Below are 56,433 nucleotides of genomic sequence, written 5' to 3'. Positions count from 1 at the left end.
TTCGGCGGTCGCAAGGGCTCTAGCTACGGGCCGCGTGAACAGGGCCGCTACGCGCAGGAATTCTTCACCACGGTGAAGACGGCTTACACGCTGGCGTAAGACGCTTCCACACGGGCGCCGGGAAAGCGCCGAACATCCGAAGGCACGGTCCGCTGCGCAGTGGCCCGTGCCTTTGTTCCTCGTCGAAAGGACGAGCGGAAAACACAATTCCTGCATTGCGAGGCTTCACTCGCGCCCAGGAGTCGTTGCCATGTTTTCCGAGATCAATCTTCCCGCCGCCTTGATGCAGGCCTTTGCCGCCGCACTGGTGCTGTGGGTGGCCGTGCCTGATGCACACGCCGAATTGCCGTCGCCCACGGCCAAACCCTTCGTCGTCGAATTGCGCCAGCAATATCGCGGCGACGGCCAAGCCATTCCGTGGTCCTACAAGCGAATGGCGCAAGTGCAGAACCTGCGCGACACGTTCCCCGGGCTGAAGTCGCTGCGGTTCGAGGGTGCGAGCTTCGTTGCAGCGTCCAGGGGGTGAACGCTTCGGCCGCGTCGCCGTATCAAGGCCGCGCCCTGTCGTGTCGCATTTGCCGCGCGGCGGCCCACCAGATCCCGCTGGCCAGCAAGCCGAACAGGCCGGTCGCTGCAAGGCCGATCGCCAGGCCCCGGTAGCCATCGCCGAACGCCTGTGACAGGGTTCCGACCAGCAGGGGCCCCCAGGCACCGCCCAGCAGGAACAGCGCGGCGATCGAGGCGCCCCATGCGAGGCTCCTGAACTTCGCTGGAACGATGTCCTGCACAGCGGCGGCCGCCGCCGGAAACGCCATGGCGACGCCGATGCTGTGCAATGACATCATCGCCGCGCCGAAGTACATCAGCACCTCATTGTGCCGGTCCAGGCCTGCCACCAGCGACAGCCAGAGGAACACCGAGGCCATGGCGGCACCGGTCGCCGCCAGTCGCATGCGGCCGCCCGGATGCCTGCGCTGCCAGCGGTCCGCGACGATCCCTCCAAGGATCGGGCCGAGCAGGCCGATGGCGGTGAAGGCGCCCATGAGGTAGCCCGCCTTGTCCTCCTGGAGGTCGTAGGCGCGCATGAGGAGCGCCGGAAGCCAGGTGCTCACGGAGACCTGCAGCACCGCGTTCATGCCCAGGCCCACCCACACCCAGCGCAGTGTGCGGATCCGGATCAGCTGGCGCAGGTTCGCCAGCAGGGAGCCGCCCACGGTGTCGCTGTTGTCGGACCTGGGCAAGCGGTAGTCCTGCATGAAGAACGCAAGGATGCCGAGCACGATCCCGGCGACTCCGAACACGTAGAAGGGCATGCGCCAGCCGTACTTCGCAGAAAGGTAGCCGCCGCCGGTCACGCCCAGGAACACACCGACGGTGATGAAGGCATTGAGGATGCCGAGTTTCCTGGCGCGCTGCTCTTCAGGAAACGACGCGGAAACCAGCGCCGTGCTGCCCGGGCCGAACCCCGCCTCGCCGACTCCGACGCCGAGGCGCGCCACCAGCAGCGACGCGATCCCGCCCGCCATGCCGGTGAACAGGGTGCAGGCGCTCCAGAAGATGGCCGTGAGGCCCAGCATGTACCGGCGGCTCCAGGCGTCGACCAGGTGCGACACCGGGATCACGAAGAAGATGACGCCGAGGAAGTAGGCCGAACTGGCAAGGCCGACCTGCGCATCGCTCAGGGCCATGTCCCGCCGCATCGGCTCCAGCACCACCGCCATGACCTGCCAGTCGGCACTGCACATGGCATGGAGCAGCGAGCAGATGGCGAGCACGTAGAACGCCCTTTTTCCGCCCACCTCGAAGCGGCCCGACTCCTCCTCGCGCATGCCAAGTTCCTCCCTGAACGCGCGCCATTCTGGAGCATGCCGTGCGGGAGCACAACATGTCATTCAGTATTCACTACATCGGATTCGGCGTGTTCAAAAGGTCTCATCCCCGTTCGGCTCGTAGTGCGGCACGTCGTTCATCCGGTGCCGCAATTGCGACAGCTCCCAATACATCCGCTTGCGCGCCCGGCTCTGGTTGCCGAGCGGGCGATGCTCGGCGATGGTGTGCCACGGGTTGTAGGAAAGCCGCTTGGCAAACTGCATCTGCGCGGGCGAGTCGAAGACCTGCCTTGGCAGCCGCAGCGTGGCGACGGGGATGCGCGGCGACAGCTTCTCGGGCCACAGCACGCCGGCGTTCTCGATGGGCATGAGGTGCGGGTCGGTCTGCATCTGCATGCGCACTTCCAGCTCCACGTCACCTTCCGACAGTGCCTTGACCATGGCGTTGCGCAGGTAGTCGTCGGGCGGGCGAAACGGCAGGTTGGGTATGCGCGTTTTCTTGTTCGACTTGGGCCACACCGAATAGACCATCGCCTGGCCCTCGCCCATGAGGTAGGGCACGCAGCTGAAGTAGGGCGCCTCGAAGGGACTGCTCTGCGTCTTGATGTAGAGCGACTGCATGACGAGGTCGAGCACATGCGAGTCGTGCAGGTTCACGAAGTAGAAGACCTGCGCGTTCTTCACGCTCCACTTCTGCAACGCGGCATTGGCCTTGGCATCGGGCGTGACGAAGGTGGCGGTGGACACGCCGAACATGTCGAGCGTGTGCTTCTCCTCCTCCAGCAGCTTGGGGCCTTCGACGCCCATGAGCTTGATGCTGATGCTCATGAAGCCGACGTCGTCGATGTCGGGCGTGATGTACGGGCCCGGCCCGGAGAAGCGCACCCAGGCCTTGAAGGTCTGCGGCTTCGCATAGATGCCGCGGCGCATGTGCTCGGGCAGGTTGTCGTGCACGGTGAACTCGCCGCGGCAGATGCCCTGGGTCTTGGTGTTGCCGCCGCGCTCGAAGCCGCCGGGCTTCCACAGGTCGGTCATCTGCTGGGTGAAGCTCTGGACGATCGAGTCGGTCCAGGATTCCTCGTCGACCAGCAGGCGTTCCTCGGCGATCTTCAGGTGTTCGTCGACGCGCTTGCTGTTGATCAGCGCGGTGGTCAGGCGGGCCAGCGGATCTCTCAGCAGCGCATCGAAGGCCGGGCGCACGAAGGGGTCGAAGCGGCGCTCCAGGCGGATCAGCGCCATGCCCGTGTCGGCGACGAAGTTGCGCCAGGCCACGCCGGTGCTGGCGCGCGGCTGCGGATGGCTGGCGTTGGAGTTGGGGTCGGGCACGATGGGCGTGGTGGGATTCATGGCTGCACCTTGGACAGGTAGCGAAGGGCACGGATGCCGGGCATGAAGAAGTAGCCGCCGCCGAGCACGGTGATGAACTGTGGCAGGCCGGTCACGCGACGGTCGCAGCCGTTGGCCACGGGGATCGAGAAGCTGTCGGTGGGCGCGCCGGCCGGGTCGGGCTGCCGGTTGCCGAGTAGCGGATCGCTCTCGCCATGCAGGCTGTCGAAGCGCACGCCCGCGAGCCAGGCGCCCTGCACGAATTCGAACTGGCGCGTGATGTTGGCGGCCAGGCAGATGAAGTGCAGGCCCGTGCCGTCGTGGGCCTGGAGGTCGTCGTGACCGGGTTCGGGCGGTGCTGAGAGCGCCTGCTGCAGCGTCAGCTTGTTGCCGTACTCGCGGCCGCGGCGCAACAGGCGGTGGAAGCGCGTGGATGAGACATGGTCGTTGGCCAGCGCATCGGCATCGAAGCCCAGCGTGCGGGTGGCCCAGGAGATGAAGCCCCTCGTGCCCGGCGGCAGGTCGGCATTGCGGGGATTGCTGCGTCGGATGTGCGCGCCGATGGGGCAGTGCAGCCCTTCCTCGTCGCCGCGATAAGTGAAGGTGTTGCGCGGATCGTCCTCGCCTTCGATGCGTTCGCCGGTGGGGATGAGCGGGTCGCCGTCGATGCTGCGGCCGACCATCTCCTCGGCCAGGCGCGTGCGCGCGGCCGGGTCGCCATGCGCGGCACCGTCGACGAACTGCCAGAAGCGGCCGACGTCCTGCCGCAACTGGCGCATCACGAGATAGCTGCCGTTGCGGCCGAGGTCGGCCAGGTCGGGCTGGTCCTCGGCGCGCGGGAGCGGGGCATCGGTGTTGCGTTGGGGGTCGAGCAGCGGGCGTTCGGTGTATTCGCCGTATTCGTTGGGATAGCCCAGCACGAATTCGCCGAGACATGCGACGTTGGTGTATTCGCGCAGTTCCTGGTCGACCGCCGGGCGCTCGCGTTCCCAGTCGAGGGTGGGCTCGGAGATGCCGTCCTTGAAGCCGAAGGGTTCGAAGCCGCCCATGTCGGCGGTGGAAAGGCGCTTGACCAGGGTGAAGGCGGACGCGCAATCCGCGAGCACCTGACCCTCCCATGCGGCGAGCTCGCCTTTCATCGCGTAGAGCAGCATGAGCACGTGCGGCACGACCTCGGGTGTGTTGCCCCAGAGCCAGCGTTGCGGTCGGTTGTCGCCGACGTCGCCGAGCCGCCGCGCACGGCTGTCGTCGCTGCTCATGCCCGCGATGAACTCGGGCGAGAAGCCCTGCACGATGTCCTCCGGCACGCCGAGCGCGCGCAGGCCGGGGCAACTGAGCGCCACCTGCAGCGCAGTGGTCGGGGCCGCCTCCCGCTTCACCGCGTTGCTCACTTCGCACCGGGAAAGCCATGCGCGCGCGGCCTCCTTGTCGCGCACATCCAGCAGCAGGAAGCAGGCCTCCCTCAGCTTGCCGTAGCCGAAGGCGACCAGGCCCTGGATGTCGTCGAGGTCGACGCTGGTGTGCAACGCGCTCATAGCAGCCTCAACCACGCCAGCGCCTGCGCATCATTCATGCGCTCCGTGTCGACGCCGGCCCGGATGCGCCGGTTGCGTTCCAGGTCGCCGAGCGTGAGGCCGGGGTAGGCGCGGTACCAGACCTGCGTGGGCAACTGGTGGCGGCGCTGGTAGTGCTTGAAGCGCTGCTCGTGGCGCGCGCCGCCGCAGACGAGCCAGTCGGTGCGCGGCCAGCCGAAGCCGTTGCTGAAGACCAGATTCAGGCCCCATGCGGCCTTGTTGACGAAGTCGTCCATGTAGCTCTCGTGGCTGCCGTCGTAGTCGCTCGCGAACAGCACGCGCTGGCGGTCGTCGAGGAAGACCCAGCGGGCGAAGTGGATGGTCTGGATCCGCGCCAGGTGGCCCTTGCCGAACACATGGCGCGCCGCATAGTCGATGAGCAGCAGGATCACGGGCACCAGCGCGCGTCGGAACCAGCCCGGCTTGACGGCGCCCAGCGCGGTGAAGCTGTTGGTGAGGTCGTGGTCTTCCAACTGTTGCATGCCGAGCACGGCGGCCGGTTCCGGGCGCGGGCAGTGTTCCGGGTCGGTCTTCTCCTGCTGGCGCAGGATCACGAGAGCGACGGGCAGCACGAGTACCAGCGGCAACAGCATCAGTGGCACCACGATGAGATGGATCGCGTTGCGAAGGTCCCAGCCCGGCGGCGTGGGTTCCGGCTCGGTCAGCGGCAGGCGGCCGGCCGACTGTTCGTCCTTCACGAAGTCGAGCAGCGCCTGCCGCACCGCCTGCGGATCGGTCGGTGCGGCATGCGCGGTGCCACGCGGCACGCGCGCGGAAAGTGCCTTCTGCAAGGCGCTTTCCTCCCACACCTGGCGCACGGTGCGGCCGATGCGGTTGACGTAGTTCGTGTCCACGCGCAGGTTGTGGGACTTCATCCAGGTCAGCAAGTCGGTCGCCGTGTTGAAGCCTTCGCAGTGCGAGAAGATGCGTGCCAGGCCGCGGCCGGCGAAATGCGCGAACTCGGCCAACTGTGCATCGGCCGGTCCGTCGCACACGCCAAGGAACACGAGGTACAGCGGTGGCACCTGCGGACGCGGCAGGCCGAACAGGTCGAAGTCGGCGAGCGTCGAATCGTCGAGCAGTGCGAAGCGTGCGTAGTGCAGCTTGTTGAACCGGCCGAAGGGCAACACCGCGTTGGCCGGGTCGGCGGTGCCGGCCTTGTGCGCCAGGTTCATCTCATCGAGCAATGCGCGTAGCGCGCCTTCGCGGCCGGCAGCGACTGCGGCCAGGACCGTGAAGGGCGATTGAGGGGTCACCGTGGCTCGAACTGCAGGCAGAAATCGATCAGCCGATCCTTGTTCCAGTACACCTTGCCGAGGTAGAAGTTCGGCCCGATGAGACGGATCTCGTCGCGGATGCGCTTGGCCACGAAAGACGTGTCGGAGTAGTCGAGCACGATGCATTCCTTGTCGTCGAGCCAGCTCTTGTCCTTGTAGACGCGGGCCACGATGGCATGCACGCCGAAGGCTGAGATCTTGTTCTTGAGCACGCCTTTCTGCGCATCGAAGATCTTTCCCTGCCAGCCGAACACATTGATGATCTGCGCGATGTCATCGGAGAAGCGGGTGCCCGGCGCGACGATGGCGGTGCCCTTGGCTTCGCCGTTGGGTATGTCGCCGGCGGCGTTGGCCTTGAACAGGTCATCGAGTTGCTGCTGGTTCATGCCGAGCAGTTGCGGAACGTCGTATGCCATGAGGTGTTCTCCTTTGCGGTGAGCAGCCGGGAAGCAGTGTCAGCCGATCAATGTGGACCGTCAATTTGTCGAAAGAGGTGTGTGCGTCGCCGTGGCCAGCAGCATGTCGGCCGCCTTCTCGGCCAGCATGTAGACCGCCGCGGCAATGAAGAAGCCGGGAATCCGCGGAAAGGCCGAGGCATCCACCACGCGCAGTCGCGACACGCCATGCACCGCCAAGGTGCTGTCGAGCACGCCGCCCTGGTCACGCTCGCCGATGGGGCAGGAGCAGGAGGCGTGATGGCCCCATGCAGTGTCGCGCACGTACTGTGCGAGCGCCTCGTCGCTGTCGCAGTCGGCGCCGGGCAGGCACTCCTTGGTGATCAGGCCGCTGGCATGCAGGGGCGCTGTCAGTTCGCGCACCGCGCGGATGGCCTGCACCACGGCGTCGAGGTCGTCCTCTGCGTCATCCTCGTCGCCTTCGTCGAAATAGTGGAAGTTCACCAACGGCATGTCGAACGGATCGGCCGAGCGCAGGCGCACGCGTCCGGCGCGATTGCGCGTGTGGGCCTTGAGGATGGCCCAGGTCAGGCGGTCCGGCTCGTCGCGGATGAGGTCGGAAAACCTGGGGAAGTAGCCCTCGAAGCGGGCCAGCAGCGCCATGCAGAAGATGTCGGGCTCGTTGCCCGCGCGGTCGCTGCGGCTCACGATGCCGATGGCCGCGCCGTTGGAACCGTACATGCCGTCGCCCGATGACTTCCAGCGCTGCCACAGCGTGTCGTCCTTCTGCCAGCGCGCGCCCTGGAGCACGCCCCACGGCTGGCGCGTCTCATGCGTCACTGCGACCTCGTAGCGGTCCTGCAGGTTGCGGCCGACGCCTTGCAGGTCCACGCGCGTCTCGATGCCGTGCGCCTGCAGTTCCTCCGTGGGGCCGATGCCCGAGAGCATCAGCAGTTGCGGCGTGTTGAACGCGCCGCCGCACAGGATCACTTCGCGACGCGCGAACACCTGCCGCAATTCGCCGGGTGACTCGCTTGGAACTGGATGCGCGCGGTAGAGGTGCGCGCCCTTGCGGTACTCGATACCGCTGGCGCCACCCTGTGCATCGAACAGCACGCGCGTGGCCAGCGCATGCAGTTCGACATGCAGGTTGTCGGGGCAGCGCCGTGCCACGTCGCGCAGGCGTTCGCGCACGCCGTAGCGGCGGTGGCGCGCGGTGGCCAGCGGCGTGTAGCAAAGGCCTTCGAAACTGTCGCCGGAAGCGCGGCGTGAATTGGGGTCGCCCCAGCCGCCGCGCATCCAGTGCCAGGCGCTCGCGAGCGGGTTCGGCAGGTTGCGGGTGAAGGTGCCGATGGTGTCGCGCAGGGCGCGCATCAGGCCGTCGTCATGCAGCACCGACAGCGGCATCGACTTCTCGGTGCGCAGCCAGCCGCCCCAGCCGTGGCCGGTCGGGTCGATGCCGAGGTGGCGGATGGCGCGCCATACCGGCCGGTGCCGGCAGTTCTCGATGCGCTGGGCATAACGCCGCATGCGTGATGCCTGCCAGGATACGTCGCCTGTGAGCCGAGCGATCTCGTCCCAGTCGGAGTCGTGCGGCGGCATGAAGATCATCGCGTTGTGCACCGTGCAGCCGCCCAGCGCGGCGGCGCGCGGGTAGAGGACGCCCTGGCCGGCGCGGTACTTGGGGTCGCGCGCCTGGCGCTGCTCGTCCTCGTAGTGGCGCACGTGGAAGTTCCAGGCCATCGCGGGGTTCTCGCAAGCGAAGGCATGGAAGGCCGGCACGTCGTAGTCGTCGGGCAGGCGCTCGCCCTCGGCGCGTGGATCACCGCCGGCTTCCAGCACGAACACGCGCATGCCGGACTCGGCCAGCCGCGCCGCCAGCACGCCGCCGCCCGCGCCGGAACCGACGATCACGTAGTCCCATTCGGAGGTCTGACCATCGGTCATGTGCGGTGGGCGCACAGTCAGAAAGTCTTGAGGAAAGCGATGAGCGCCTTCTTGTCGTCGTCGCTCAGCACGGGCTCCTCGCCGAAGGCGCGCTCGTCCGCACTCAGGCCGGCCTGGTTGTTGAACTCGGCCGTGCCGAAGTAGTGGCCGCGGTTGACCACGAAGTCGGGGCACTTGCTCAGCTCCAGCAAGGGCTCGCGCAGGTCGCTGAAGTGCTTGCGCAGTTGCTCGTCGGTGGCGTTGGCCGGGGCCGAGAGCAGGTCGCCCTTCATCTTGAGCGCGAGCTTGCCGAGCTTGGCCGCGTGGCCGGCCTTGTCGGTGAGGCCGCCTTCTTCCGCGCGCAGGCGCAGGTTGGCCAGCAGGTTGATCGGCATGCCCTTGGGGATGGGGCCGAGGTCCACGTCGCCGCCGGCCGACACCAGGCCGGGCAGCCAGCGGTGCAGCGTGCCTTGCAATGGTTGCAAGCTCTCGGGCACGAAGCCGACCGGGATGGTCACGCTGCTGCGCTCGGTGGTGCGATCGATGGTGCCGTTGACCTTGTTGCCGAGCTCGGAATCGCGCTCGCGCTTCTCGGGCCACAGCATCTGTTCGATCGATGCATCGAAGACCTTCACGCGTGCCTCCACCGAGGGGTTGATGTCGAAGGGACCGACCGAGTTGTTGAGCAGGAAAGGGGCGGTCGACCAGAGGCCGATCAGTGAGGGCACGCGCGTGTAGCCGCGTCCGCCCGCCGGCATCACGTAGGGGCGCGGGTCGCCGGTGAAGGGGTCGGCCACCGTCACGGTGCCGATGGAGGGGAGCGACTTGTAGGTGCTCGACGAGAAGTTGTCCCAGATGTTGCCGGCCAGCGCGTTGGTGGCGAGCGGACTGCAGAGGTTGGTGCGCAGCAGGGTGGCGGGAATGCGCACCTCGGTCGAGAGGTAGTTGTTCTCGAGGAAGTCCGGCGCCTGCACGATGGCGCGCATCTTGGCCTTGTAGTCGTCGGTCTGGGTCCAGGCCCAGTACTTCTTGAAGCAGTCGAGGTAGCCGGGGCCGGCGCATTGGGCGGGCGGGAGATCCACCGCGAGCGGCGGCGCCTTGCTGGAGTGGCAGCGCGCGCAGGTGTCGGCGAAGGCGATCTTGCCCTTGTCGAGCGTGGCCGCATCGGCTGTGAGGTACTTGTCGCCGCCGGGTGCGTCCTTCAGATGGTCGGGCCGGGCAGCCTTGAGGAAGAACAGGGCGGTCGCGGGCGTGCCGAGTTCGGTGGCCTGCCAGTAGCTCGAGTTCTTCTGCGCATCGGCGATCTTGATCGGCGTGATGGTCTTGCCGCCGACCACCGCGTTGAAGTGCAACAGCCATTCCTCGCTGAACAGGCCGATGTTGAGGTACACGCGGTTGAGCGCGCCGAGCAGGCCGACCGAATCGGCGCCGTCCTTCAGAACGTGCGGTGTCTTCACGGTCTGGTCGGCCTTCGAATAGAACTCGGTCAGCGGGCCGCTGTCGAGGAAGTCGTTGAACTGCTTGTTGTCGCGTTCGCCGCCCGCGAGCTTTTCCTGGCCGAGGCGCTTGGCCAGGCCCATGCGGTCGGGGAAGTCGTACACCGCGTTCATGGTGCGCGGGTTGTTGATGCTGTCGGTGGAGACCAGCGAGGTGTCCATCGAGCCGGGCCGGAAGGTGTGGGCCAGCTGGTACATGAAGTTCCTGCGGCCTTCGGGCTTGTTGGCATTGTGGATGAAGAGGCGGTCCACCCACATGTACTGCGCGCCGACGGAGGAGCTGAGGTTCTCCCACTTCGGTGCGTTGGCATCGGCCGGCGGCTTCACCGGGCTCGGCCCGAGGTGGCAAAACCCGCAGGACATGCCGATGCGGAAGGGGCGCACCAGGTCCGCGCGGTTGTAGTAGTTGGGATCGGTGTAGTACTTGTCGGCGTCCCACGCCTTGGCGGCCTTCTCGTCGAAGTCCGGGTTGGGAAAGAGCCGCAGGCCGGCGATGCCGGTGGCATAGCCGTAGTAGGAGCCGACCGGCAAGTTGGTGCCATCGCCGAGCGGCTTGCCGCGCGCGCCGATGGCCACGCCGGGATACTTCGTTTCGTTCTCGAAGGGATCGGGCGCGCAGCCCTTGTCACGCACGTCGAGCCAGAGGCCGCGCCTTGCCGGATCCGGGCCGGTGGCCTTGCTGAAGCAGGGTTCGTTGACCAGGCCGAAGTACTCCCAGCGATTGGCCCTTGAATAGCCCTGCGTGGGGTGCGAGCTGATGATCTTCAGGAGGTCGAAGGCACCGTAGGTGTAGTCGGTCATCTTGTTCCAGAAGCGATCGTTGCCGCCGCTCCAGACCAGCCACATGTTGCGGCCCTTGACCTCATCGGGAGAGAGTGCGATGCCGCCGTCCATGTCCTTGAAGAAGTCCTCGTCGGCATGCGGGAAGGACTTGGCGTCGCGCTTGGCGAGCATGGCTTCGTCGAGCACGGTGCCGGGCTCGGGTTCGTTCTTCGAGCAGCCGGCCATGAGCGCGCATGTCAGCAGCGGGACCAGGCTTGCGCGTGTCCAGGAATGCTTGTTCACTGCAACCCTCCTGCGCGTTTGTCCATGCAAAAGCACGGTCGCAATCGCCGGGAAAGTTTGTTCGCGAGGGTGGGCCGCGTCTATCGGCCATGCGCGCTAACGCAAAGGGCGTAAGGGGTTCAGGCCGCGCGCCGCAGCCAGTGCTCGATGCCTTCGAACACCACTTCGCTCAGCAACGCCAGTGCCGCCGCGGGCAGCGCACCGGCGATCAGCAAGCCGCTGTCGTTCAAGGCCAGTCCGGTCACGATGCGCTCGCCGAACCCTCCCGCGCCGATGAAGGCGGCGATGGTCGCAGTGCCGATGGCGATGGTGGTCGCGGTGCGCACGCCGGCGATGATGGTCGGGAAGGCCAGCGGCAACAGCACCGCACGCATGCTCTGCGGATGCGTCATGCCCAGCGCGGTGCCGGCCTGGCGCAGGCCGACGGGCACTTCGGCCAAGCCGGTCACGGTGTTGCGCATGATCGGCAGCAGCGCGTAGAGCGTGAGCGCGATCAACGCGGGCAGCGTGCCGATGGCGCCGATCCACGAGATCAGCAAGGCCAGCAAGGCCAGCGAAGGCACGGTCTGCAACAGCCCGGTCGCGCCCAGCACGATGGCGCGCACACGCGTGTAGGGGAACACCAGCACGCCCAGCGGCACTGCGATCAATATCGCGCAGCCGACCGACACGGCCACCAGCAGCAGGTGCTGCCGTGCCAGCCTGGCGAGGTCGTCGCCGAACAGCTTGGCGACCCATCCGCGCTGCGCGTCCTTCGCGCCGGCCTTGCCGCTGCCGGCGATGAAGTCCTTGGCAATCACGTCGAAAGGCACGCTCTGCAATTCGGCACGGGCGTTCATGGCGATCATGGCGCGCTCATCGATGCGGCCTTCCAGCTTCTGCAACGCGGCCCAGGCCTGGGGCAGCCGTCGGGGCAGGTCGAGCTTGTAGAGCAGCACGGCGTCATAGCGCGGGAAGTATTGCTTGTCGTCCTGCAGCACGCGCAGGCCCAGGTGGTCGATCTTGGCGTCGGTGGTGTAGATGTCCATCACGTCGATCTGCTTCGCCGCGATGGCGTCGTAGGCCAGGCCGTGGTCCAGGCCGGTGGGCTGCTGGGTGAAGCCGTAGCGCGTGGCGAGGCCCTTCCACCCGTCGGCCCGCCCTATGAATTCGTTGGAGAGCCCGAGTTTCAGATCCGCGTGTTTCGCGAGGTCGCTCAAGGACTTGATGCCGAGCCGTTCGGCATCGGCCGCGCGCATGGCCAGCGCATAGCCATCGTTGAAGCCCAGCGGCACGCCCACGGCCAGGCCCTTGGGCGCGAGCGCGGCGTTCATCTCGTCGCGCGTCATCGGGCCCGTGTGCTGCAGGATCTCCAGCGCGATGGTGCCGGTGTATTCGGCATACAGGTCGATGCCGCCAGAGCGCAGCGCCTCGTAGACGATGGCGGTGTTGCCCAGGCCCTGTCGGACCACGGGCGGCTGCTTGAGCTGCGGCGCTGCGGTCTGCGCAATGATCTCCGCGAGGATGTAGGACTCGGTGAATCGCTTGGAGCCGACGCGCAGCGTGTCGGCGTCCTGAGCATGTGCGCCCAGCGCCAGGCAGACCAAGCCCCACGCCAGCGCGGCAACGCGCCAGGTTCGGATCATCGACATCCAGTGTGGCATCAAGGCAGTGTATAGATTTGGCGGCTTTCAGGCGTCCTTCCTACACGGCGCGGCGCGGCACGCCGATGGTGCGGCGGCACCAGGCATGTGCATATTGCGAGACTCATGAAAAATCCCAAGCGCCGCACTGCTCCGGAAGCATCACCGCCCGCCGCTGCCGCACCGGCGCATGGTGCGACCGATTTGCCATCGGTGGTGGTGCAGAGCTACAGCCTCGAACTGCGCGACGCCGAGGGTTTCGTCGGCGACAACGCCAGCCAGACCGCGTTCCGGGAACTGCTCGACAAGTGGCGCAAGCGCGTCTCGCGCCGCAGCGACGATCCGCTCGGCGACGAGCCCTCGGCCGAATTGAGCAAGACGGAGATCGATGCCAAGCTGAACAGCAAGACCAATGAGGCCGCCTCCGACGTCGTGCAGGCCGCGATCGAGGAATTCTCGGTGGAACTGGCGCACGTGATCCGGCGCCACCTGCGGCAGAAGACCTGGAAGAACGTGCGGCGCATCGTCATCGGTGGCGGCTTTCCCAAGAGCGACGCGGGCGAGCGGGCCATCCTCCAGGCAGCCGCGATGCTGCACGTCGAGGGCGTGAAGGTCGAACTCGCGCGACTGCGCCACGAGCCTGACGAGGGCGGCCTGCTGGGCTGGCTGCACCTGGCGCCGCCCGACATCCTGGCCGACTACGACGCCATCCTCGCCGTCGACATCGGCGGCACCAACGTGCGTTGCGGCATCGTCAAGCCGCGGCAGGCCAAGGCGGCCGACCTGTCGAAGGCGAAGGTGCTGAAGTTCGACAAGTGGCGCCATGCGGACGACGACCCGAAGCAGAAGGACCTGCTCGCCGGCATCGTCGAGATGCTCGAGCGCAACATGCGGCGGGCGCGGCGCAAGGGCCTGCGGCTCGCGCCTTTCATCGGGATTGGCTGCCCGGGGATGATCCGGCCCGACGGGGCCATCGCGCGCGGCGCGCAGAACCTGCCGGGCGACTGGGAGCGCGCGACTTTCCACCTGCCGAGCCACGTGGAGCAGAAGATCCCGGTCATCGACGGCCGCAGGACCACGGTGATGCTGCACAACGACGCAGTGGTGCAGGGCCTGAGCGAACTGCCCTTCATGCAGGACGTGAAGCGCTGGGGCGTGCTGACCATCGGCACCGGGCTGGGCAACGCGAGCTTTCGCAACCGCCATGCCGGTTGAACTTACACTGCCGAAAACAAAAGCATCCAGCACCGTGGCCCTCATCACGTTCCTCGTCGAAGACAACCCGACCATCCGGGACAACCTCATTCCCGCGCTGGAGGACATGGTCAACGCCAGCATCGTCGGCGTCGCGGAGACCGAAGCCGAGGCCGCCGACTGGCTGGCCACGCATGAAGACGAATGGCAACTGGCCATCGTCGACCTGTTCCTCAAGGAAGGCTCGGGCCTGGGCGTGCTGGCCAGTTGCCGCGAGCGCCGTCAGAACCAGCGGGTGGTGGTGCTGACCAACTATGCGACCCAGGACATCCGCGAGCGCTGCCTCAAGCTGGGCGCGGATGCGGTGTTCGACAAGTCGAATGAGCTGGATGCGTTCCTGGATTTCTGCAACAGGGACAGGCCGTCGAGCTTCGCTGTGCTCTGACTTTCAGAGCTGGAATGCCACGGTAAGAAGCAAGCCCTCCGCCAGGTCGCGCGTGAGCCCCGGCCGACGCGCCCGGTAAGGTTCGCCCGCGGAGGCGACCGTTTCGATCCACTGCGCGAGCCACTCGATCTGTTCCGGCCCGTAGAACAGCACGCTGGCCTCGTGGTTCAGCAGCAGGCTGCGCAAGTCCAGGTTGATCGAACCGCACATGGCCATGTCGTCGTCCACCACCACCGCCTTGGCATGCACCATGAACGGCAGCATGCGGAAGGTGACGCCGGCGCGCGCCAGGTCGCGCATGGCGCGGGCGCGCACGAAGTCCGCGAGTGGGTGATTGGACCGTGCCGGCATCGCGACGGTCACCTGCACGCCGCGGCGCGCCGCCAATCGCAGCGCGTCGCGCAGGCTGTCGCCGGGCACGAAGTAGGGCGTGATGGCCAGCAGCCGATGCTCGGCCCGGAAGCAGGCGCCGACGAGCAGGGCCAGGGCGGTGTCCTCGGTCTGGTCGGGGCCGCTTGGCAAATATTGCGTGAGGGGACCGTCGGCGGGTTCCGCCGTGGGCGCCGGCCCGCGTGCCTTGCTGTTGCGGACGGACGCCCAGTCGTGGTCGAACTGGCGGGCGGCGGCGGCGGCGGTGCTGCCGCGCAGGTCGAAGCTGAGGTCAAGCCATGCCACGGGATGCGCCTCGTTGCCGAGGAAGTACTCGCCGGCCAGGTTGCGTCCGCCGCACCAGAGCCACTGGTCGTCGGCGATGGTGGCCTTGCGGTGGTTGCGCAGGTTGCGCGGGCCGGTGCGGCGCAGGGTGAAGAAGGGGCGGAACACGGCGACCTCGCCACCGGCCGCGCGCAGGTCGTTGAAGTGGCCGTGCGGCAGCGACAGCGCGCCAAAGCCGTCGAGCAGTACGCGAACCGCGACCCCATCGCGCGCGCGATGGGTGAGACGCTCCAGAACGTCGCGGCCGAAGGCGTCGTTGCCGATGATGAAGGTGCCGACGTCGAGTCGCCGCTTCGCGCCGGCGATGACCTCGAACAGCGCGTCGCGTGCGGCTGCGCCATCGGCATGCATGCGAACGTCGGAATATCCGGGTGGCGCGAGGCCGAAGCTTTCGACGAGATCGGCGGCCCAGTGTTCGGTGTCGATGGAGCGGGGCGGGCGAGGCGAACCGGCGGGGCGGAGCTTGCGCTGGCCGAACAGCAGGAAGGCGGGCAGCGCGACGTAAGGGATCACCAACATGCCCATGACCCAGGCGATGGCGGTGGTCGGCGCACGCTGGTCGCGCCGTGTGCGAGTTATCAGAACGTAGATGAGCAGCGCGGTCGAGACCACCAGGAAGTGCTGGGACGGGCTCGGCAACCAGGGGAACAAGGCGCTGTGCATGGCGCGAAGTTTCGCGCACGGGGCGGTTTGCGCGCTAGGTGCTTATGCCTCTGTCGTTTGGGGGATATGGGGGTGGGTGCGCGATTGCGTTGGGTCTTTGGGTCGTTGGTGAGAGCGCCCGGTACGCGGTGCGGGCCGGGCGACCCTACTGCACCGGCCCCTTCGGGGCTCCCCTCCAGTGCTCGCATTTCGCGGGGTCCACATGAACTCGCTTCGCTCAAACAGCATGTGGCCCTGATCCGCGAAATGCTGCGCGCTTCGGCGGCGCAGAAGGGATCGACCGTCCCGCACCGCGTACCGGGCTTGGGGGTGATCGAACGCCTCGCGCTTTGGGGAGGTGGCTGCCCTCACCCCGGCCCTCTCCCGGAGGGAGAGGGAGGAAGAGGGGGAGGGGCGGCCCATCGAAAAAGAGAACGCATTCCGAGGTTGCTGCAACTCAGTGGCAGACAGACCCAAAGGAGTACGACATGGAAACCAATCTTCGCCCCGTCAACGTCATTCGTGCAGAACTGGCCCGCGCGAAGGATGTGCTTTCCGCCTTGGGCCTCGACACCAAGGGCACCGCCTACGGCATGGCCCTCCACCGCGTCATGCGCCTGGCCGAGGAGCTGTACATCGCAGAAGACGAAGCCGAGCGCATGGCGGAGGCCGTCGCCTTGAAATGGATCTATCGGTACGTTGGCGGCAGGGTGCTGGCGATCGACGAAGGCAACGCGCGCAAGTGGCCGTGATTGCCCACGGGCACAAGTCCACCACAACCTACAGCAACTCTTGCAGGAACTCGGGAACGCCGCGCCGGTGGGCGTGAAGAAATTTCATCATCGGTCCGACCACCGCGCGCACCGCCGGACGCCGGCCGACCCGGCCGCGCCAGGCTACGAGGCGCGGCGTGTCTGCGGTCATGCCCGCGCCCTTGCGGTCGGCGAAGACATGGGCCATGTAGAAGGCAATGTCGGCGTACCCGTACTCGCCAGCAAGATGGTCGTCCCGCGCCAGCCGCTGTTCCATCAGCGCGTAGTGATGCGCGCATGCAGCGCATGCGGCCACTGCGGGCGGGCTCTGCATGGCGTCTTGCAAGCCGAACAGCTTGACCACCTGGGGGAAGAAGACCTCGTCGGAGAGGTGCTCCAGCAGCCGTGCATTGGCTCGTGCGGCAGCGCCGGCAGGCCACAACGCTGGCTGCGGCTTCAGGTCCTCGAAGTACTCGAAGATCTGCGTCGAGTCGAAGATCTCGACATCGCCGTCGATCAGCACCGGCACCTGCTGCTTCGGGTTGATGCGCAGCACCTCGGGGTGCTTCGGCAGGTAACGGTCATCGGTGTCGAAGGGCACCATGACCAGGTCGAAGGCCAGCCCTTTCTCAAGGGCGGCGATCTGCGCCTTGGCGCCGAACATGCTGAGCGGGCCGGAGAACAATTGCATCGTCATCCTCCGACTTCACCAGAATCAGGCGCTCAGGTCGAGCCCCAGACCTCTTGCGCCGTCTCGACCACCAGCCTCAACTTATTGCGCTGTGCTTCGACCGCGATGTTGTTGCCGTGCACCGTGCTGGAGAAGCCGCACTGCGGCGACAGCGCCAACTGGTCCAGCGAGGCGTACTTGCTGGCGTCCTCGATGCGACGCTTGAGTTCGTCCTTGTCTTCCATCTCGCCGAACTTGGTCGTCACCAGGCCCAGCACCACCGTCTTGCCCTTGGGCAGGTAGCGCAGCGGCTTGAAGTCGCCGGAGCGCGCGTCGTCGTATTCCATGAAATACGCGTCCAGGTCCATCTCCTTCAGCAGCGCCTCGGCCACCGGCTCGTAGTTGCCGGCCGCCGCATGCGTGCTCTTGAAGTTGCCGCGGCACAGGTGCATCGCGAGCAGCATGCCTGGCGGCTTCTGTGCGACGACCTTGTTGATGAACTTGGCATAGCGGTGCGGCAGTTCGTTGGGGTCGTCGCCGCGCTGGCGAGCGGCTTCGCGCATCTTCTCGTCGCAGAGGTAGGCGAGGTTGGTGTCGTCCATCTGGACGTAGGTGCAGCCGGCCGCGGCCAGCGAGCGCAGTTCGTCGCCGTAGGCCTTGGCCACGTCGTCGTAGAAATCAGGCTCCAGCTCCGGATAGGCCACCTTGCTGATGCCGGCACGGCCGCCGCGGAAGTGCAGCATGGTCGGCGAGGGGATCGTGACCTTCGGCGTGTTGCCGGCCGAGACCTGCGTCTTGAGGTACTGGAAATCGGCCAGCTGGATCTGCTTCGCATGGGTCACCTTGTCGATCACGCGCATCACCGGCGGCGCCAGTTCCTCGGTGCCGTCGGGCTTGCGGATGGTCACCGGGATGTCGGTCTTCACGCCGCCCAGTTGCTCCAGGAAATCGATGTGGAAATAGGTGCGGCGGAACTCGCCGTCGGTGATGCTCTTCAGGCCGATGTCTTCCTGGAACTTCACGATCTCGGTGATCGCCTTGTCTTCGACCAGCCGAAGCTGCTCGGGCGTGATCTCCCCCTTGGCCTTCTGCTCGCGTGCTTCGAGCAGGTACTTGGGGCGCAGGAAACTGCCGACGTGGTCGAAGCGCGCAGGCAGCATGGCGTGTTGGGACATGAATATCTCCGTGTGTGAATCAGCGTGAGCGATGGATGGTAGCGGCTTCTGTGAAGCTTTGAATGAATACATTGAAGTCAGTGTTTACCCTCTAATTAAGCGATTTGACTGGGAATTTGGCGCCTTAATGTATACATTGCGAATCCATGAACACCTCACCCAGCTTCCCCTTGAACGCCTGGTATGCGGCGGCCTATGACGTCGAAGTGAAGCATGCGCTGCTGCCCCGCACCGTCTGCAACCAGAAGCTGGTGCTCTACCGCCAGTCCGGCGGCGAGGTTGCGGCGCTGGAAGATGCCTGCTGGCACCGGCTGCTGCCGCTGTCGATGGGGCGGCTGGAAGGCGACGAGGTGGTCTGCGGCTACCACGGCCTGGCGTACAACAGCCAGGGCCGCTGCACCTTCATGCCGAGCCAGGAGACGCTCAACCCGTCCGCCTGCGTGCGCGCCTATCCGGTCGTCGAGAAGCACCGTTTCGTCTGGATCTGGCCCGGCGACCCGGCCAAGGCCGACCCGGCGCTGGTGCCCGACATGCACTGGAACGACGACCCGGCCTGGGCCGGCGACGGCAAGATGATCCGCGTGGCCTGCGACTACCGGCTGGTCGTCGACAACCTCATGGACCTGACGCACGAGGCCTTCGTGCATGGCAGTTCGATCGGCAACCGCGCCGTGGCGGAGGCGCCTTTCGTGGCCACGCACGGCGACCGTTCGGCCACCGTGACGCGCTGGATGGAGAACATCGATGCGCCGCCGTTCTGGGCCGGACAGATCCGCCATGCGCGCGACTACGTCGGCAAGGTGGACCGCTGGCAGATCATCCGTTTCGAAGGACCGTGCACCGTCAACATCGACGTGGGTGTGGCGGAGGCGGGCAGCGGCGCGGTGCCCAAGGGCCAGGGCGACAAGGGCGACCGCAGTCGTGGCGTCAACGGTTATGTGCTCAACACCATCACGCCGGAGACCGACAAGACCTGCCTCTACTTCTGGGCCTTTGCTCGCAACTATTGCACCGGTGAGCAGCGCCTGACGCATGAGTTGCGCGAGGGCGTGGCGAACATCTTCCGCGAGGACGAGCATGTGCTCGAGGCGCAGCAGCGCGCCATCGACGAGCGTCCCGACTATGCGTTCTACAACCTCAACATCGATGCCGGCGCGATGTGGGCGCGGCGCCTGATCGATCGCATGGTGGAGCGCGAGCAGCCCAAGCGGCCGACCATTCCGATCCAGGCCGCGGCCCCGGCCGGGGTGGGGCGGTGAGCGCCACGACGGAACTGGGCGAAGCCGGCGCATCGCAAGCCGTCAAGGCCCAGTTGCGCCTGCGCGAGATGGTGCTGGCCGGCGAACTGCCCGGCGGCTCACGCATCGCGGAAGTCGCCATCTCCGAACAGTTGGGCGTCTCGCGCACGCCCGTGCGCTCGGCCCTGATGCGGCTCGAACAGGAAGGCCTGCTCGAAAGCCTGCCCAACGGCGGCTATGCGGTGCGCACCTTCTCCGAGCGCGACGTGTCCGACGCCATCGAACTGCGCGGCACGCTCGAAGGGTTGTCGGCCCGGCTCGCGGCCGAGCGCGGCGCAGCGCCCGTGGTGCTGCGCGAGGCCCGCGCCTGTCTGCAGCGCATCGACGAACTGCTGCGCGAACCCGCGCTCGACGACGCGGCCTTCTCGCGCTACGTCACGTTCAACGCGCAGTTCCACGCGCTGCTGTCCGAGCTGTCCGGCAGCCCGGTGATCGCGCAACAACTGGAGCGCATCAGCAACCTGCCGTTCGCATCGCCTTCCGGCTTTGTCGTGGTCCAGGCCAATTCGCCAGCGGCGCGCGACATGCTGCTGATCGCGCAGGACCAGCACTGGCAGGTGCTCGACGCGATCGAGTCGCGCGAAGGTTCGCGTGCCGAAGCGCTGATGCGCGAGCACAGCCGCATCGCGCAACGCAATCTGCGCGAGGCGCTGCATGGCGTCCACACCCACCCCTTGCCGGGCGTTCAACTGATCCGTCGACGCAGCTGAAGCAACCATGAAGAGTTCCTCCAACTGGCGAGCCGCACGCGTCGAGGCGCTGCGCGACATCACGCCCACCGTTCGCGAATTCACCATCCGCCCGCAGGACGCGCACGACATCAGCGCCGACTGGTCGCCGGGCAGCCACATCGAAGTCGAGCTGTTGCGCGACGGCCGGCCGATCAAGCGCTCGTACTCCCTCGTCGGCACGCCCGATGGCGAGTGCTTCCGCATCGCCGTCAAGCGCCTGGACGAAGGGCAGGGCGGCTCGCGCGCGATGTGGCAGCTTGCGGTGGGCGACCGCTTGCAGGTGAACGGCCCGCGCAACCATTTCGGCCTGGACCTGAATGCGCCCGCCTATCTGCTCGTGGCGGGCGGCATCGGCATCACGCCCATGCTGCACATGGCGCAGCACCTGCGTGCGCGCAAGGGAAGCCAGGCGCCGCTGCGCATGGTCTATGGCGCGCATGAAGAAGCCGAGCTGGCCTACCGCCCGCTGCTGGGCGAGCTGCTGGGCGACTCCTTCGCCGAGTTTGTGGGCTCGCAGGGGAAGCACATCGACGTCGCTGGCGAGATCGCGGCGTTGCCCCCCGGCGGCCAGATGTACGTCTGCGGCCCGGTGCCGATGCTCGATGCGGTGCGTCGCCAATGGGCCGCCTCAGGCCGGCCCATTGCCGACCTGCGTTACGAGACCTTCGGTAGCAGCGGTCGCTTCGCGCCCCAACCCTTCCGCGTCGAGGTGCCTCGCCAGGGCATCGACATCGTCGTGCCGGCCGACAGCAGCATGATGGATGCGCTCCACGCGGTGGGCGTGCAGACGCTGCACGACTGCAAGCGCGGCGAATGCGGCCTCTGCGCGGTCGACGTGCTCGCGCTCGATGGCGAGATCGACCACCGCGACGTCTTCCTCAGCGAGCACGAGAAGGCGAGCAACGAGCGCATCTGCACCTGCGTGTCGCGCGTGGTCGGTTCGATCTCGATCGACTCGGCGTACCGTCCGGAGGACGACTGATTTGCGCGATCATCGCGCAACTGGTTCGAGAATCGCACAGAATCGACCCCCCGCCGGATTCGACTAGGGAATAGCCACAGCCCCCACGCCGAAACACTTGTTCACAATAAAGCACACTCTCACCTTTTCGCCCACTGGAGGATTTCCCGCCATGCAACGTCGCCATCTGATCCACGCCGTCGGCCTGACTGCCGTCGCACTTGCCCTTCCCCTGGCAGCACAGGCCCAGGACAACGTGTTCAAGATCGGCCTGATCCTGCCGATGACCGGCCAGCAAGCGTCGACCGGCCGCCAGATCGAAGCGGCAGCCAAGCTCTACATGGCGCAGAACGGCGACACGGTCGCGGGCAAGAAGATCCAGCTGATCGTCAAGGACGACACGGCCACGCCCGACGTCACCAAGCGCCTGGCGCAGGAACTCATCGTCAACGACAAGGTGAACGTGATCGCCGGCTTCGGCGTCACGCCGGCCGCATTGGCCGCCGCGCCGCTGGCCACGCAATCGAAGACGCCGCAGGTCGTGATGGCGGCCGCCACCTCAAGCATCACCGAAGCATCGCCCTACATCGTGCGCACCAGCTTCACGCTGCCACAGGTGTCGGTGGCCATGGGTGACTGGGCGCCAAAGAACGGCATCAAGTCGGTGGTCACGCTGGTGAGCGACTACGGCCCCGGCAACGATGCCGAGAAGTACTTCAGCGAACGCTTTGCCTTGAATGGCGGCAAGGTCATCGAGAAGCTGCGCGTGCCGCTGCGCAACCCGGACTTCGCACCCTTCCTGCAAAAGGTGCGTGACGCCAAGCCCGATGCGCTGTTCGTCTTCGTGCCCTCGGGCGCCGGCTCGGCGGTGATGAAGCAGTTCCTGGAACGCGGCATGGACAAGGCCGGCATCAAGCTGATCGGCACCGGCGACGTGACCGATGACGATCAACTCAACGACATGGGCGACGGCGCACTGGGCGTCGTGACCACGCACCACTACTCGGCGGCGCATCCGTCGGCCGCGAACAAGAAGTTCGTCGAGGCCTTCATGAAGGCCAACAAGGGCATGCGCCCCAACTTCATGGCCGTCGGCGGCTATGACGGCATGCGCGTGATCTACGAGGCGCTCAAGCAGACCAAGGGCCAAGGCGGCGGCGATGCGCTGCTGGCCGCGATGAAGGGCCAGGTCTTCGAAAGCCCGCGCGGCGAAGTGCTGATCGACGCGCAGACCCGAGACATCGTGCAGGACGTGTACCTGCGCAAGGTCGAGAAGAAGGACGGACAGCTCTACAACGTCGAATTCGACGTGCTGAAGGCTGTGAAGGATCCGGGCAAGGCGAAGTAACTACGGCCGTCGGAATGCGGACTTGACCGGCCGCGAAGGACGCGAAACCATCGCGCACTTCGCGGCCGGTCCTCCGCATTTCTTCAGCCTCGGATCCGAAGCATGCTCACCATTCTTTTCGACGGCATTGCCTACGGCATGTTGTTGTTCGTGCTGGCCGTCGGCTTGGCCGTGACGCTGGGGTTGATGAACTTCATCAACCTGGCGCATGGCGCCTTTGCGATGGCGGGCGGTTATCTCACGGTCTTTGCGATGCAGAAGGCCGGCCTGCCGTTCCTGGCCTGCCTGCCGCTGGCCTTCATCGTGGTCGCGCTGCTGGGTGCGGTGCTGGAGCGCACGCTCTACCGGCCGATGTACGGCAAGCCGCACCTGGACCAGGTTCTTTTTTCCATCGGTCTCGCTTTCATGGCGGTGGCCGCGGTCGACTACTTCGTGGGCTCGTCGCAGCAGATCGTGCAGTTGCCCGAGTGGCTGCGTGGCCGCACCGAGATCGGCGATGGCGCGCTCTTGCTCGGCATGGGCCACTACCGGTTGTTCATCATCGCGGTGTGCGCGGTGCTCACGGTGGTGCTGCAACTGATCCTGTCCAAGACGCGCTTCGGCAGCCGTCTGCGTGCGGCGGTCGATGATCCGCGTGTGGCGGCTGGCTTGGGCATCAACGTCAACGTCGTGTTCCTCGCGACCTTTGCGGTGGGCTCCGGCCTCGCGGGGTTGGGCGGCGCGCTGGGCGCGGAGATCCTGGGCCTGGACCCGACCTTCCCTCTCAAGTACATGATCTATTTCCTGATCGTGGTGTCGGTCGGCGGCACCTCGTCGATCACCGGGCCGCTCGCGGCCGCCTTGCTGCTCGGCATTGCCGACGTGGCCGGCAAGTACTTCATTCCCAAGATGGGCGCGTTCACCGTGTACCTGTTGATGATCGCGATCCTCATGTGGCGGCCGCAGGGCCTGTTCACCCGGAAGGGAGGCCGCTGATGGCTGAACGGAACGGTGCTGTCGACTTCCAGGCGGCTCTGCTGCGCAAGGCGCGCTGGCGGCCGCTGGAATTCGTGGTGTGGCTGGCGGCCTTCGCGCTGCCGCTTGTGATGCCGTCGCATGCGTTGATGGTCAACGAGATCGCCATCGTCGCGCTGTTCGCGATGTCGCTCGACTTGATCCTCGGCTACACGGGCATCGTGTCGCTCGGGCATGCGGCCTTCTTTGGCTTCGGCGCCTATGCGGCAGCGCTGTTCGCCAAGCTGGTGATGCCCGATCCGACGGTGGGCCTGCTGTTCGCGATCGTCGTATGCGCTGCGCTGGGCGCGGTGGCAAGCGTGACGATCCTGCGCGGCACGGACCTCACGCGGCTCATGGTCACTCTGGGCACGGCCTTGCTGCTGCTCGAGCTGGCCAACAAGCTCGACTGGCTCACGGGTGGGGCCGACGGCTTGCAAGGCGTGGTGATGGGGCCGGTGCTCGGCATGTTCGAGTTCGACCTGTTCGGGCGCACGGCGGCCTGGTACAGCCTGACGATCGTGCTCGTGCTGTTCCTCCTGATGCGCCGCATCGTGCAGTCTCCCTTCGGTGCGACGCTGAAGGCGATCCGCGACAACCGACTGCGTGCGATGGCGATCGGCATTCCGGTAGCGTCGCGCCTCGTGACGATCTACACCATCGCCGCCGCCATCGCCGGCGCTGCGGGTGCGTTGCTGGCGCAGACCACGGGCTTCGCGTCGCTCGACGTGCTGGCCTTCGACCGCTCGGCGGACGTGATGCTGATGCTGGTCATCGGCGGCGTGGGCTGGCTCTACGGCGGCATTGCGGGCGCGATCGTGTTCAAGCTCTTGCAGGACACGCTTTCGACGGTGACTCCGCAGTACTGGATGTTCTGGATCGGACTGATCCTGGTGCTCCTGGTGCTGGTGGGGCGTGATCGCTTGTTGAAGCCCTGGACGTGGTTCGGGAGGCGGGAATGACTGCTGAAACCGTGCTGTCGGCCAGCGGACTGGTCATGCGCTTCGGTGGCATCACCGCGACCAACAACGTCTCGCTGAACCTCAAGCGCGGCGCACGCCATGCGCTGATCGGCCCGAACGGGGCAGGCAAGACCACGCTCATCAACCTGCTGACGGGCGTGCTCACGCCGACCGAAGGCCGCATCGAACTGCTCGGCGAGGACATCACGAAGCTCGCACCGCACAAGCGCGTGACGCGCGGCATGGTGCGCACCTTCCAGATCAACCAGTTGTTCGACTCGATGACGCCGCTGGAGACGCTGGCGCTCGTCGTTTCGCGGCAGCAGGGTTTGTCTGCGCAGTGGTGGAAGCCGCTGGGATCGAGCAAACGCGTGATCGAACGCGCGGGTGAACTGCTGGAGCATTTCCGCCTGGCCGAAGTGGCGGACCAGCCCGTCAAGCAACTCGCCTACGGCAAGCGCCGCCTGCTGGAGATCGCGATTGCGCTGGCCTGCGAGCCGCGCGTGCTGCTGCTCGACGAGCCCGTGGCCGGGGTACCGGCGGGCGAACGCGAGGAGCTGTTGCAGACGGTGGCCGCATTGCCGGCCGATGTGTCGGTGCTGCTGATCGAACACGACATGGACCTCGTCTTCAGCTTCGCCGATCGCATGACGGTGCTGGTCAACGGCACGCTGCTGACGGAAGGCGACCCCGAACAGATCGCCAACGACCCGAAGGTTAAGGAGGTCTACCTGGGCCATGGAGCCGCGCATGTCTGAGTTGCTGAAAGTCGAATCCCTCAGTGCTGGTTATGGCGAAGCCGTCGTGCTGCATGACGTATCGCTGACCCTCGGCGTCGGCCAGACTCTTGCGCTGCTCGGCCGCAACGGCACCGGCAAGACCACTTTCATCAATACGCTGGCCGGCGCCACGCGCCAGCACGGCGGGCGCATCACGCTCGGCGGTGCGGCGCTGGACAAGCTCGCGCCGCACCAGCGTGCCGCGGCTGGCATCGGCTGGGTGCCGCAGGAGCGCAACATCTTCAAGTCGCTCACGGTGCACGAGAACCTGACGGCGGTGGAGCGCCCCGGAAAGTGGAACCCACAGCGCGTCTACGAGATGTTCCCGCGCCTCGCGGAGCGCAAGGGCAACCTGGGCACGCAACTGTCGGGCGGCGAGCAGCAGATGCTGGCGGTCGGTCGCGCGCTGGTGGTCAATCCCAAGCTGCTGCTGCTCGATGAGCCGCTGGAAGGCCTGGCGCCGATCATCGTGGAAGAGCTGCTGCGCGCGATCCGACGCATCACGCAGGACGAAGGCCTCGCGGCCATCATCGTGGAGCAGCATCCACAGGCCATCCTTGCGATCTCCGACGCGGCCGTCGTGCTGGACCACGGTACCGTCGTTCATGCCGACAGTGCCGCGGCGTTGCGTGCGCAGCCCGAGGTGCTGGAAAGATTGCTGGGCGTGTCACGCTGAGCCAAGCCATTTGATTGGAAATCGCAGCGATGGCTGCGAACGTTGGACAGGAGCAGGATCATGGTCTCTCCCGAAGACAACACGGTCGGCGAGGTGGTGCGCCGCTATGCGGCCGCCTGGGCGGCCAACGACATGCGCGCCATCGTGGACTGCTAGCACGACGACATCGTGTTCCACTACTTCGGCCACGGTCCGCTCGCCGGCGTGCACCGCGGCAAGCCCGCCTGCCTGGCGGTGCTCAAGCAGGTGCGCGAGAAGACGCAACGCCGGCTCGTGGAGATCCGCGATGTGCTCGTGGGCGAGCGCTTCGGCATCGTCATTGCGGTCGAGCAGTTCGAGCGCGATGGCGCCACCCATGTGCTCGAGCGATTGCTGCGCTACACCGTGCGTGACGGCCGGCTGGCCGAGTGCTGGATCTACGACGAGGATCAAGGATTGGTGGATCGGCTTCTGGCCTGAAGCGTCAGGCGTTCGCGCGGTGCGTCGGCAAGCACAGGTGAAGTAACCCAAGAGACATTGGTCGCACCGACCCCATTCATAGAATCTCCCGCGCAGCCTCAGGCAAGGCACATGCCTCGGTTGCGAACAACAACCATCAGGGAGACACATGAAGAGACAGCTTGCAATCCTCGCCTGCGCACTGGGCGCGGCATCCCCGTCGTTCGCGCTCAACATCCTCATCTCGAATGACGATGGCCTGACCAGCAACGTCAAGGCGCTCTACGACGCGCTGAAGGCCGAGGGCCACGACGTGGTGGCCTCGCTGCCCTGCACCAACCAGAGCAGCCGCGGCGCCGGCGCCATCATGTACAGCACCGACAAGATCGTGCCGGACAATGATTCAGCGCAGATCAATGCCGCCGGCGGTTGCCGCAGCGGGGCCGCTCCCATCGGCGCGCCGGCGGTCGGACGCACCACCCGGCCGGGCCTGGACAACGGCGACTTCTACTACGTGCACGGCACGCCGATCATGGCCACGCTGTACGGCCTGGACGTCGTCGCCAAGGCGCGTTGGGGCAAGGCGCCCGACCTGCTGCTGTCGGGCCCGAACGAAGGCCCCAACCTCGGCAGCATCATCAACAGCTCCGGCACCGTGAGCAACGCCCAGTGGGCCGGCTCGCGCGGCATTCCGGCGATCGCATTGAGCGCCGGCACCAACACGGTCGACGACGCCACCCTGGCCAACCCGCTTTCGCCCGTCATTGCCAAGCTGTCCGTGCAACTGCTGAAGGCCTTGCAGGCCAAGGCCGGCAGTGGCGCACTCGTGCCGCGCGGCATTGCGCTGAACGTGAACTTCCCGAAGGCGGTCGCGGCCGACACGCCCTTCGCCTTCTCGCGCATCGGCACCTACGATGCCTTCAACGTCGGCTTCAAGAACACGGTGCCCTACGGCCTGACCCTGTCCCTCGGCGGCAATGGCCAGCCGCCCACCGCCGAGCAGATGGAAGACGAGTCCGTCGTCTACCTGACGAAGACGGCCGTCTCGGCCATGCAGATCGGCTTCGAGGCCCGCCCGGCCGGCCAGGAATGGCTGCGGCTTCGCCTGCGCGACGTGTTCGCCAAATGAAGGGCGACAACGTGAAGCACACCATTCTTCGATGCACGCTGGCCGGCACTGCCCTGGCCGCGCTGACGGCGTGCGGGGGTGACAGCCGCACCTGGTATCCCGTGCTCCCCGAGGCTGCGAACTCGCCGACCGTCACCGTGGACGACCTCGGCACCGGCGCCTGGACGGTGAGCAGCGGCGACGCCAATAAGCCCACCATGGGCCGCTACTACGCCGCCGCCAACGGCAAGCGCCTGCTCGCGCAGGAGGACGATCCGATCGAACGCGTCAACCTGCTGCTGCGTCGCGCCGATGCTTCATCGAAATGGGCCGCGATCCCGGTGCCGACGAGCGACCTGGCGGTGAGCTTCCTGCGCACCGAGGCGCGCAGGCTGCCGACACCCGATGCAACGGCCCTGGCCGGCCGCTACGTGGTGCGGCTGTCCGACGGCGGCGCCGCCGATTTCCTGATCGGGAGCGATGGCCGCATCACGGCGGGCAATCTTCCGGGATGCCGACTGTCCGGGGCGCTCACGGCCAGCAGCCTGCCAAGCACCTTGTCGCTCAACCTGGACAGCAACGGTTGCGCCGGCCTGCCAGCCCATGCCAGCGGCGTGCTGATCGCCGATCCGCAGGATGCACCGGCCAATCTGCGCCTGCTGGCCGACGATGGCAGCCGCACGGTGGACTTGCGCGGCTACGCCGAGCCCGCGACCTGAGCAGAGGCCTGGGCGCGCCACCCGCTTTCCCAGGCTTCCAGCAACCCCATCGCGTCGTCGAAATCGAAGTCGTTGACCTTGCCCGCGATCCGCCGCACAGCAGCCTTGTGGCCGGGGTGCGCGGCGAGGGCTTGCTCCAGTTCGGCGGCAAGCTCCACCGCCGCCGGATCGCTGTCGGCAAGGCGCTGCTTCAGGCGTTCGACCAGCGGGGCGAGCCTTTCCATTGGAAGGTCGGCGGAGGGTGCAGAGGCCGCTGGCGCCGTCGATGATTCCAGCCCACGCAAGCCTTCGATGACGGGCGTCAACTCACTCATCACCGCCGTCAACGGCTCGCGCAGCGCATCGCCACGCAAGCCCTGTTGGCAGGCGCCTTCAAGTGCGGCGGCAGCCTGTGCCAGCGCCGTCGCGCCGACATTGCCGGCGGTGCCGCGCAATGTGTGTGCGACACGGGCTGGCGCACTCTCGTCACCGCCTTCCAGAGCCTGTGCGAAAGCATCTGCAAAGTCCGCTTGCGAGTCGCGGAACTTGCCGAGCAGGCGCCGGTAAAGATCGACCTTTCCTTGGCAGGTCGCGAGTCCCGCCGCTTGGTCGATGCCGGGCAGGTGCGGAAGCGCATCCGCGGGTCGCGGCGCATCGTTGCCGCGGTGCGGCACCCGTGCCTCCGGCGCTGCCGGCGCCTGCGGCAGAGTCGATCCCTTCCCCGGCCGAATCCACTTCGCCATCGTCGCGAACATCGTCGCCACGTTCAGCGGCTTGGCGATGTGGTCGTTCATGCCGCTGGCCACGGCCTTTTCCCGATCACCGACCATCGCGTTCGCCGTCATCGCCAGGATGGGCAGGTCGCGGAAGCGCTCCTGCTCGCGCAACCGGCGCGTGGCCCCATAGCCGTCCAGCACGGGCATCTGGCAGTCCATCAGCACGCCGTCGAACGCAGCGTCGCGATCCAGCACGGCCAGCGCCTGCGCCCCATCGCCGGCGATGACCACCTCGATGCCGGCGCCTTCCAGCAGCTCGCGCGCGAGTTCCTGGTTGATGTCGTTGTCCTCGACCAGCAGCACCCGCGCGCCAGCCAGTTGCGCCATGGCGCTGGCGCCGGGCTCCGCGTCCGCGGTGGTGCGGTGTTCGGTGTGCTGCGTCTTGCCCAGCGCCTGCCCGATCGACTCCAGCAGCGTCGACGGCGTGACCGGCTTGGTCAGCACCAGCGGCAGGCGCACCGCGCGCCGCTCGGCCGCCTCCTGCGCCTCGTGGCGCGCGAAGGCGGTGACCATGATGACCGCGGGCGGGTCCGTCGACGGCCCGGGCGTGGCCGCCTGGATGCGCGCCGTGGCCTCGACGCCGTCCATGCCCGGCATCTTCCAGTCCATCAGCACCAACTCGTAGGCGCGGCCCGCCTGCTCCGACGCAGCCACCAGCGACAGCGCTTCCTCGCCGCTGCCGGCAACGTCCACCGCCAGCCCGAAGCTCCGCGCCATCGTCGACAGGATCTCGCGCGCGCTCGCGTTGTCGTCGACGACCAGCGCGCGATGGCCCTGCAGTTCATCCGCCCGGAACATGTGGCGCACTTGCGATGGCGACAGCGCCTGCAAGCCGAATTGCGCCGTGAAATGGAAGGTCGAACCGTGGCCCGCCCGGCTCTCCACCCAGATCCGCCCGTCCATCATCTCGACGATGTTCTTCGAGATGGTCAGGCCCAGCCCGGTGCCACCGTAGCGGCGCGTGATGGAGCTGTCTGCCTGGTTGAAGGGCTGGAACATGCGCAGGATCTGCTCGGGCGTCATGCCGATGCCGGTGTCGCGCACCTGGAAGTGAAGCATCACCCGGTCGTCGTGCAGTTCCTCCACTTGAACGCCGACGACGATCTCGCCCGCATCGGTGAACTTGACCGCGTTGTTGCCCAGGTTGATCAGCACCTGGCCGAGCCGCAGGCGGTCGCCGACCAGCGCGGTGGGCAGTTCGGCCGGCGTATTGAACAGCAGTTCCAGGCCCTTGCCCTCGGCCTTCAGGCTCACCATGCTGGCGAAGTCGTCGAGCACTTCCTCGAGCCGGAAGGGCGCCTCTTCCAGGCTCATCTTGCCGGCCTCGATCTTCGAGAAATCCAGGATGTCGTTGATGATGCCCAGCAGGCTTTCGGCGGCGCGGTTCACCTTCTCGATGTAATTGCGCTGGCGTGCGTCCAGTTCCGTCTTCAGCGCCAGGTGGCTCATGCCGATGATGGCGTTCATCGGCGTGCGGATCTCGTGGCTCATGTTGGCCAGGAAGTCGCTCTTCACGCGCGTCGCTTCCTCGGCGATCTCCAGCGCGCGCTGCGCCTGCGCCTCGGCCGTCTTGCGATCGGTGATGTCAAAGTACCAGTTGCCGGCGATCGTGCGCCCGCCCGCGCGAACCTTGGTCGACGACACCAGCACATGGCGGATGCTGCCATCGCGCCGCCGGAAGGTGGCCTCGAAATCGCGCACGATCTCGCTCGCCTGGACCAGCTCGATGAAGCGTGCCAGCTCTTCCGGTTCCGCCCAGAACCTGACGCGGTCGGCCCTGTACTTGATCTGCTCGACGGGTTCGCCGAACACCTCCTCCAGCTTGTGATTGGTGAACAGCAACTCCTCGGTGTCGTCATCGGCGATCAGCAGTCCGGCCGGCGCCTGTTCGCTGACGCGGCGGAAGCGCTCCTCCGTGTCGCGCACGGCTTCCTCCATCGCACGGCGCTGCGTGATGTCGCGCACCGATGCGCACACGCACACACCCCGGGCATCGATGGCGGGCAAATTCGAGAGGCCGATCTCCAGGGAAAAGCGGCTGCCGTCCTTGCGCTGGCCCTGCAGGTCCATCTGCGAGCTGCCCATCCGGCGCGTCAACCCCTGCGCCATGAAACCTGCGCGCAGGTCGGGGTGGCCGGTCCGGCTGCCGGGCGGGACCAGGATCTCCATCGGCTGGCCGATCAGTTCGCCCTGGGGATAGCCGAAGAGGCGATGCAGTTCGGGATTCGCCAGCACGATGCAGCCCTTCGCATCGATGATGAGCATGCCGTCCGGCGCGGCCTCGACGACGCCCTGGTACCAGGCCTGGGCCGCTTTCAGCGAGGCTTGCTGGTCACGCAGCTCGACGGCCTGGTCTTCGAGCCGATCGGCCTGGGCGCGGATCGAGGCGGACTGCTCGCGCGTCTGGTCGAGCAGGACCTGCACCGCCTGGTTGCGCTCGACGATCGTCAGCTTCATCGCCAGCTTGGGCAGGAGGTCGCGCAGAAGCGCAAGTTCCCTGTCGCCCGGCGCGGTGACGCTGGCCAGCTCGATCACGGCGAGCAGGCTGGCACCCTGGAATATCGGCAAGGCGCTGGCCCAGGCTTGCGCATCGGCGACCACGCCCACCTCGCGACCCTCCGCTGCGCATCGACCGGCCAGCCCCTCGCCGTAGGCAAGGTGCGCCCTGGGCTGCGGACCCGGCGCGGTGGCATGCGCGCCGATCAGTTCCAGCGTGCGCGACGCGTCGTCGACGCGATAGAGGACACCCTGCGCGACACCAAGCAACGGAACGACGCTGCGCAGGAAACTCTGCGCCAGTTCGGCCGACGTGTCGACCTGCTGGAGTTCGGTCTGGATCAGCGCCTGATGGTTCTTGTTCCAGCGCTGCTCATCCAGTTGTTGCAGTTCGGACTGCAGGGTGGAGACCGCGCGCGCAAGCTCGCCCACGTCGTTGGGCAGGTCGGTGTGCGGCACCTGCTGGTGCAACTGGCCGCGCGCCAGCGCATCGACGGACTCGCGCACACGCGCGTTGGGCCGGCGGATCGACGCCGCGATCACCCAGGACCACAGGACCGTCAACGCGAGACCGCCCAGCAGCAGCGCCAGCGACAGCGTCGCGTTGCGGGCGGCGAACTTGTTGATTTCATCGGCGGCATGGTCCGCGCCTTGTTCCTTCTCGGCCGCGATCTCCGCGAGCAAGCCTTCCGCCTGGGAGACGACCAGCTTGATGCCGTCGCCATCCACCAAGGCGCGGGCCTGCTCGGTGGACCCGCGACGGGCAACCGCGATCAGGTCCGCGCTGGCCGCTTCGAGTTGGGCGAGCATCGCTTCGAACTGGTCCAGCCGCTCGATGTTCGGCCGACGTACCAGCGTGGGCCGCACCTGCGCGATCGCGGTGTGCAACTGGTCGAGCCGGACATCGAACAGGCGCAGCAGGTCTTCGCGTTGTGCCGGCGTCGGCGCCCACATGGCGTTGCGCAAGGTCAGGCGAAGCCACACCAGATGGATCTGCGCTTCCTTCGCGCGGGACATGCCCAGCACTTCGGTGGTTTGCAGCCGCTGGAAGTCGCGGTTGAAGCGCTGCTGCGTGAGCAGGCCCTGCACGCCCAGCGCCAGGGTCAGCAGCATCACCGAGCCAAAGCCCAGCACCAGCTTGTGGCGCAGCGTCAGGCGTTCGAGCAACTGGAGCAGCTTGCGCATGGGCCTCCATCCAGGGTTGCGCGGCGGGTCGAACCGCCGGGGCGTGCCAGCGGCGCCATGCCCTCTATGCCGACTCGGCGATGAAGACGAGCGCCTCCATCTTCTTCGCAATGTCCTCGTCCGTGTCGGCGTAGCGCAGGGCGATCTCGCGGAAGTCCTCGGCGCGCGCCAGGAAGGCATCGACCACGTCCGGATCGAAATCCACGCCGCGCCCCGCATCGATCAGCTTGACCGCCTCCTCATGCGGCATGCCGTCCTGGTAGATGCCGCGGCGTGTGTGCGCGTCGTAGGCGTCGGCCACGGCCATGAGGCGCGCCGCGATCGGGATGTCGTTGCCCGACAGCCCCTCCGGATAGCCGCTGCCGTCCCATTTCTCCTGGTGGCTGTAGACGATGTCCTTGGCCACGCGCAGGAAAGCCACGTCGGTGCCGAGCTGCCGCTCGGCCTGCTCGATCGCATCGCGGCCCAGCGTGGTGTGGGTCTTCATGATCTCGAACTCCTCCGGGCTCAGCGTGCCCGGTGCGAGGAGGATGCGGTCCGGGATGCCTGCCTTGCCGATGTCGTGCAGCGGCGCCGACTTGAACAGCAGCGAGATCGTCGCGTCGTCGAGGAAGTGCCCGAAGCGCGGATGCTCGCGCAACTGCTCGGCCAGAACCTTCACGCCGTGCTGCGTGCGCCGGATGTGCTTGCCAGTCTCGTTGTCGCGCGCCTCGGCCAGCGAGGCCATGGCCAGGATCGTCACGTCCTGGATCGCCGTCACCTCGCGCGTGCGGCGTGCGACCTCCTGCTCCAGGTAGTCCTTCTGGTCGCGCAGGAAGTCGGCGGCGGCCTTGATCTTCAGTTGCGTGTCGACGCGCGCCACCAGGATCGGCGGACGGATCGGCTTGGTGATGTAGTCGGCGGCGCCTATTTCGAGGCCCAGCGTCTCATCCTTCTCGGAGGCCAGCGCGGTCAGGAAGATGATCGGGATATCGCGGGTGCTGCGGTCGGCCTTGAGCTGGCGTGCCACCTCGTGACCGGAGAGGCCGGGCATCATCACGTCGAGCAGGATCAGGTCCAGCGGATCGCCCCCGCGCACGACCTTCAACGCCTTCTCGCCGTTGTTGGCGACCTTCACCGTGTACTGGTCCTTGAGCAGGCTGCTCAACAGCATCAGGTTGTCCGGCGTGTCGTCGACCACCAGGATGACCGGTCGACGGGCGTTGTCTGGACTTGGATCAAGGCTCACGCAGCTTCCTTGGAGCGGAAAGTGGTACTTATACGCCGTGATGTGGATTCGCCCTAGTCATTCGAATGGATTACATCGGCCCGATAGAGCAATGAGGCGGCCCTGCCAACGGAGCGGTGCCGCGAGCCCCGCCGAGGTCACGCCGGCGTGCGGTGCGCAAGCGGGCCGCGCCGGTTCCCACTATGCTGCCCGGCCATGACTTCGAAGACGCTGTTGATCGTCTACCACTCCATGACCGGCGGCTCCGAGCAGATGGCCCACGCAGCCGCCGAGGGCGCGCGGGAGGAGGATGGCGTGCGCGTGCGACTGCTGCGCGCCGCGGAGGCCGGGCCCGAGGATGTACTCGGCGCCGACGGCTACCTCTTCGCGACGCCGGAGAACCTGGCCGCGATGGCCGGGATGATGAAAGACTTCTTCGACCGTTGCTATTACGCCGCACTCGACCGCCTCAACGGCCGGCCTTACCTCGCGCTGGTCTGCGCCGGCAGCGACGGGCAGAACGCCCTGCGCCAGCTCGAACGCATCGCCACCGGCTGGCGCTTGAAGCAAGTGGCGCCGACGCTGATCGTCTGCACGCATGCACAGACGCCTGAAGCCATCCTGCGGCCGAAGCAGATCGGCGCCGACGACCTGGCCCAGTGCCGCGAACTCGGCGCCGCCCTGGCCGCCGGCCTTGCCCTCGGTGTCTACTGATGTCCTCCACCACCACGCAGCCGCCCGCCCCATCCTTCGCCGCCTTGCGCCACACCGGCTACCAGGCGCTGGTCGGCACCTATCTGCTGGCCATGATGGCCGACAACGTCGAGCATGTGATCAGCTACTGGATGGCCTTCCAGAAGTTCCAGTCGCCTGCGCTCGGCGGCTTCGCGGTGGTGTCGCACTGGCTGCCCTTCCTTCTGTTCTCGGTGCCGGTGGGTGCGCTGGCCGACCGGGTCGATCCGCGCCGGCTGATCCAGTGCGGCATGGCGCTGTTCATGACGGCCTCCGCCGGCTGGGCGTACTTCTTCATCACCGACACCTTGCAGATGTGGCATGCGATGGTGCTGCTCATCATCCACGGCTGTGCCGGCGTGCTATGGCAGGGCGCCACGCAACTGTTGCTCCACGACGTGGTGCCGGCGCGCGACCTGCCGAGCGGCGTGCGCCTGCTCGCGACCGCGCGCTATCTCGGCGTGCTGGTCGGGCCGGCCGTCGGCGGACTCATCATGCTGACCATCGGACCGCGCTACGGACTGCTGCTCAACACCGTGTTCTTCCTGCCGGCCTTCCTGTGGCTGTGGCGTGCGCCGTACGGGCCGCGCTTTCGCAAGGAGGGCGGGCCGCCACCACGCGCGGTGCGCGGCCTGGCCGACATCGTCCAGACGATCCGCGAAGTGCGCTCCAACCCCTCGCTGGGCTCGATGATCCTGCTGGCCGGGCTGGCGTCCTTCTTCGTGGCCAACAGCTACCAGGCGCAGATGCCGGGCTTTGCGCGTGACCTCGGACATGGCGATCCCGGCACCACCTACAGCATGCTGCTCGCGGCCGACGCCGCCGGCGCACTGCTGGCTGGCCTGCTGATGGAAAGCCGCGGCGGCCTGCTGCGTGCCGCGCCTTCGACCGCGCTGCTGCTGTGCATGTGCTGGTGCCTGTCGCTAGCCGCATTCGCAGCGACCGGCTCCTATCCGCTGGCCTTGCTGCTGCTGTTCGCCGCGGGCGTGTTCGAGTTGGCTTTCAGCTCGATGGCGCAGACACTGGTGCAATTGAATGCGCCGGCCACGTCGCGAGGCCGCGTGATCGGGCTGTTCAACATGTCGGCGCTGGGCCTGCGCGCGTTCGCGGGCATCACGGTGGGGCTGGGCGGCAGCGCGGTCGGCATCCATGCGTCGCTGGCGGGCGCGGCGCTGAGCCTGTTGATGATCCTGATCCTGCTGCGCCTTTGGCTCGCGCGGAAGGTCAGGGCTTGAAGAGGAGACTCCCATGGCATCGATTCATCGTGAAATGAAGCTCGCCGCGGATGCAGCCCAGGTCTGGGACGCCGTGCGCGACGTGGGCGCCTTGCACACGCGCCTGGTGCCCGGCTTCGTCGTCGACTGCCGCATGGACGGCGCCAACGCGCGCATCGTCAGGTTCGGCAACGGCGTCGAGGCGCGCGAGGTGATCGTCGACCTCGACGAGGCCGCGCGGCGGCTCGTGTGGTCGGCTGCGGGCGGCAGGCTGTCGCATCACAACGCGTCGTTCCAGGTGTTCGACGAGGGCGCGGGGCAGTGCAGGGTGGTGTGGATCGCCGACCTGTTGCCGAACGAGATGGCGCCCGCCATCGCCGGGATGATCGATGCGGGGATGCAGGCGATGAAGGTCAAGCTCGAAGCCTCGGCGTGAGGCTGCCGCTCCCTCTCCCGCTGGGAGAGGGCTGGGGTGAGGGCACCGGGCGATGGATCGGTACATGGTGTGTCGTCCGCCGCTGCCCCTCACCCCAACCCTCTCCCCGGAGGGGCGAGGGAGGCAGGCGCGTGACCTACCGCCGGACCCGCCACTGCCGCAGCAGCGCCAAGGTCAACGCGATGGCCAGCGCGCCGAACACGATCACATGCTCGTGGTGCTGCACCTTGCTCATCAAGGCATGCACCAAGCCCGCGATGTTGACGCCGAAGAGCGCAACCACCGTTGCCCACACCACCGCCGCCACCACGTCCAGCGCGATGTACTTGGCGATCGGCATCTTGCCCATGCCCAGCGCCGCCGGCATCACCACGCGGAAGCCCCAGGCAAAGCGCATGAGGAAGATCGTCGCGACGGGATGCCGCTCGATGAAGCCTTGCACCCGCGCCAGGTGCGCCGCCAGCTTCGGGCGCGATGCCATCAGCTCCTTGCCCTTGCGCCGGCCCACCTGGAAATAGAACTGGTCCGTGCAGAAGGCCGCCAGCGCGCCCACGGCGATCAAGGGCCCCATCGACATCAGGCCCTGGTGCACCGCATAGGCCCCCAGCATCAGGATCGTCTCCCCCTCGAACATCCCGATGAAGAAGACGGCGTAGTAGCCGTAGTGTTCGAGCAGTTGGTGAGGGTGCATGAGCGGTTCAGGCGCCAGGCCTTACGGCGCGGTACAGCGCGCGCACGAAGTCCGACTGCGTGATCATGCCCACCAGCCGTTGATTGCCGTCGATGATCGGTATGTGGTGATGGCCCGCATCCGAGAACAGCGGCACCAGGTCCAGCGCCGGCTTGTCGTCGGTCGCCACGCGCACTTGCTTCGTCATGATCTGGCCCACCACCTCGGCCTTGCTGGACGTCACGCCCGGCGAGGGCCGCAGGAAGCTGCGCAGCCGCGCGCCCAGGCCCTGGTGCAGCCGCAGGTCGATGTGCCGGAAGAAGTCGGCCTGCGTGACGATGCCGACCACGCGCTGCGTGCGGTCCATCACCGGCAGCGCCTTGATGTGCCGCTGCTGCATGATCTGCCAGGCCTCCTGCAGCGGGGTGCCGAATTGCACCGACACCGGCTCGCGCGACATGATGTCGGCGCAGCGCAATTCGCCCATGCGGCGGCGGAAGGACTCGACCTCGGTCTGCTGGATCAGCGATTCGAGATCGTCGCGGCTGATGTCCAGCACCTGGTTGTAGCGTGCCAGCACCGCGTCCACGTCGGCGGAGCTGAAGCGGGCATCGGGCGGTGGCGTCGTGGGCGCCGCCTGCACGTGTGGATAGCGCCGACCGGTCAGCGTGTTGTACGCCACGCCCGCCAGCATCAACAGCACCGAATTGGTCATCGCCGGAAACAGCGCGAAGGAGAAGTCCGTGGTGTGCGTGAGCACCACCAGCAGCGCCATCGCCCCACCGGGAGGATGCAGGCAGCGCAGCGAGAACATCACGCCGATGGCCAGCGCCGTCGCGCAGGCGCCGGCCCAGGCGGTGTCCGGAATCCAGTGGACGCACGCGATGCCAACCAGCGCGGCCACCGTGTTGCCGCCCACCACCGACCACGGCTGTGCCAGCGGACTCGCCGGCACCGCGAACACCAGCACCGCGCTAGCGCCCAACGGTGCAATCAGCCAGACGGCGCCGGTGTCCGCGAGTTCACGGCACACCAGGCCGGTGAGCAAAAGACCGAGCAATGCACCTGCCACGGCGCGCAGGCGCTCCTTCGCGTCGATGCGCGTCGGCGCCGGCATCCATGTGCGCAACATGGCGCGAATCGATTCCCCCGACATGCTCACGCGGCGACCATCCGTCCGATCTCAGGCCAGCGCCGGTGCAGCCACAGCCAGGCCCCCAACCCGATGCCTAGCATCAGCAGGGAGGTCAGCGCCAGCGCGACGGTCGAATGCATCACCAGCGGCGCGATCACGCCCGCCACGACGCCATTCGCCGTCGAGCCGATCACCGCCTGCAAGGACGAGGCCATGCCACGGCGCTCGGGATGCAGGTCCAACACCAGCAGCGTCACGCCGGGCACCATCAGCGCCCAGCCAAAGGCGAAGGTGGCGATGGGCCAGATGGCCCACCAGGAGTGCGGCGCGAACAGCGCATTGGCCACGACATTGACCAGCGCACTTACCAGCATGATCAAGAAGCCATTGCGGATCTGCCGCTTCGGCGCCACCTGGCCGGCCATGCGGCCGCTGGCCCGGGCGCCGGCCATGATGCCGCCGATGGTCATGAGGAAGAACCAGAAGAACTGCGTCGGCGGCAGCCCCAGGTGGTCACCCAGGAAGGCCGGCGCCGACAGCACGTAGAGGAACATGCCGTTGAAAGGCACGCCGCTGGCCAGCGCCAGCAGCAGGAAGCGCGGGTCGGAGCACAGGTCCCAGTAGCCGTGCATCAGGTTGCGGACATTGAAGGACTGCCGGTATTCCTCGTGCAGCGTCTCCGGCAGCAGCTTGAAGTTGGCGACGAACAGCACCACGCCGACCGCCACCAGGAACCAGAAGATGCTGTGCCAGCCCAGATGCACGAACAGCAGCCCGCCGATGATCGGCGCGATCGCCGGCGCCACGCCGAAGTAGATCGTGACCTGCGCCATCACCTTCTGCGCATCGGCCGGCGGGAACATGTCGCGGATCACGGCCCGCGACACCACGATGCCCGCACCCGTCGACAGCCCTTGCAGCGTGCGGAACGCCACCAACTGCCCGATGGTCTGCGACAGCGCGCAGCCCAGCGAGGCCAGCGTGAACACCGCCAGCCCCCACAGCACCACCGGCCGGCGCCCGAAGCTGTCCGACAGCGCGCCGTGGAACAGGTTCATGAAGGCAAAGCCGAACAGGTAGCCCGACAGCGTCTGCTGCATCTCGGCCGGTGTCGCGCCGATGGTGGTCGCGATGCCCGAGAAGGCCGGGATGTAGGTGTCGATCGAGAACGGCCCGAGCATGCCCAGCACCGCCAGCAGCACGGCCAGCGCCCAGCGCGGCGCTTTCCAGAGTGTGTCGGCATTCGGGTTCACGGTGATGTGTCTTTCATTCTTGGGCACCAAAGGAACAGCGCCCGGACGCCCGTGAAGGGCGCGTCGGGCGCTGTGGCCTCAAGTATCCCTGAGAAGGAGCGTGCTTGCTTAGAGCGTATCGATGAACGAGCGCAGCTTGTCCGAACGCGACGGGTGCTTCAGCTTGCGCAGCGCCTTGGCTTCGATCTGGCGGATGCGCTCACGCGTCACGTCGAACTGCTTGCCGACTTCTTCCAGCGTGTGGTCGGTCGACATCTCGATGCCGAAGCGCATGCGCAGCACCTTGGCTTCGCGCGGCGTCAGCGAATCGAGGATGTCCTTGACCACGTCGCGCAGGCCGGCCTGCATCGCGGCCTCGATCGGGGCCGTGTTGCTGCTGTCCTCGATGAAGTCGCCCAGGTGCGAATCGTCGTCGTCGCCGATCGGCGTTTCCATGGAGATCGGCTCCTTGGCGATCTTCATGATCTTGCGGATCTTGTCTTCCGGGATCTCCATCTTGGCAGCCAGGATGCCGGCGTCCGGCTCGAAGCCGAATTCCTGCAAATGCTGGCGCGAGATGCGGTTCATCTTGTTGATCGTCTCGATCATGTGCACCGGGATCCGGATGGTGCGCGCCTGGTCGGCGATCGAGCGGGTGATGGCCTGGCGGATCCACCACGTCGCATAGGTCGAGAACTTGTAGCCGCGACGGTATTCGAACTTGTCCACCGCCTTCATCAGGCCGATGTTGCCTTCCTGGATCAGGTCCAGGAACTGCAGGCCGCGGTTGGTGTACTTCTTGGCGATGGAGATCACGAGGCGCAGGTTGGCCTCGATCATTTCCTTCTTGGCATCGCGCGAGGACGATTCGCCCTCGTTCATGCGCTTGTTGATGTCCTTGAGCTGCGACAGCGGCACCACCACGCGCGACTGGATGTCGGCCAGCTTCTGCTGCAGTTCCTGCACCGGCGGGATGTTGCGGGCCAGCACGGCGCTCCAGGGCTTGCCGGCGGCGGCCTGCTTCTCGACCCACTTCTGGTTCAGCAGGTTGGAGGCGACCTTGTGGCCGTTCTTGTCCACGCCGCTGAAGTCGCGGATGAACTCTTCCTGCGGGAAGCCGCACTTGTCCACGATGATGCGGCGCAGTTCGCGTTCCTTCTTGCGCACGTCGTCGACCTGCGTGCGGACCATGTCGCACAGCTTCTCGATGGTGCGGGCGGTGAAGCGGATGGTCATCAGCTCGTCCGACAGGGCGCGCTGCGCCTTCTCGTAGGCCGGCGTGCCGTAGCCTTCCTTGTCGTAGATCTTGTGGACCTTCTCGAACAGCTCGGCCATGCGGTCGAAGCGCTCCAGCGCGTCGCGCTTGAGTTCTTCCAGCTTCTTGGTCAGGGCCTTGGAGCCGCCATTGCCGTCGTCGTCGTCTTCGGCGTCGAACTCGTCGAAGTCTTCTTCGGCCACGTAGTCGTCGGCCTCATTGGGGTTGGAGAAGCCGTCGACGATGGTCGAGATCACGACCTTGCCTTCACGGATCTCGGTGCCCAGGCGCAGGATCTCGGCGATCGTGGCCGGCGAGGCCGAGATCGCTTCCATCATGTCCATCAGGCCGCCTTCGATGCGCTTGGCGATCTCGATTTCGCCTTCGCGCGTCAGCAGCTCGACCGTGCCCATTTCGCGCATGTACATGCGGACCGGGTCGGTGGTGCGGCCGAACTCGCTGTCCACGGTGGAGAGCGCGGCTTCGGCTTCTTCTTCGGCTTCCTCGACGGTCGTCGCGGTGGGCGCCGTGTTGTTCAGCAGCAGGGTTTCGGCGTCGGGCGTCTGTTCGTACACCGCCACGCCGAGGTCGTTCAGCATCGTGACCACGACTTCCATGGTCTCGGCATCGACCAGCTTGTCGGGCAAGTGGTCGGAGATTTCACCCTGGGTCAGGTAGCCGCGGGTCTTGCCGAGCGTGATCAGCGTCTTCAGGCGCTGGCGGCGCTTGGCCATGTCTTCTTCGGAGAGGACGGTTTCGTCCAGGCCGAATTCCTTCATCAAGGCGCGTTCCTTCGCCTTGCTGATCTTCATGCGCAGTGGCTTGACCTTTTCCTCGGTCGAGGCCGCGACCGGTTCACCTGCGAGATCGTCCTCGATGTCCGACATGTCGATGTCGGCCGACGGTGCGTCGTCCTTCGCCTTGGGCTTGCGACCGCGCTTGGCGGCAGGCTTGGCGGGCGCATCGCCGGCAGCGGCGGCGGCCTTGGGCGGACGGCCGACCTTGCGCGGGGCGGTAGGCGCGGCGGCCACGGCCGTGGCGGCTGCGGCGGGTTTCTTGAGTTCAGCGGTGGCGGGCGATTTCGAGGAGGTCACAGTTTTGGCTTTCGTGGCGGTCGCGGCAACGGTCGCCTTGGGGGCGGCCGCAGTCTTCAACGGCTTCGATGCGACGGGCTTGGTGGCTGAAACGGCAGGCTTCTTGGAGCTGGGCATACGACCTCGTGGATCAATCAAGAATGAACAAGCGGAATCACTGAGCCAAACAGGGTTTGGCTGCGCCTACCCGGCGCGGGCATGCAGAAGCGGAGAGGAATCTCTCAAGACGGCAAGATGTCGGGCGAACATTTGGTGTGCAGTCCTTGCGGTGTATTGACCCTTTTCCCGTGGGGAAGTGCATTGCGCATGGGGTCGGCCCGGAGGTGCTGCTGTCGCTCTTGCCGTACAGACAGCCTTAGATTATAGCTTGACAACCAGAAATCAAGAGGTGTTACGTGCGGGAGAAAGTCGTAAAAGCAGCTCCCTGCGGCGTGCCTGCAACGCCCGGTAGCGGTCCAGGGCGTGGGGATCGGTGCCGGCGGCGGCAATCGCCTCGGTTTCCTGGGCCTTGAGGTGGCCGTCGAGGATGTAGTCGAGCACGTTGCGCAGTTCGGCCGCGGCTTCCGGCGCCGCCAGGTCGGCGCCGACGTCGATGGGCGCGCCGTCGGGGCCGGTCATCACTTTGTCCGCCAATGCCTCGAAGGGGTGGCCGCGCATGCCTTCACGCAGCGCGACCCAGGGCTGGGCGCCGTGCTCGTGCACCTGGCTGTCGAGCCACGCAAAAAGCTGGCCATGCACGCCGGGCAGGTCGCAGAGGATGCCGTGCATCTCCTGGCTCAGCGCCTCCCAGGCGGCGGGGTTGGACAGCAGCAGCCGGGCCGCGACGTCCGAGCGGCCGATGGGCAGGCTGCGACCGCGAGGGGCGGAGTCGGCGGGGGACTTGTCCTTGCCCCAGCGTCCGCCGCCTTTGTTCTTGTCCCAGCTGCCTTTTTCCCATTTCTTCTTGAACGGGCGGTTGCCGCCGCTTTCGCCGCCGCCACCCGCCTCGCTCGGGGCGTGGTCGGGCGTCCAGGAGGGCTCCCAGTCGCCGTCCGGCATCGGTGGCCAGTCGTCCATCGGCGATGACGAAGCCGGCGCCGACGCGCGCCGGGCCGGCGCGGCGGCGGGCTTCCACAGGTCGGTCAGCGCCTGCGAACCCAGTTGCACCAGGCCGGCGATCTCTTCCAGCAGTTGTCGCTTCAGCGCACCGTCGGGCATGGCCGACCAGAGCGGTCGCACATTGCTGGTCATGCGGGCGCGGCCCTCGGCCGTGCCCAGGTCGCAGCCGTCGCGGGCCGCGTCGAGCATGAAGCGGCTGAGTGGTGTCGCCTCGCCGACGAACCGGGAGAACGCCTCGGCGCCGAATTCGCGGATGAAGCTGTCCGGGTCATGCTCGGTCGGCAGGAACAGGAACTTGATGCTGCGCACGTCGGTGGCAAAGGGCAGGGCGCCGTCCAGCGCCTTGCGCGCCGCGCGCCGGCCGGCGGCATCGCCGTCGAAGCTGAACACGACCGAATCGGTGAAGCGGAACAGCTTCTGCACATGTTCCGGCGTGCAGGCCGTGCCGAGCGTGGCCACCGCGTTCGGAAAACCCAGTTGCGCCAGGGCCACCACGTCCATGTAGCCCTCGGTGACCAGCACGTAGCCCTTCTCGCGCAGTGCGGAGCGGGCCTCGAACAGGCCGTAGAGCTCGCGGCCCTTGCTGAACACCGGCGTTTCGGGGGAATTCAGGTACTTGGGCTTCTCGTCGCCCAGAACCCGCCCGCCAAAGCCGATGCATTCGCCCTTGACGTTGCGGATCGGGAACATGACCCGGTCGCGGAAGCGGTCGTAGCGCTTGTCCTCGCCGTCCTCGCCGGTGATGACCAGGCCGGATTCGGCCAGCAGCGGGTTGTCGTATTCGGGGAAGACGCCGGCCAGCGTGCGCCAGCCGGGCGGGGCATAGCCGATGCCGTACTGCTTGGCCACCTCGCCGGAGACGCCGCGGCCCTTCAGGTAGTTGACCGCGGTGTTCGACTCGCGCAGGTGCTTGCGGTAGGCCTCGCCGGCCTTTTCCAGGACGTCGCTCAGCGTCGCCTGCTTCTGGCGCCGGCCGGCGGCGCGGGCGCGTTCCTCGGGCGAGACGTCGTCTTCCGGCACTTGCAGGCCGAATTGGCCGGCCAGGTCATGCACAGCCTCGACGAAGCCCATGCCGGCATGTTCCATCAGGAAGCGGATGACGTGGCCGTTCGCGCCGCAGCCGAAGCAGTGATAGAACTGTTTCGTCGGGCTGACCGTGAAGGAGGGCGACTTCTCGCTGTGGAAGGGGCACAGGCCGCTGAAATTGGCGCCGGTCTTCTTCAACTGCACGTAGCGCCCGACGACTTCGACCACGTCGGCGCGTGCGATCAGTTCCTGGATGAATGTTTCGGGGATGGTCATGTAGGCGGGGAGCGGCAGATGATACGCAAGGCTTCATGCCATCGTCCGGCGGCTGCATACTGCACCGACGATGATGCGCAACCCGCTCGCCAACGCCCCGCCTTTCATGCGGCACCCGCTGCGCTTCGCGTGGGGTGCGCTGAAGGCCTTCAAGGCGAACCAGGGCCTGCTGCTGGCGGGTGCTGTCGCCTACTACGCGCTGCTGTCGATCGTGCCGCTCCTGATCGTCGTTGTCATGGCGATGTCGCACTTCATCGGCGAGCACGAACTGCTGGGCACCATCGGGCGCTACCTGGAGTGGCTGCTGCCGGGGCAGTCCAAGGCGATCGTCAAGGAGCTGGCAAATTTCATGGACCACCGCGACGTGCTCGGGCCGGTATTGCTGCTGACGATGATCTTCTTCAGCTCGCTGGCCTTCACCGTGCTGGAGAGCGCGATGGCGGTGATCTTCCACCACCGCAAGGCGCTGCACCGGCGGCATGCGCTGCTGTCGCTGGTGATGCCGTATCTCTACATCCTGAGCCTGTGCGTGGGGCTGCTGCTGGTGACGGTGGTGTCGGGCGCGTTGCAATTGATCGGGCAGGAAACCGTCGAACTGCTGGGGCACAGCTGGTCGCTGTCGGGTGTCTCGGGGCTGCTGTTGTATTTGCTGGGGCTGGCCGGCGAGATTTTCATGCTGACCTCGCTCTACCTGGTGATGCCGGTCGGGCAACTGTCATGGCGGCATGCGCTGCTGGGCGGCGTGACGGCGGCGCTGCTGTGGGAAGTGACGCGACGCCTGCTGGTCTGGTACTTCTCGACGCTGTCGCAGGTGAACGTGGTCTATGGCTCGCTGACCACGGCCATCGTGGTGCTGCTGAGCCTGGAGATCGCGGCGACGCTGGTGCTGCTGGGGGCGCAGGTGATCGCGGAGTACGAGCGGCTGGAGCGGGCGCACAGCGCCAAGGCCCGGCACGGGAAGAAGGAGCCCTGGTATCCGCCGGGGCGGCATTTGTAGGGTTGGCGCAGTGCTGGCCGGCAGATATCAGCCGGCGCGCAGCGTCTGATGCCCGAGAGGTTTTCAAATGCTCAAGCTGTCCACCGGCGGACGTGAAGCAAGCTCACTCCCTCATCGTCGTGGTTCGCGTCCCAGTGCGAATCCTGGCCAAAATTCCATCCTTGATCTGGTCGAACAGAACTGGTGGCAAGAACCCGTATGCCACTCCCGAATCTCGAGTCGAAATGGGGCGCAAGTCATAGCCCGGCCAGGCGAAGCGATTGACTTCGGTCAAGATCACCCAAGACCTTTCGTCGTCCAGGCCGAGGTGGCGTTTTACCCGTACTGGAATCTCGATTGCCGAATTCACGTCCTGTGGCTGCGCATGCGTGATGGGCGACACCGTCACAACGGTCTGCCCATCGACTGATTCGACGGCAGTCACGATGACGCAAGGGCGATTTTTCGTCCCTTCAGTGTTCCCGCGTTGTTGTTCGTGATGCCATAGATAGGCAAAGGACACGACAAGACCCACCTCGGGTGCCGGGAAGCCCATTGGCTCAGTCTGCGAGAAGGTCGTTCAGCGGGCCGTGCCGCGAATCCATACGGCTGCTTGCAAGTGCCTGGATCGCCTCTTCAGGGAGGTCCTCCACTGCATAGGCGTTTGTGGCGCGAGCTTTCAGCCGTACAAGCTCCTCGAACTCCTTGCGCGAGATGAAGTAGCCGGTCACGCGGTTGTGGCTCGTAACGGCCACTGGCTCGGCCTGGACGACTTCGCGATAGTGGCCGAAGTTCTTGGCGAATTCGGTGGAAGGGACGGTCAGCATGGTAGTCTCCGTGAATTCCGTATTTTACGTGTTTTCAACGAAGAGTGGCCTACTGGTGCAACCGGACTTGTTACTTCGGCGGCAACCGAATCGCCCCATCCAGCCGAATCACTTCCCCATTGAGCATGTCGTTCTCGATGATGTGCTTCGCCAGCTTCGCATAGTCCGCCGGCGTCCCGAGCCGCGACGGAAATGGCACGCTGGCGGCCAGCGCGTCCTGCACTTCCTGCGGCATGCCGAACAGCATCGGCGTGCCGAAGATGCCCGGCGCGATGGTCATGTTGCGGATGCCGTTGCGGGCCAGGTCGCGGGCGATCGGCAGGGTCATGCCGACCACACCGCCCTTGGACGCGGAGTAGGCCGCCTGGCCCATCTGGCCGTCGTAGGCTGCCACGGACGCGGTCGAGATCAGCACGCCGCGCTCGCCGGTGGATTCGGGCTCGTTCTTGCTCATGGCCTCGGCGGCCAGTCGGATCATGTTGAAGCTGCCGATGAGGTTGACCGTGACCGTCTTGCTGAACAGCGACAGCGCATGCGCGCCGTTGCGGCCGACCGTCTTCTCGGCCGGCGCGATGCCGGCGCAGTTGACCAAGCCCACCAGCTTGCCCAGTTGCAGCGCCGCGGCCACGGCGGCCTGGCCGTCGGCTTCCTGGCTCACGTCGCACTTGACGAAGACGCCGCCGATCTCCTGCGCCACCGCCGCGCCCTTGTCGGCCTGCATGTCGGCGATGACGACCTTGCCGCCATTGGCCGCCAGCATGCGCGCCGCACCCTCGCCCAGGCCGGACGCGCCGCCTGTCACGATGAAAACCTTGCCTTCGATCTGCATGAGAGATGACTCCTGATGTGAGGACGCGGATTATCGAAGACGCGCCGCACGATGCGCCCGGACCCGGCACTCGCCACGAACATAAAAAAAGGGCCCTGTCTTGCGACAGAGCCCTGAATTGGATCCGGGAGGACCCAAGGAGACAACTTGTTCTAAAAGGGAGGCCGAAGCCTCGAATACTTAGGCGCGCTTGCGGGTCGCGGTTTGCGCGGTGCTCTTGGCGGCGCTCACGGCCGAGTTCGACACGGCGGTGAAGTTGGCTTCGGCGACGTCGCTGGCTTGCTTGACAGCCTTCTGGACCGATTCGAAAGCGTTGTTGGCGGCAGCCACGGCGCTCTTCAGGATCGCGACGGCGGTTTCCGAGCCGGCGGGTGCGTTCTTCGAAGCGCTGTCGACCAGGTTCACCAGGGTCGATTGGGCTTCAGCGGCCTTGGCTTCGAAAGCCTTGGTGAATTCGCCTTGCGTGCCTTGGACGATGTCGTACAGGTGACGGCTGTAGGCGGCGGCCTTTTCGGCGATGGGCTGGAACAGGCTGGCTTGCAGGGCCAGGAGTTCTTGCGCGTCCTTGACGCTCAGGACGGCCTGGGCGTTGGAGCCGGCTTCGGCCAGGGCGGTCTTGGCGGTCGTGACGTTCAGCTCGATCAGCTTCTCGACGCCTTCGAATGCCTTGGTGGTCAGGCCAAACACGGTTTCGACAGATGCCTTTTGAGCGGCGAGGAATTGGTCAGCGGTCAGTGCCATGTGATAGCTCCAGAAAAAAGATGAGAGGAAGAGAGGCTTCGTGCTGACATCGCTTTTGTTGCGCCGCAGCATGGTTTGAAGTATAGGCCTGCCGACAGCCAAAGCAACCCTTTTTTGTTGCTATGCAGCAATCTAGAGGGCGCCTCCTAAATCCGGCTGGTAAATGGACGTAACGGGCACAATTCGCCATGACCCGCGCCAACCTTTCAAAGCCTTCGAAGCCCAGTCCCGATCACCGCAGCCAGTACGCCGTGTTCCGCGCCATCCCCACGCGCTGGTCCGACAACGACATGTACGGGCACGTCAACAACGTCGTCTACTACGGGTGGTTCGACACCGCCATCAACGCCATGCTGATCGAGCGCGGTGCGCTGGACATCCACCAGGGAGAGGTGGTCGGCTTCGTGGTCGAGACGCAGTGCAACTACTTTGCCCCGCTGGCATTCCCGCAGACGGTGGAGGCGGGGGTCCGCGTCACGGAATCGGGCCGCTCCAGCGTGCGCTACGAGATCGGCCTGTTCGCCGAGGGCGCCGAGACCGCCGCGGCCCAGGGCCACTTCGTGCACGTCTACGTCGACCGCAAAAGCCAACGGCCAGTCGAGCTTTCGCCCGAACTGGCCGCCGTCGTTCAGTCGCTGAAGCGCTGAACGGTGCTTACATCTTCATGGCCTTGATGTCGGCCTTGCCCTTGGCTTCATCCGCCTTGGCCTGCTTTTCGCAAGCGCTCTTTTCCGCTCCCTTCTGGTCGTCGCACTTCTCCTTCGCGACGGCGTACTGCGCATCTACCTTCTCTTCAGCCACCTTGCGTTGATGGGCCGGGCTCGGCTGGTAGGCCTGTTCGAGTTCGGCCTTGGCCACGTTTTCCTTGCCCTTGGCTTCCTTCATGCACACGTCCTTGGCGTTGTCCTTCATCGTGTCGCACTGGGCCTTGTCGACCTTGTAGTCGGCCTCGATCTTTTCCTTCGCGACCTTGTATTCGTCCTTGGTCATCGCATTGGAGGCCTGTGCGCCGAGCAGGCAGGACGAAGCGATGGCGATCATGAGCAGATGTTTTTTCATGGTGGTTTCTCCTGGGTGGTTGCTGAAAGAGTGAAGCGAGTCAGACGCGTTCGAACCAGAGCGCGCTGGGTTCGCGGCCGTCGCGCGTTTCCCATTCGCTGACCTGTTTTTCGGCTTCGTCGCGGCTGATGCCATGACGTTCCTGGATGCGGCCGAGCAACTGGTCGCGCTTGCCGGCGATGACGTCGAAATCGTCATCGGTCAGCTTGCCCCACTGCTCCTTGACCTTGCCCTTGAGTTGCTTCCAGTTCCCTTCGATGGTGTCCTTGTTCATGGCTTGCTCCTTCATCACTGCGGTTGAGGGGTGACGGCCTGTTTTCCGTCGGTGAACGCACTGTGGGACGCGGGCAGTGGCACCTCGGTAGGACTTGCAGGGAAGGGCCCGTAGGCACTCGCCGACGTCAAATGACATCGCCCGTGATAATGGACTCGGCACCCAAGAGACAACCCGGCTTTGCACCATGATCATCAACAGCCTCCTCGACACCGACCTCTACAAGTTCACGATGATGCAAGTGGTGCTGCATCACTTTCCGGGGGCGCGCGTCGAGTACCGCTTCAAGTGCCGCAACCCCGGCGTCAACCTGGCGCAGTTCGCCAACCAGATCCGCGAGGAAGTGCGGCACCTGTGCTCGGTGGAGTTCAAGGAGCCGGAGCTGGCCTACCTGCGCACGATGCGCTTCATCAAGAGCGACTTCGTCGACTTCCTCGGCCTGTTCCGCCTCAACGAGAAGTACATCCAGATCACCCCGCAGGCCGACGGCCAGCTCGACATCCTCATCAAGGGACCGTGGCTGCACACCATCCTGTTCGAGATCCCTGTGCTGGCCATCGTCAACGAGGTCTACTTCCGCAACACGCAGCGTGCCCCGGACTTCACGCAGGGGCGCCGCCGCCTGGAGACCAAGATCGCGCAGTTGCAGGGCGAGGGCCTGAGCGACCTCAAGATCGCCGACTACGGCACGCGCCGCCGCTTCTCCAAGGAGTGGCATGAGGAGGTGCTGCGCACGCTGAGCAGCAAGCTCGGCGCGGTGACCGTGCCCGCCCGCCTCGGCGACCGCAGCCCGCAGCTCGCCGGCACCAGCAACGTGCTCTATGCGATGAAGCTGGGCCTGATCCCGCTGGGCACGATGGCGCACGAATACCTGCAAGCCTGCCAGGCGCTCGGTCCGCGGCTGCGCGACAGCCAGGTGTTCGGCTTCGAGATGTGGGGGCGCGAGTACCGGGGCGACCTGGGCATCGCGCTGTCGGACGTGTACGGCATGAGCGCCTTCCTGCGCGACTTCGACCTGTTCTTCTGCAAGCTCTTCGACGGTTCGCGGCACGACAGCGGCGACCCCTTCCAGTGGGGCGAGCGCATGCTGGCGCACTACGTCGCCAATCGGGTCGACCCGCGCACCAAGACGCTGATCTTCAGCGACGGCCTCACCATGCCGCGCACCATCGAGCTCTACCAGCAGTTCCGCGGGCGCTGCCAACTGGCCTTCGGCATCGGCACCAACCTCACCAACGACCTCGGCTACGAGCCCTTGCAGATCGTGATCAAGATGATCCGCTGCAACGACCAGCCGGTGGCGAAGCTGTCCGACACGCCGTCCAAGAACATGTGCGAGGACGAGAAGTACCTGGCCTACCTGCGCCAGGTGTTCGAAATCGCGCCCGCGTGAAGACCGTGGCCCGCGCTGTCGCCACGTTCTTCTTCGTCCTTCTGTTCCCGACGCTGGCCGGCGCGGCCAGCTTCGATGCCGCGGCGCTGTCTCCGCTGTGGGGCGTGCCCTTTGCCGGCATCCTGCTCTCTCTAGCCTTGATGCCCTTGCTGGCGCCGCACTTCTGGCATCACCACTATGGCAAGGTCGCGGCGGCATGGGCGCTCGCGTTCCTTCTGCCCTTTGGCGTGGCCTACGGAGCGCCCTTCGCGGGCGAGCAACTGCTGCATGCGCTGGTGGGCGAGTACATCCCCTTCGTCGTGCTGCTGACGGCGCTGTACACCGTGGCCGGCGGCATTCACATCCGCGGCAACCTGCATGGGGCGCCGGGGCTCAACACCGGCATCCTGGCCATCGGCGCCGTGCTGGCCAGCCTGATGGGCACCACCGGCGCATCGATGCTGCTGATCCGCCCGCTGATCCGCGCCAACGACAACCGCAGGCACCGGGTGCACGTGGTGGTGTTCTTCATCTTCATCGTGTCGAACGTGGGTGGCTCCCTCACGCCGTTGGGCGATCCGCCGCTGTTCCTCGGCTTCCTCAACGGTGTCGACTTCTTCTGGACGCTGCGCCACCTGCTGCCGGAAACGCTCCTCGTCGTCGGCGTGCTGCTGGTGCTGTTCTGGTTTCTGGACCGCTTCTACTACCGCCAGGAAGGCGTGCTGCCCGTGGACCCGACGCCGGACACGCCCGGCATCGGCTTTGACGGCGCCCGCAATTTCTGGCTGCTGGGCGTGATCGTCGCGCTGGTGCTGATGAGCGGCCTGTGGAAGTCGCCGGTGAGCTTCGAGATCCTTGGCACCCATGTCGGCTTGCCGGGCCTCGTGCGAGACCTGGGGCTGGTGGGGATCACGTTGCTGTCGCTCGCGATCACTCCCGACAAGGTGCACGCCGACAACCGTTTCTCCTGGGCCCCGATGGCCGAGGTGGCAAAGCTCTTCGCGGGCATCTTCCTGACCATCATCCCGGTGATCGCGATGCTGCGCGCGGGCGAGCACGGCCCCTTCGGCGCGGTCGTGGCCGCCGTGACCCGCGCCGATGGCCAACCCGACCCGGCCATGTACTTCTGGGCCACGGGCCTGCTGAGCGCCTTCCTCGACAATGCACCGACCTACCTGGTCTTCTTCAACACGGCCGGCGGCAATGCCGGCACGCTGATGACCACGCATGCGGACACGCTGGCCGCGATCTCGGCCGGCGCCGTGTTCATGGGCGCTTGCACCTACATCGGCAATGCGCCGAACATGATGGTCAAGGCCATCGCGGACGAGCGCGGCATGCGCATGCCGGGCTTCTTCGGCTACATGGCCTGGTCCGGTGGCATCCTGTTACCGCTCTTCATTCTTTCCACCCTCATCTTCTTTCGCTGAACATCATGAGCAAACCCAAGGTACTGGTCGCCCGCGGGATCTTTCCCGAAACCATCGCGCGGCTCGAGGAACACTTCGAGGTCGAGTCCAACCAGGCGGACGCACTCTGGACCAAGGCCGAACTCATCGCCCGGCTGCAGGGCAAGGCGGGCATGTTCAGCTCCGGCACGGAGCGCATCGATGCTGAAGTGCTGGACGCCTGCCCGGGGCTGAAGATCGTTTCCAACATGTCCGTGGGCTACAACAACCTCGACGTCGACGCGATGACCGCACGCGGCGTGCTCGGCACCAATGCGCCTGACGTTCTCACCGAGACCACCGCCGACTTCGGCTTCGCGCTGCTGATGGCGACCGCGCGGCGCATCGCCGAGAGCGAGCATTTCCTGCGCGCCGGCAAATGGACCAAGTGGGCCTACGACATGTTCTCCGGCGCCGACATCCACGGCAGCACGTTGGGCATCATTGGCATGGGTCGCATCGGGCAGGGCATTGCCAGGCGCGGCGCGCATGGCTTCGGCATGAAGGTGATCTATCACAACCGCTCGCGCCTCGATGCGTCGATGGAGGCCGAATGCAAGGCCAGCTATGCGAGCAAGGAAGACTTGCTGAAGACGGCTGACCACGTCGTGCTGGTCGTGCCCTACAGCCCGGCCTCGCACCACACCATCGGCGCGGCCGAGATCGCGCTGATGAAGCCGACCGCCACGCTGATCAACATCGCGCGCGGCGGCATCGTCGACGACGCGGCGCTTGCCGTGGCCCTGCGCGAGAAGCGCATCGCCGCCGCCGGCCTCGATGTGTTCGAAGGCGAGCCCAAGGTGCACCCGGACCTCCTGACCGTACCGAACGTCGTGCTCACGCCGCACATCGCCAGCGCCACCGTGCCCACGCGGCATGCCATGGCCGACCTGGCGACCGCCAACCTCATCGGCTTCCTCACCCAGGGCAAGGCGGTGAGCCCGCTCAATCCCGCGGCGCTTGCCGCCAAGTCCTGAACAGAAGAGAAGACGCGTTGAATGAGTGATTGGAATGCATGGTTGATGCCGGTCGCGCTGGCGGCGGTGGCACTGCTGGTGGGTTTGTTGGCGGGCTGGTTGTTCGGCGGCGCGTCGGCGCGGCGCAGCGCGCAGGAGGCGTTGAAGGAGCAGGTCGACGATGCCCGTGCGCAGGCATTGCAGATGGCAGCGGCGGAGGCCGAAGGCAGCCTGCGCCCGCAGATCGCGGTGGCGCAGGAGCGCGCGCGCGGCCTGGAAACGGAACTCGGCACGCTGCACGCTGAATTCGCCGACCTGCGCGCCCAGGCCGATGATTGGCGGGACGCATTGGACCAGGTGCGCGACGAGCGCGCCCAACTGGCCGAGCGCGCCGAGCGCGTGCCGGTGCTCGACCAGGCGCTGACGCAGGAGCGCGGCGCGCACGACGCGCTGCGCAACGAGGCGAATGCGTTGCGTACCCAGGTCGCTGCATTGAAGACGCAGATGGAAGCGGACCGGCACGAGGCCGACAAGGTGCAGGCGCTGCAACGCGAACAGGCCGAGGAAAAGCTCGCCTACCTGCATGAAGCGCGCGAGGCGCTGGCCAATCAGTTCAAGGCGCTGGCCAACGACATCCTGGAAGAGAAGAGCAAGCGCTTCGTGGAGCAGAACCAGAGCAGCCTGGGCGCGCTGCTCGATCCGCTGCGCATGCGGCTCGCCGACTTCCAGGGCCGGGTCGAGCACTTCTACGACACCGAGGGCAAGCAGCGCTCCGCGCTGGCGCAGCAGGTGACGCAGTTGATGGAACTCAACCAGTTGCTTGGCGCCGAGGCCCGCAACCTCACGCAGGCGCTCAAGGGCTCGTCCAAGACGCAAGGCAACTGGGGCGAGCTGATCCTGGAGCGTGTGCTGGAAGCATCGGGTCTGCGCCGCGGCATCGAGTACCACGTCCAGCAGAGCCACACCCGCGAAGACGGCACGCGCGCGCAGCCCGACGTCATCATCCACCTGCCTGAAGACCGCAAGCTCGTGGTCGATGCCAAGGTGTCGTTGCTCGCGTATGAGGAATGCGTGAGCGCGGCATCCGACGAGCAACGGCATTCGGCGCAGCGCCGGCACCTGGCGTCGGTCCGCACGCACATCGATGGGCTGTCGAGCAAGCGCTACGAACAGCTCTACGGCCTGAAGTCGCTCGACTTCGTGCTGATGTTCGTGCCGATCGAGCCGGCCTTCATGCTGGCCGTGTCGGCCGACGACCAGTTGTTCATGGATGCCTGGGCGCGCAACGTGCTGCTGGTCAGCCCGTCGACGCTGCTGTTCGTGGTGCGCACCGTGGCGCACCTCTGGCGGCAGGAGCAGCAGAGCCGCAATGCGCAGGACATCGCCAAGCGCGGCGCCGAGCTGTACGACAAGCTGGCCGCCTTCGTCGGCGACCTGGAGCGCGTCGGCAAGTCGCTCGACCAGGCGCAGGCCGCCTATGGCGAGGCCTTCAAGAAGTTCAGGAGCGGCAACGGCAATGCGATCCGCCAGGCCGAGATGCTGCGCGCGCTGGGCGTGAAGCCGACCAAGACGTTCAGCGCGGCCACGCTGGATGCGGCGATCCCGGAGTCGGGCCTCGAAGCGCCGGAGCCCGGGCTGCCGTTGATCGGCCTTCCGGAAGATCCGCCCCGGACATGAAGGCCTTGCGCGACGCCGCGCGGGCGAGACAAGCCGATCCGGCAGGGGCGCGATGACGCCTGAACTGCTGCGCCTGATCGTCGCGCAAGTCTGCCTGCACGCCGCCATGACGGGTACGCGGCTGGCGTCGCCGCTCCTGGCATTGAAGGAGGGCCACAGTGCCGCGACGGTGGGCGTGCTGCTGTCCTTGTTCGCGCTCACGCAGGTGTTCCTCGCGCTTCCCGCCGGGCGCTTCGCCGATCGACATGGGCTGCGGCTGCCGCTGCAGATCGCGGTGGTGGCCGCGACTTCGGGCGCCGCGCTGGCCGCCTTGTTCCCGGTGCTGCCGGTGCTCTGCCTTGCGGCCTTGCTGACCGGCGGGGCCACCGGCATCGCATTGATCGCATTGCAGCGTCACGTGGGCCGGGCCGCGGCCAACCCGACGCAGCTCAAGCAGGTCTTCAGCTGGCTGGCCATCTCGCCGGCCGCGGCCAACTTCGTCGGCCCCTTTGCGACCGGCCTCCTGATCGACCATGCGGGCAGCGTGCCTGGCGACCTCGTTGGTTATCGCACGGCCTTCGTGTTGCTCGCCGTGTTGCCGGTCATCTGCTGGCTGCTGGCCCGCGGCACGCCGGAACTGCCGATGATGCGCGCGCCCGCCGGTGGGCCAAAGCCGCGCGCCTGGGACTTGCTGAGCCAGCCGATGTTTCGACGCCTGCTGTTCGTGAACTGGCTGCAGTCCGCCTCATGGGACGTGCACACCTTCGTGCTGCCGCTGCTCGGCCACGATCGCGGCCTCAGCGCGTCGGTGATCGGCGCGGTGCTCGGCGCCTTCGCGGTGGCCGCGGCGGCCATCCGGGTGGTGCTGCCGATGGTGGCTTCGCATCTCAAGGAGCGCACCGTCATCACCGCGTCGAACATCATCACGGCGCTGGTGTTCGCTGTCTATCCTCTGATGACCACGGCGCTCGGCATGGGCGCCTGCTCGGTCGCGCTGGGCATCGCGCTCGGCGCTGTGCAGCCGATGGTGATGAGCATGCTGCACCAGATCACGCCGCATGCGCGGCACGGCGAGGCGCTGGGCCTGCGCGTGATGACGCTCAATGCGTCCAGCGTCGCGATGCCGATGCTGTTCGGCGCGGCCGGTTCGCTGATCGGCATCGCGGGCGTGTTCTGGCTGGTGGGCGGCATCGTGGCCGCGGGGACCCGGGCGGTGTGGGGGCTGAAGGTGCCCCCACCGCCCGCCGATCACAGCTTGTAGAACTTCTTGATGTAGTCCCAGGCATCGGCGGGTGCATCGACGTACTCGAACAGGTTGACATCACCGGGCGAGATCACGCCTTCGTCCACCATGAAGTCGAAGTTCACCAACTGCTTCCAGTAGTCGGAGCCGAACAGCACGATCGGCACCGGCTTGGACTTGCGCGTCTGCACCAGCGTGATGATCTCGAAGAGTTCATCCATCGTGCCGAAGCCGCCCGGGAAGGCCACCAGCGCCTTCGCCCGCATCATGAAGTGCATCTTGCGGATGGCGAAGTAGTGGAACTTGAAACTCAACGCCGGCGTGACATAGGGGTTGGCCGCCTCTTCCATCGGCAGCGCGATGGCCAGGCCGACGTTGAGGCCGCCGCCTTCGTAGGAGCCGCGGTTGGCCGCCTGCATGATCCCGGGGCCGCCACCGGTGCAGATGAAGAGCTTGTCCTCCGGGTCCTTGCCATTGCTGTACTCGGCGACCAGCTTGCCGAAGGCGCGGGCCTGTTCGTAGTAGTGCGAGCCGCGTGCGAGCTTGCGCAGGCGATCGACCAGCGGCGCGTCGCCGGCTGCCTCGGCCTGGGCGATGAGGGCACGCGACTCTTCCTCGCTGCGAAAGCGCGCACTGCCGAAGACCACCACCGTGTTCTCGATGCCGTGCTTGCGCATTTCCAGGTCGGGCTTCATCAACTCCAGCTGCATGCGGATGCCGCGCGTTTCGCGGCGCAACAGGAACTCGGGGTCGGCGAAGGCGATGCGCGAGGGGTCCGGGTCCAGCGGCAGGCCCTGGTCGGCGTGGGTTTGCAGCGTGGCCCATGCGTCGGCCAGGCGCTTGTCGTGGAGGTTATGGGTCTTGTTCATGGCATTGAGCGTTGACGAAAGTTGACTTGATTGTGCGCGTTGCAGGATGTGGGCCAACCCCTGTATTGCGGAGGTCAGGCCAGCGGTATCCGCGTCTCGAACTTCGAACAATTCATCGCGAAGGTGCTTTTGAAGTTGCGCACGTTGTTGTTCGACGAAAACACCTCGCGCGTGAAGGCGTGGTAGCGCTCCATCGACGCCGCATTGACCACGAGCAGGAAGTCGAATTCGCCCGACACCTCGTAGCAGGCCATCAC

52 protein-coding genes (2 of these 52 running past the window's edge) are annotated in these 56,433 nt (G+C 66.4%); 26 read left to right on the top strand and 26 right to left on the bottom strand.

All coding sequences use genetic code 11. The features are described 5' to 3' along the window. Both WKW79_RS04955 and WKW79_RS04950 read left to right on the top strand, forming a co-directional pair. Window positions 1-99, top strand: the 3' portion of a protein-coding gene (locus WKW79_RS04955) for an aldehyde dehydrogenase family protein (protein WP_340334002.1). It extends 1,338 nt beyond the left edge of the window; only the last 99 of its 1,437 coding nucleotides appear in the window; its start codon lies off the left edge, out of view; the stop codon is at window positions 97-99. Between the two features lie 151 nt (window positions 100-250). Then, the gene (locus WKW79_RS04950) at window positions 251-526 is read left to right on the top strand and encodes a hypothetical protein (protein ID WP_340334001.1); all 276 of its coding nucleotides are present in this window, start codon (window positions 251-253) and stop codon (window positions 524-526) included. A gap of 22 nt (window positions 527-548) precedes the next feature. On the opposite strand, the gene WKW79_RS04945 is transcribed toward WKW79_RS04950, so the two are convergent. The 8 genes from WKW79_RS04945 to WKW79_RS04910 all read right to left on the bottom strand — a co-directional run bounded on the left by WKW79_RS04945 (window position 549) and on the right by WKW79_RS04910 (window position 12,513). Further along, window positions 549-1,829, bottom strand: a complete 1,281-nt coding sequence (locus WKW79_RS04945; RefSeq protein WP_340334000.1) for an MFS transporter — start codon at window positions 1,827-1,829, stop codon at window positions 549-551. A gap of 93 nt (window positions 1,830-1,922) precedes the next feature. Next, window positions 1,923-3,176, bottom strand: coding sequence for a catalase family protein (locus WKW79_RS04940; RefSeq protein ID WP_340333999.1), 1,254 nt, complete (start codon window positions 3,174-3,176; stop codon window positions 1,923-1,925). Beyond that, the gene (locus WKW79_RS04935) at window positions 3,173-4,690 is read right to left on the bottom strand and encodes a Dyp-type peroxidase (protein WP_340333998.1); all 1,518 of its coding nucleotides are present in this window, start codon (window positions 4,688-4,690) and stop codon (window positions 3,173-3,175) included. The genes WKW79_RS04940 and WKW79_RS04935 overlap by 4 nt, the downstream gene beginning before the upstream one ends. Beyond that, complete coding sequence (locus WKW79_RS04930) at window positions 4,687-5,985, bottom strand: hypothetical protein (RefSeq protein WP_340333997.1); 1,299 nt, start codon at window positions 5,983-5,985, stop codon at window positions 4,687-4,689. Before WKW79_RS04930 ends, WKW79_RS04935 begins: the two co-directional genes overlap by 4 nt. Then, on the bottom strand, window positions 5,982-6,422 hold the full coding sequence (locus WKW79_RS04925) for a hypothetical protein (RefSeq protein ID WP_340333996.1): 441 nt from the start codon (window positions 6,420-6,422) through the stop codon (window positions 5,982-5,984). The genes WKW79_RS04930 and WKW79_RS04925 overlap by 4 nt, the downstream gene beginning before the upstream one ends. A 60-nt stretch (window positions 6,423-6,482) precedes the next feature. Beyond that, window positions 6,483-8,348 carry a GMC family oxidoreductase gene (locus WKW79_RS04920; protein WP_340333995.1) on the bottom strand — a complete coding sequence of 622 codons (1,866 nt, stop codon included), beginning with the start codon at window positions 8,346-8,348 and terminating at the stop codon, window positions 6,483-6,485. Between the two features lie 17 nt (window positions 8,349-8,365). After that, entirely contained in the window at window positions 8,366-10,888 is a 2,523-nt protein-coding gene (locus tag WKW79_RS04915) for a hypothetical protein (RefSeq protein ID WP_340333994.1), read from the bottom strand. A gap of 119 nt (window positions 10,889-11,007) precedes the next feature. Further along, window positions 11,008-12,513: an ABC transporter permease/substrate-binding protein gene (locus tag WKW79_RS04910; protein WP_422823817.1), complete on the bottom strand. Its 1,506-nt coding sequence runs from the start codon at window positions 12,511-12,513 to the stop codon at window positions 11,008-11,010. A gap of 123 nt (window positions 12,514-12,636) precedes the next feature. On the opposite strand from WKW79_RS04910, the gene WKW79_RS04905 reads away from it, so the two are divergent. Both WKW79_RS04905 and WKW79_RS04900 read left to right on the top strand, forming a co-directional pair. Further along, a complete protein-coding gene (locus WKW79_RS04905) occupies window positions 12,637-13,725 on the top strand; it encodes an ROK family protein (protein WP_340333992.1) in 1,089 nt (362 codons plus the stop codon). Window positions 13,726-13,759: 34 nt separating this feature from the next. Beyond that, on the top strand, window positions 13,760-14,149 hold the full coding sequence (locus tag WKW79_RS04900; protein ID WP_340333991.1) for a response regulator: 390 nt from the start codon (window positions 13,760-13,762) through the stop codon (window positions 14,147-14,149). A 3-nt stretch (window positions 14,150-14,152) separates the two neighbouring features. Here WKW79_RS04900 and WKW79_RS04895 read toward each other — a convergent pair whose 3' ends face one another. Further along, window positions 14,153-15,526 carry a phospholipase D-like domain-containing protein gene (locus tag WKW79_RS04895; protein WP_340333990.1) on the bottom strand — a complete coding sequence of 458 codons (1,374 nt, stop codon included), beginning with the start codon at window positions 15,524-15,526 and terminating at the stop codon, window positions 14,153-14,155. A 467-nt stretch (window positions 15,527-15,993) separates the two neighbouring features. Here WKW79_RS04895 and WKW79_RS04890 point away from each other — a divergent pair, with 467 nt between their 5' ends. Next, a complete protein-coding gene (locus WKW79_RS04890) occupies window positions 15,994-16,257 on the top strand; it encodes a hypothetical protein (RefSeq protein WP_340333989.1) in 264 nt (87 codons plus the stop codon). Window positions 16,258-16,285: 28 nt separating this feature from the next. Here WKW79_RS04890 and WKW79_RS04885 read toward each other — a convergent pair whose 3' ends face one another. Together WKW79_RS04885 and WKW79_RS04880 are read right to left on the bottom strand one after the other, a co-directional pair. Further along, window positions 16,286-16,954, bottom strand: coding sequence for a glutathione S-transferase family protein (locus WKW79_RS04885; RefSeq protein ID WP_340333988.1), 669 nt, complete (start codon window positions 16,952-16,954; stop codon window positions 16,286-16,288). A 26-nt stretch (window positions 16,955-16,980) separates the two neighbouring features. Then, a complete protein-coding gene (locus WKW79_RS04880) occupies window positions 16,981-18,102 on the bottom strand; it encodes a 5-methyltetrahydropteroyltriglutamate--homocysteine S-methyltransferase (RefSeq protein ID WP_340333987.1) in 1,122 nt (373 codons plus the stop codon). 146 nt (window positions 18,103-18,248) lie between these two features. On the opposite strand from WKW79_RS04880, the gene WKW79_RS04875 reads away from it, so the two are divergent. The 11 genes from WKW79_RS04875 to WKW79_RS04825 all read left to right on the top strand — a co-directional run bounded on the left by WKW79_RS04875 (window position 18,249) and on the right by WKW79_RS04825 (window position 28,115). Beyond that, a complete protein-coding gene (locus tag WKW79_RS04875) occupies window positions 18,249-19,361 on the top strand; it encodes an aromatic ring-hydroxylating dioxygenase subunit alpha (RefSeq protein WP_340333986.1) in 1,113 nt (370 codons plus the stop codon). Next, complete coding sequence (locus WKW79_RS04870) at window positions 19,358-20,110, top strand: GntR family transcriptional regulator (protein WP_340333985.1); 753 nt, start codon at window positions 19,358-19,360, stop codon at window positions 20,108-20,110. Before WKW79_RS04875 ends, WKW79_RS04870 begins: the two co-directional genes overlap by 4 nt. Before the next feature lie 7 nt (window positions 20,111-20,117). Next, window positions 20,118-21,113, top strand: a complete 996-nt coding sequence (locus tag WKW79_RS04865) for a PDR/VanB family oxidoreductase (protein ID WP_340333984.1) — start codon at window positions 20,118-20,120, stop codon at window positions 21,111-21,113. 151 nt (window positions 21,114-21,264) lie between these two features. Further along, window positions 21,265-22,440 (top strand): ABC transporter substrate-binding protein, encoded by a 1,176-nt coding sequence (locus WKW79_RS04860; protein ID WP_340333983.1) that lies wholly within the window; start codon window positions 21,265-21,267, stop codon window positions 22,438-22,440. 102 nt (window positions 22,441-22,542) lie between these two features. Beyond that, complete coding sequence (locus WKW79_RS04855; protein ID WP_340333982.1) at window positions 22,543-23,415, top strand: branched-chain amino acid ABC transporter permease; 873 nt, start codon at window positions 22,543-22,545, stop codon at window positions 23,413-23,415. Next, entirely contained in the window at window positions 23,415-24,395 is a 981-nt protein-coding gene (locus tag WKW79_RS04850; RefSeq protein ID WP_340333981.1) for a branched-chain amino acid ABC transporter permease, read from the top strand. Before WKW79_RS04855 ends, WKW79_RS04850 begins: the two co-directional genes overlap by 1 nt. Next, window positions 24,392-25,153 carry an ABC transporter ATP-binding protein gene (locus tag WKW79_RS04845; protein ID WP_340333980.1) on the top strand — a complete coding sequence of 254 codons (762 nt, stop codon included), beginning with the start codon at window positions 24,392-24,394 and terminating at the stop codon, window positions 25,151-25,153. The genes WKW79_RS04850 and WKW79_RS04845 overlap by 4 nt, the downstream gene beginning before the upstream one ends. After that, window positions 25,146-25,850 (top strand): ABC transporter ATP-binding protein, encoded by a 705-nt coding sequence (locus WKW79_RS04840; RefSeq protein WP_340333979.1) that lies wholly within the window; start codon window positions 25,146-25,148, stop codon window positions 25,848-25,850. Before WKW79_RS04845 ends, WKW79_RS04840 begins: the two co-directional genes overlap by 8 nt. A 168-nt stretch (window positions 25,851-26,018) precedes the next feature. Continuing rightward, entirely contained in the window at window positions 26,019-26,309 is a 291-nt protein-coding gene (locus WKW79_RS04835) for a nuclear transport factor 2-like protein (RefSeq protein ID WP_340333978.1), read from the top strand. A 148-nt stretch (window positions 26,310-26,457) separates the two neighbouring features. Then, a complete protein-coding gene (locus WKW79_RS04830; RefSeq protein ID WP_340333977.1) occupies window positions 26,458-27,417 on the top strand; it encodes a 5'/3'-nucleotidase SurE in 960 nt (319 codons plus the stop codon). Continuing rightward, on the top strand, window positions 27,414-28,115 hold the full coding sequence (locus tag WKW79_RS04825) for a hypothetical protein (protein WP_340333976.1): 702 nt from the start codon (window positions 27,414-27,416) through the stop codon (window positions 28,113-28,115). The genes WKW79_RS04830 and WKW79_RS04825 overlap by 4 nt, the downstream gene beginning before the upstream one ends. Here the strand turns inward: WKW79_RS04825 and WKW79_RS04820 are convergent. After that, complete coding sequence (locus WKW79_RS04820; protein WP_340333975.1) at window positions 28,094-32,551, bottom strand: response regulator; 4,458 nt, start codon at window positions 32,549-32,551, stop codon at window positions 28,094-28,096. The genes WKW79_RS04825 and WKW79_RS04820 overlap by 22 nt on opposite strands. Window positions 32,552-32,615: 64 nt before the next feature. Further along, window positions 32,616-33,779 carry a response regulator gene (locus tag WKW79_RS04815; protein ID WP_340333974.1) on the bottom strand — a complete coding sequence of 388 codons (1,164 nt, stop codon included), beginning with the start codon at window positions 33,777-33,779 and terminating at the stop codon, window positions 32,616-32,618. 195 nt (window positions 33,780-33,974) lie between these two features. On the opposite strand from WKW79_RS04815, the gene WKW79_RS04810 reads away from it, so the two are divergent. From WKW79_RS04810 to WKW79_RS04800, 3 genes are read left to right on the top strand one after another with little or no spacing between them, the layout of a single operon-like run. Then, window positions 33,975-34,472, top strand: coding sequence for a flavodoxin family protein (locus WKW79_RS04810; RefSeq protein ID WP_340333973.1), 498 nt, complete (start codon window positions 33,975-33,977; stop codon window positions 34,470-34,472). Then, on the top strand, window positions 34,472-35,725 hold the full coding sequence (locus WKW79_RS04805) for an MFS transporter (RefSeq protein WP_340333972.1): 1,254 nt from the start codon (window positions 34,472-34,474) through the stop codon (window positions 35,723-35,725). Before WKW79_RS04810 ends, WKW79_RS04805 begins: the two co-directional genes overlap by 1 nt. Before the next feature lie 13 nt (window positions 35,726-35,738). Further along, window positions 35,739-36,140, top strand: a complete 402-nt coding sequence (locus WKW79_RS04800) for an SRPBCC family protein (protein ID WP_340333971.1) — start codon at window positions 35,739-35,741, stop codon at window positions 36,138-36,140. Window positions 36,141-36,276: 136 nt separating this feature from the next. Here WKW79_RS04800 and WKW79_RS04795 read toward each other — a convergent pair whose 3' ends face one another. From WKW79_RS04795 to dnaG, 5 genes are all read right to left on the bottom strand, one after another. Beyond that, window positions 36,277-36,831 carry a DedA family protein gene (locus tag WKW79_RS04795; protein WP_340333970.1) on the bottom strand — a complete coding sequence of 185 codons (555 nt, stop codon included), beginning with the start codon at window positions 36,829-36,831 and terminating at the stop codon, window positions 36,277-36,279. Window positions 36,832-36,838: 7 nt separating this feature from the next. Beyond that, window positions 36,839-37,942, bottom strand: coding sequence for an HPP family protein (locus WKW79_RS04790; RefSeq protein WP_422823816.1), 1,104 nt, complete (start codon window positions 37,940-37,942; stop codon window positions 36,839-36,841). A 26-nt stretch (window positions 37,943-37,968) separates the two neighbouring features. Next, a complete protein-coding gene (locus WKW79_RS04785) occupies window positions 37,969-39,198 on the bottom strand; it encodes a multidrug effflux MFS transporter (RefSeq protein ID WP_340333968.1) in 1,230 nt (409 codons plus the stop codon). Between the two features lie 108 nt (window positions 39,199-39,306). Continuing rightward, on the bottom strand, window positions 39,307-41,643 hold the full coding sequence (gene rpoD, locus WKW79_RS04780; RefSeq protein ID WP_340333967.1) for an RNA polymerase sigma factor RpoD: 2,337 nt from the start codon (window positions 41,641-41,643) through the stop codon (window positions 39,307-39,309). Window positions 41,644-41,907: 264 nt separating this feature from the next. Then, on the bottom strand, window positions 41,908-43,926 hold the full coding sequence (dnaG, locus tag WKW79_RS04775) for a DNA primase (protein WP_340333966.1): 2,019 nt from the start codon (window positions 43,924-43,926) through the stop codon (window positions 41,908-41,910). Window positions 43,927-43,999: 73 nt separating this feature from the next. Between dnaG and WKW79_RS04770 the strand changes: the two genes are divergently transcribed. Then, a complete protein-coding gene (locus tag WKW79_RS04770; RefSeq protein ID WP_340333965.1) occupies window positions 44,000-44,923 on the top strand; it encodes a YihY/virulence factor BrkB family protein in 924 nt (307 codons plus the stop codon). Between the two features lie 103 nt (window positions 44,924-45,026). Here the strand turns inward: WKW79_RS04770 and WKW79_RS04765 are convergent, their stop codons facing one another. From WKW79_RS04765 to WKW79_RS04750, 4 genes are all read right to left on the bottom strand, one after another. Beyond that, window positions 45,027-45,458, bottom strand: coding sequence for a growth inhibitor PemK (locus WKW79_RS04765; RefSeq protein WP_340333964.1), 432 nt, complete (start codon window positions 45,456-45,458; stop codon window positions 45,027-45,029). 4 nt (window positions 45,459-45,462) lie between these two features. Further along, a complete protein-coding gene (locus WKW79_RS04760; RefSeq protein ID WP_340333963.1) occupies window positions 45,463-45,729 on the bottom strand; it encodes a type II toxin-antitoxin system prevent-host-death family antitoxin in 267 nt (88 codons plus the stop codon). A 70-nt stretch (window positions 45,730-45,799) separates the two neighbouring features. Further along, window positions 45,800-46,558, bottom strand: coding sequence for a 3-hydroxyacyl-CoA dehydrogenase (locus WKW79_RS04755; protein WP_340333962.1), 759 nt, complete (start codon window positions 46,556-46,558; stop codon window positions 45,800-45,802). 180 nt (window positions 46,559-46,738) lie between these two features. Continuing rightward, the gene (locus tag WKW79_RS04750) at window positions 46,739-47,299 is read right to left on the bottom strand and encodes a phasin family protein (RefSeq protein ID WP_340334614.1); all 561 of its coding nucleotides are present in this window, start codon (window positions 47,297-47,299) and stop codon (window positions 46,739-46,741) included. 188 nt (window positions 47,300-47,487) lie between these two features. Between WKW79_RS04750 and WKW79_RS04745 the strand changes: the two genes are divergently transcribed. After that, entirely contained in the window at window positions 47,488-47,946 is a 459-nt protein-coding gene (locus WKW79_RS04745; RefSeq protein WP_340333961.1) for an acyl-CoA thioesterase, read from the top strand. 7 nt (window positions 47,947-47,953) lie between these two features. On the opposite strand, the gene WKW79_RS04740 is transcribed toward WKW79_RS04745, so the two are convergent. Both WKW79_RS04740 and WKW79_RS04735 read right to left on the bottom strand, forming a co-directional pair. Next, window positions 47,954-48,358 carry a hypothetical protein gene (locus WKW79_RS04740; RefSeq protein ID WP_340333960.1) on the bottom strand — a complete coding sequence of 135 codons (405 nt, stop codon included), beginning with the start codon at window positions 48,356-48,358 and terminating at the stop codon, window positions 47,954-47,956. A gap of 40 nt (window positions 48,359-48,398) precedes the next feature. Then, the gene (locus WKW79_RS04735; protein WP_213956268.1) at window positions 48,399-48,632 is read right to left on the bottom strand and encodes a CsbD family protein; all 234 of its coding nucleotides are present in this window, start codon (window positions 48,630-48,632) and stop codon (window positions 48,399-48,401) included. Between the two features lie 187 nt (window positions 48,633-48,819). Between WKW79_RS04735 and pncB the strand changes: the two genes are divergently transcribed. From pncB to WKW79_RS04710, 5 genes are read left to right on the top strand one after another with little or no spacing between them, the layout of a single operon-like run. Further along, window positions 48,820-50,025 carry a nicotinate phosphoribosyltransferase gene (gene pncB, locus WKW79_RS04730; RefSeq protein WP_340333959.1) on the top strand — a complete coding sequence of 402 codons (1,206 nt, stop codon included), beginning with the start codon at window positions 48,820-48,822 and terminating at the stop codon, window positions 50,023-50,025. Further along, complete coding sequence (locus WKW79_RS04725; RefSeq protein ID WP_340333958.1) at window positions 50,022-51,434, top strand: sodium:proton antiporter; 1,413 nt, start codon at window positions 50,022-50,024, stop codon at window positions 51,432-51,434. Before pncB ends, WKW79_RS04725 begins: the two co-directional genes overlap by 4 nt. A gap of 5 nt (window positions 51,435-51,439) precedes the next feature. Beyond that, the gene (locus WKW79_RS04720; RefSeq protein ID WP_340333957.1) at window positions 51,440-52,429 is read left to right on the top strand and encodes a 2-hydroxyacid dehydrogenase; all 990 of its coding nucleotides are present in this window, start codon (window positions 51,440-51,442) and stop codon (window positions 52,427-52,429) included. Window positions 52,430-52,450: 21 nt separating this feature from the next. Further along, complete coding sequence (locus WKW79_RS04715) at window positions 52,451-54,085, top strand: DNA recombination protein RmuC (protein ID WP_340333956.1); 1,635 nt, start codon at window positions 52,451-52,453, stop codon at window positions 54,083-54,085. A gap of 52 nt (window positions 54,086-54,137) precedes the next feature. Further along, window positions 54,138-55,325, top strand: coding sequence for an MFS transporter (locus tag WKW79_RS04710; protein WP_340333955.1), 1,188 nt, complete (start codon window positions 54,138-54,140; stop codon window positions 55,323-55,325). Here WKW79_RS04710 and WKW79_RS04705 read toward each other — a convergent pair. Together WKW79_RS04705 and WKW79_RS04700 are read right to left on the bottom strand one after the other, a co-directional pair. Then, complete coding sequence (locus tag WKW79_RS04705; protein ID WP_340333954.1) at window positions 55,313-56,176, bottom strand: LOG family protein; 864 nt, start codon at window positions 56,174-56,176, stop codon at window positions 55,313-55,315. The two genes, WKW79_RS04710 and WKW79_RS04705, sit on opposite strands and share 13 nt — an antisense overlap. 74 nt (window positions 56,177-56,250) lie before the next feature. Continuing rightward, window positions 56,251-56,433 carry the 3' portion of an Lrp/AsnC family transcriptional regulator gene (locus tag WKW79_RS04700; protein ID WP_340333953.1) on the bottom strand. The gene runs 279 nt beyond the window's last position, so only the last 183 of its 462 coding nucleotides appear in the window; the start codon falls outside the window, past its right edge; the stop codon is at window positions 56,251-56,253.

It is taken from the genome of Variovorax robiniae, from assembly GCF_037889955.1.
GTDB lineage: Bacteria > Pseudomonadota > Gammaproteobacteria > Burkholderiales > Burkholderiaceae_C > Variovorax > Variovorax robiniae.
The sequence above is the reverse complement of the archived record's forward strand: the minus strand, read 5'-3'. Positions and strand labels throughout refer to the sequence as shown.

Excerpts from the sequence above, each read along its gene's own strand:
- WKW79_RS04825 (WP_340333976.1), top strand. The coding sequence starts at position 27,414 with ATGAAGGGCGACAACGTGAAGCACACCATTCTTCGATGCACGCTGGCC.
- WKW79_RS04940 (WP_340333999.1), bottom strand. The coding sequence starts at position 3,176 with ATGAATCCCACCACGCCCATCGTGCCCGACCCCAACTCCAACGCCAGC.
- WKW79_RS04935 (WP_340333998.1), bottom strand. The coding sequence starts at position 4,690 with ATGAGCGCGTTGCACACCAGCGTCGACCTCGACGACATCCAGGGCCTG.
- WKW79_RS04920 (WP_340333995.1), bottom strand. The coding sequence starts at position 8,348 with ATGACCGATGGTCAGACCTCCGAATGGGACTACGTGATCGTCGGTTCC.
- WKW79_RS04715 (WP_340333956.1), top strand. The coding sequence starts at position 52,451 with ATGAGTGATTGGAATGCATGGTTGATGCCGGTCGCGCTGGCGGCGGTG.
- WKW79_RS04895 (WP_340333990.1), bottom strand. The coding sequence starts at position 15,526 with ATGCACAGCGCCTTGTTCCCCTGGTTGCCGAGCCCGTCCCAGCACTTC.
- WKW79_RS04905 (WP_340333992.1), top strand. The coding sequence starts at position 12,637 with ATGAAAAATCCCAAGCGCCGCACTGCTCCGGAAGCATCACCGCCCGCC.
- WKW79_RS04740 (WP_340333960.1), bottom strand. The coding sequence starts at position 48,358 with ATGAAAAAACATCTGCTCATGATCGCCATCGCTTCGTCCTGCCTGCTC.
- WKW79_RS04875 (WP_340333986.1), top strand. The coding sequence starts at position 18,249 with ATGAACACCTCACCCAGCTTCCCCTTGAACGCCTGGTATGCGGCGGCC.
- WKW79_RS04745 (WP_340333961.1), top strand. The coding sequence starts at position 47,488 with ATGACCCGCGCCAACCTTTCAAAGCCTTCGAAGCCCAGTCCCGATCAC.
- WKW79_RS04790 (WP_422823816.1), bottom strand. The coding sequence starts at position 37,942 with ATGTTGCGCACATGGATGCCGGCGCCGACGCGCATCGACGCGAAGGAG.
- WKW79_RS04820 (WP_340333975.1), bottom strand. The coding sequence starts at position 32,551 with ATGCGCAAGCTGCTCCAGTTGCTCGAACGCCTGACGCTGCGCCACAAG.
- WKW79_RS04865 (WP_340333984.1), top strand. The coding sequence starts at position 20,118 with ATGAAGAGTTCCTCCAACTGGCGAGCCGCACGCGTCGAGGCGCTGCGC.
- WKW79_RS04910 (WP_422823817.1), bottom strand. The coding sequence starts at position 12,513 with ATGATCCGAACCTGGCGCGTTGCCGCGCTGGCGTGGGGCTTGGTCTGC.
- WKW79_RS04710 (WP_340333955.1), top strand. The coding sequence starts at position 54,138 with ATGACGCCTGAACTGCTGCGCCTGATCGTCGCGCAAGTCTGCCTGCAC.
- WKW79_RS04810 (WP_340333973.1), top strand. The coding sequence starts at position 33,975 with ATGACTTCGAAGACGCTGTTGATCGTCTACCACTCCATGACCGGCGGC.
- WKW79_RS04705 (WP_340333954.1), bottom strand. The coding sequence starts at position 56,176 with ATGAACAAGACCCATAACCTCCACGACAAGCGCCTGGCCGACGCATGG.
- WKW79_RS04860 (WP_340333983.1), top strand. The coding sequence starts at position 21,265 with ATGCAACGTCGCCATCTGATCCACGCCGTCGGCCTGACTGCCGTCGCA.
- WKW79_RS04925 (WP_340333996.1), bottom strand. The coding sequence starts at position 6,422 with ATGGCATACGACGTTCCGCAACTGCTCGGCATGAACCAGCAGCAACTC.
- pncB (WP_340333959.1), top strand. The coding sequence starts at position 48,820 with ATGATCATCAACAGCCTCCTCGACACCGACCTCTACAAGTTCACGATG.
- WKW79_RS04855 (WP_340333982.1), top strand. The coding sequence starts at position 22,543 with ATGCTCACCATTCTTTTCGACGGCATTGCCTACGGCATGTTGTTGTTC.
- WKW79_RS04800 (WP_340333971.1), top strand. The coding sequence starts at position 35,739 with ATGGCATCGATTCATCGTGAAATGAAGCTCGCCGCGGATGCAGCCCAG.
- WKW79_RS04735 (WP_213956268.1), bottom strand. The coding sequence starts at position 48,632 with ATGAACAAGGACACCATCGAAGGGAACTGGAAGCAACTCAAGGGCAAG.
- WKW79_RS04885 (WP_340333988.1), bottom strand. The coding sequence starts at position 16,954 with ATGACGATGCAATTGTTCTCCGGCCCGCTCAGCATGTTCGGCGCCAAG.
- WKW79_RS04845 (WP_340333980.1), top strand. The coding sequence starts at position 24,392 with ATGACTGCTGAAACCGTGCTGTCGGCCAGCGGACTGGTCATGCGCTTC.
- WKW79_RS04760 (WP_340333963.1), bottom strand. The coding sequence starts at position 45,729 with ATGCTGACCGTCCCTTCCACCGAATTCGCCAAGAACTTCGGCCACTAT.
- WKW79_RS04850 (WP_340333981.1), top strand. The coding sequence starts at position 23,415 with ATGGCTGAACGGAACGGTGCTGTCGACTTCCAGGCGGCTCTGCTGCGC.
- WKW79_RS04765 (WP_340333964.1), bottom strand. The coding sequence starts at position 45,458 with ATGGGCTTCCCGGCACCCGAGGTGGGTCTTGTCGTGTCCTTTGCCTAT.
- rpoD (WP_340333967.1), bottom strand. The coding sequence starts at position 41,643 with ATGCCCAGCTCCAAGAAGCCTGCCGTTTCAGCCACCAAGCCCGTCGCA.
- WKW79_RS04840 (WP_340333979.1), top strand. The coding sequence starts at position 25,146 with ATGTCTGAGTTGCTGAAAGTCGAATCCCTCAGTGCTGGTTATGGCGAA.
- WKW79_RS04770 (WP_340333965.1), top strand. The coding sequence starts at position 44,000 with ATGCGCAACCCGCTCGCCAACGCCCCGCCTTTCATGCGGCACCCGCTG.
- dnaG (WP_340333966.1), bottom strand. The coding sequence starts at position 43,926 with ATGACCATCCCCGAAACATTCATCCAGGAACTGATCGCACGCGCCGAC.
- WKW79_RS04720 (WP_340333957.1), top strand. The coding sequence starts at position 51,440 with ATGAGCAAACCCAAGGTACTGGTCGCCCGCGGGATCTTTCCCGAAACC.
- WKW79_RS04795 (WP_340333970.1), bottom strand. The coding sequence starts at position 36,831 with ATGCACCCTCACCAACTGCTCGAACACTACGGCTACTACGCCGTCTTC.
- WKW79_RS04750 (WP_340334614.1), bottom strand. The coding sequence starts at position 47,299 with ATGGCACTGACCGCTGACCAATTCCTCGCCGCTCAAAAGGCATCTGTC.
- WKW79_RS04755 (WP_340333962.1), bottom strand. The coding sequence starts at position 46,558 with ATGCAGATCGAAGGCAAGGTTTTCATCGTGACAGGCGGCGCGTCCGGC.
- WKW79_RS04880 (WP_340333987.1), bottom strand. The coding sequence starts at position 18,102 with ATGTCCCAACACGCCATGCTGCCTGCGCGCTTCGACCACGTCGGCAGT.
- WKW79_RS04805 (WP_340333972.1), top strand. The coding sequence starts at position 34,472 with ATGTCCTCCACCACCACGCAGCCGCCCGCCCCATCCTTCGCCGCCTTG.
- WKW79_RS04830 (WP_340333977.1), top strand. The coding sequence starts at position 26,458 with ATGAAGAGACAGCTTGCAATCCTCGCCTGCGCACTGGGCGCGGCATCC.
- WKW79_RS04950 (WP_340334001.1), top strand. The coding sequence starts at position 251 with ATGTTTTCCGAGATCAATCTTCCCGCCGCCTTGATGCAGGCCTTTGCC.
- WKW79_RS04890 (WP_340333989.1), top strand. The coding sequence starts at position 15,994 with ATGGAAACCAATCTTCGCCCCGTCAACGTCATTCGTGCAGAACTGGCC.
- WKW79_RS04945 (WP_340334000.1), bottom strand. The coding sequence starts at position 1,829 with ATGCGCGAGGAGGAGTCGGGCCGCTTCGAGGTGGGCGGAAAAAGGGCG.